Origin of the sequence: Thermosynechococcus sp. (assembly GCF_046299635.1) — a bacterium.
Taxonomy (GTDB): Bacteria; Cyanobacteriota; Cyanobacteriia; order Thermosynechococcales; family Thermosynechococcaceae; genus Thermosynechococcus.
In genome coordinates, this window is the sequence record NZ_JBKBHV010000001.1 from 54,626 (window position 1) to 97,125 (window position 42,500).

46 protein-coding genes and 1 pseudogene (1 of these 47 cut by a window edge) are annotated in these 42,500 nt (G+C 54.0%); 25 read left to right on the forward strand and 22 right to left on the reverse strand.

Features of this window, described 5'->3' with window-relative positions:
- Positions 1–908: dynamin family protein (locus ACK4IR_RS00325; protein ID WP_409871078.1), on the reverse strand; the 908-nt coding region annotated here is incomplete at its 3' end.
- Between ACK4IR_RS00325 and ACK4IR_RS00330 the strand changes: the two genes are divergently transcribed.
- The 10 genes from ACK4IR_RS00330 (at position 907) to ACK4IR_RS00375 (ending at position 8,245) form a co-directional block, all read left to right on the forward strand.
- The gene (locus ACK4IR_RS00330) at positions 907–2,148 is read left to right on the forward strand and encodes an FGGY-family carbohydrate kinase (protein WP_409871081.1); all 1,242 of its coding nucleotides are present in this window, start codon (positions 907–909) and stop codon (positions 2,146–2,148) included. The genes ACK4IR_RS00325 and ACK4IR_RS00330 overlap by 2 nt on opposite strands.
- A 320-nt stretch (positions 2,149–2,468) precedes the next feature.
- Positions 2,469–3,023, forward strand: a complete 555-nt coding sequence (locus ACK4IR_RS00335; RefSeq protein WP_409871084.1) for a protoglobin domain-containing protein — start codon at positions 2,469–2,471, stop codon at positions 3,021–3,023.
- A 31-nt stretch (positions 3,024–3,054) separates the two neighbouring features.
- A complete protein-coding gene (locus ACK4IR_RS00340; RefSeq protein ID WP_409871086.1) occupies positions 3,055–3,450 on the forward strand; it encodes a roadblock/LC7 domain-containing protein in 396 nt (131 codons plus the stop codon).
- A 12-nt stretch (positions 3,451–3,462) separates the two neighbouring features.
- The gene (locus ACK4IR_RS00345) at positions 3,463–4,011 is read left to right on the forward strand and encodes a GTP-binding protein (RefSeq protein WP_409871089.1); all 549 of its coding nucleotides are present in this window, start codon (positions 3,463–3,465) and stop codon (positions 4,009–4,011) included.
- Positions 4,012–4,041: 30 nt separating this feature from the next.
- Entirely contained in the window at positions 4,042–4,911 is an 870-nt protein-coding gene (locus ACK4IR_RS00350; RefSeq protein ID WP_409871092.1) for a DUF4388 domain-containing protein, read from the forward strand.
- Between the two features lie 80 nt (positions 4,912–4,991).
- Complete coding sequence (locus ACK4IR_RS00355) at positions 4,992–5,951, forward strand: SPFH domain-containing protein (protein WP_409871094.1); 960 nt, start codon at positions 4,992–4,994, stop codon at positions 5,949–5,951.
- Positions 5,952–5,954: 3 nt separating this feature from the next.
- Positions 5,955–6,224: a phosphoribosylformylglycinamidine synthase subunit PurS gene (gene purS / locus ACK4IR_RS00360; RefSeq protein ID WP_409871097.1), complete on the forward strand. Its 270-nt coding sequence runs from the start codon at positions 5,955–5,957 to the stop codon at positions 6,222–6,224.
- Between the two features lie 2 nt (positions 6,225–6,226).
- Complete coding sequence (locus ACK4IR_RS00365) at positions 6,227–6,835, forward strand: hypothetical protein (protein ID WP_409871100.1); 609 nt, start codon at positions 6,227–6,229, stop codon at positions 6,833–6,835.
- Positions 6,832–7,557, forward strand: a complete 726-nt coding sequence (purQ, locus tag ACK4IR_RS00370) for a phosphoribosylformylglycinamidine synthase subunit PurQ (protein WP_409871103.1) — start codon at positions 6,832–6,834, stop codon at positions 7,555–7,557. The genes ACK4IR_RS00365 and purQ overlap by 4 nt, the downstream gene beginning before the upstream one ends.
- A gap of 7 nt (positions 7,558–7,564) precedes the next feature.
- Positions 7,565–8,245: a C40 family peptidase gene (locus tag ACK4IR_RS00375; RefSeq protein WP_409871106.1), complete on the forward strand. Its 681-nt coding sequence runs from the start codon at positions 7,565–7,567 to the stop codon at positions 8,243–8,245.
- On the opposite strand, the gene ACK4IR_RS00380 is transcribed toward ACK4IR_RS00375, so the two are convergent.
- The 5 genes from ACK4IR_RS00380 to ACK4IR_RS00400 all read right to left on the reverse strand — a co-directional run bounded on the left by ACK4IR_RS00380 (position 8,242) and on the right by ACK4IR_RS00400 (position 16,007).
- Positions 8,242–9,405 (reverse strand): GuaB3 family IMP dehydrogenase-related protein, encoded by a 1,164-nt coding sequence (locus ACK4IR_RS00380; protein ID WP_409871109.1) that lies wholly within the window; start codon positions 9,403–9,405, stop codon positions 8,242–8,244. The genes ACK4IR_RS00375 and ACK4IR_RS00380 overlap by 4 nt on opposite strands.
- A gap of 112 nt (positions 9,406–9,517) precedes the next feature.
- Positions 9,518–10,423: a hypothetical protein gene (locus tag ACK4IR_RS00385; protein WP_409871112.1), complete on the reverse strand. Its 906-nt coding sequence runs from the start codon at positions 10,421–10,423 to the stop codon at positions 9,518–9,520.
- A 144-nt stretch (positions 10,424–10,567) separates the two neighbouring features.
- A complete protein-coding gene (gene glyS, locus ACK4IR_RS00390) occupies positions 10,568–12,751 on the reverse strand; it encodes a glycine--tRNA ligase subunit beta (RefSeq protein WP_409871115.1) in 2,184 nt (727 codons plus the stop codon).
- A 12-nt stretch (positions 12,752–12,763) separates the two neighbouring features.
- The gene (locus ACK4IR_RS00395; RefSeq protein WP_409871117.1) at positions 12,764–14,911 is read right to left on the reverse strand and encodes a polyribonucleotide nucleotidyltransferase; all 2,148 of its coding nucleotides are present in this window, start codon (positions 14,909–14,911) and stop codon (positions 12,764–12,766) included.
- 70 nt (positions 14,912–14,981) lie between these two features.
- Positions 14,982–16,007 (reverse strand): hypothetical protein, encoded by a 1,026-nt coding sequence (locus ACK4IR_RS00400; protein ID WP_409871119.1) that lies wholly within the window; start codon positions 16,005–16,007, stop codon positions 14,982–14,984.
- Positions 16,008–16,218: 211 nt separating this feature from the next.
- On the opposite strand from ACK4IR_RS00400, the gene ACK4IR_RS00405 reads away from it, so the two are divergent.
- A complete protein-coding gene (locus ACK4IR_RS00405) occupies positions 16,219–16,602 on the forward strand; it encodes a hypothetical protein (protein ID WP_409871121.1) in 384 nt (127 codons plus the stop codon).
- A gap of 69 nt (positions 16,603–16,671) precedes the next feature.
- Positions 16,672–17,547, forward strand: a complete 876-nt coding sequence (gene menA / locus ACK4IR_RS00410; protein WP_409871123.1) for a 2-carboxy-1,4-naphthoquinone phytyltransferase — start codon at positions 16,672–16,674, stop codon at positions 17,545–17,547.
- On the opposite strand, the gene ACK4IR_RS00415 is transcribed toward menA, so the two are convergent.
- The 5 genes from ACK4IR_RS00415 to thrS all read right to left on the reverse strand — a co-directional run bounded on the left by ACK4IR_RS00415 (position 17,535) and on the right by thrS (position 20,831).
- Positions 17,535–17,801, reverse strand: a complete 267-nt coding sequence (locus tag ACK4IR_RS00415; protein WP_409871125.1) for a DUF5340 domain-containing protein — start codon at positions 17,799–17,801, stop codon at positions 17,535–17,537. The two genes, menA and ACK4IR_RS00415, sit on opposite strands and share 13 nt — an antisense overlap.
- A gap of 39 nt (positions 17,802–17,840) precedes the next feature.
- On the reverse strand, positions 17,841–18,455 hold the full coding sequence (locus tag ACK4IR_RS00420) for a GNAT family N-acetyltransferase (protein WP_409871128.1): 615 nt from the start codon (positions 18,453–18,455) through the stop codon (positions 17,841–17,843).
- Positions 18,456–18,518: 63 nt separating this feature from the next.
- Entirely contained in the window at positions 18,519–18,671 is a 153-nt protein-coding gene (locus tag ACK4IR_RS00425; RefSeq protein WP_409871130.1) for a hypothetical protein, read from the reverse strand.
- Between the two features lie 27 nt (positions 18,672–18,698).
- Positions 18,699–18,896, reverse strand: coding sequence for a hypothetical protein (locus tag ACK4IR_RS00430; protein ID WP_409871132.1), 198 nt, complete (start codon positions 18,894–18,896; stop codon positions 18,699–18,701).
- 117 nt (positions 18,897–19,013) lie between these two features.
- The gene (gene thrS / locus ACK4IR_RS00435; RefSeq protein ID WP_409871135.1) at positions 19,014–20,831 is read right to left on the reverse strand and encodes a threonine--tRNA ligase; all 1,818 of its coding nucleotides are present in this window, start codon (positions 20,829–20,831) and stop codon (positions 19,014–19,016) included.
- A gap of 301 nt (positions 20,832–21,132) precedes the next feature.
- On the opposite strand from thrS, the pseudogene ACK4IR_RS00440 reads away from it, so the two are divergent.
- From ACK4IR_RS00440 to ACK4IR_RS00475, 8 genes and pseudogenes are all read left to right on the forward strand, one after another.
- Positions 21,133–21,210: pseudogene (locus tag ACK4IR_RS00440) on the forward strand (helix-turn-helix domain-containing protein); the annotation flags it as partial.
- A 59-nt stretch (positions 21,211–21,269) separates the two neighbouring features.
- Positions 21,270–21,707: a transposase gene (locus ACK4IR_RS00445; RefSeq protein WP_409871137.1), complete on the forward strand. Its 438-nt coding sequence runs from the start codon at positions 21,270–21,272 to the stop codon at positions 21,705–21,707.
- A 496-nt stretch (positions 21,708–22,203) separates the two neighbouring features.
- Positions 22,204–22,530, forward strand: coding sequence for an HU family DNA-binding protein (locus ACK4IR_RS00450; RefSeq protein ID WP_409871140.1), 327 nt, complete (start codon positions 22,204–22,206; stop codon positions 22,528–22,530).
- Positions 22,531–22,535: 5 nt separating this feature from the next.
- Positions 22,536–23,600 carry a threonine-phosphate decarboxylase CobD gene (cobD, locus tag ACK4IR_RS00455; RefSeq protein ID WP_409871143.1) on the forward strand — a complete coding sequence of 355 codons (1,065 nt, stop codon included), beginning with the start codon at positions 22,536–22,538 and terminating at the stop codon, positions 23,598–23,600.
- A 417-nt stretch (positions 23,601–24,017) separates the two neighbouring features.
- On the forward strand, positions 24,018–25,325 hold the full coding sequence (locus tag ACK4IR_RS00460) for an aminopeptidase P N-terminal domain-containing protein (protein ID WP_409871146.1): 1,308 nt from the start codon (positions 24,018–24,020) through the stop codon (positions 25,323–25,325).
- A gap of 89 nt (positions 25,326–25,414) precedes the next feature.
- Entirely contained in the window at positions 25,415–26,290 is an 876-nt protein-coding gene (locus ACK4IR_RS00465; RefSeq protein WP_409871149.1) for a hypothetical protein, read from the forward strand.
- The gene (locus ACK4IR_RS00470; RefSeq protein ID WP_409871152.1) at positions 26,277–26,627 is read left to right on the forward strand and encodes a hypothetical protein; all 351 of its coding nucleotides are present in this window, start codon (positions 26,277–26,279) and stop codon (positions 26,625–26,627) included. The genes ACK4IR_RS00465 and ACK4IR_RS00470 overlap by 14 nt, the downstream gene beginning before the upstream one ends.
- Before the next feature lie 22 nt (positions 26,628–26,649).
- Complete coding sequence (locus ACK4IR_RS00475) at positions 26,650–27,276, forward strand: EcsC family protein (RefSeq protein WP_409871154.1); 627 nt, start codon at positions 26,650–26,652, stop codon at positions 27,274–27,276.
- Here the strand turns inward: ACK4IR_RS00475 and ACK4IR_RS00480 are convergent.
- From ACK4IR_RS00480 to mnmA, 8 genes are all read right to left on the reverse strand, one after another.
- Positions 27,273–28,307, reverse strand: coding sequence for an AI-2E family transporter (locus tag ACK4IR_RS00480; RefSeq protein WP_409871157.1), 1,035 nt, complete (start codon positions 28,305–28,307; stop codon positions 27,273–27,275). The two genes, ACK4IR_RS00475 and ACK4IR_RS00480, sit on opposite strands and share 4 nt — an antisense overlap.
- A gap of 6 nt (positions 28,308–28,313) precedes the next feature.
- Entirely contained in the window at positions 28,314–29,009 is a 696-nt protein-coding gene (locus ACK4IR_RS00485; protein ID WP_409871160.1) for a DUF3153 domain-containing protein, read from the reverse strand.
- Between the two features lie 130 nt (positions 29,010–29,139).
- Positions 29,140–29,775 carry a peroxiredoxin gene (locus ACK4IR_RS00490; RefSeq protein ID WP_181494473.1) on the reverse strand — a complete coding sequence of 212 codons (636 nt, stop codon included), beginning with the start codon at positions 29,773–29,775 and terminating at the stop codon, positions 29,140–29,142.
- Between the two features lie 119 nt (positions 29,776–29,894).
- Entirely contained in the window at positions 29,895–30,590 is a 696-nt protein-coding gene (locus ACK4IR_RS00495; RefSeq protein ID WP_409871163.1) for an N-acetylmannosamine-6-phosphate 2-epimerase, read from the reverse strand.
- A complete protein-coding gene (locus tag ACK4IR_RS00500) occupies positions 30,587–33,178 on the reverse strand; it encodes a TIGR03960 family B12-binding radical SAM protein (RefSeq protein WP_409871166.1) in 2,592 nt (863 codons plus the stop codon). The genes ACK4IR_RS00495 and ACK4IR_RS00500 overlap by 4 nt, the downstream gene beginning before the upstream one ends.
- Before the next feature lie 25 nt (positions 33,179–33,203).
- The gene (locus tag ACK4IR_RS00505; RefSeq protein WP_409871168.1) at positions 33,204–33,884 is read right to left on the reverse strand and encodes a hypothetical protein; all 681 of its coding nucleotides are present in this window, start codon (positions 33,882–33,884) and stop codon (positions 33,204–33,206) included.
- A gap of 5 nt (positions 33,885–33,889) precedes the next feature.
- Positions 33,890–34,120, reverse strand: coding sequence for a DNA-directed RNA polymerase subunit omega (locus tag ACK4IR_RS00510; protein WP_409871171.1), 231 nt, complete (start codon positions 34,118–34,120; stop codon positions 33,890–33,892).
- A 24-nt stretch (positions 34,121–34,144) separates the two neighbouring features.
- Positions 34,145–35,254 carry a tRNA 2-thiouridine(34) synthase MnmA gene (mnmA, locus tag ACK4IR_RS00515; protein ID WP_409871173.1) on the reverse strand — a complete coding sequence of 370 codons (1,110 nt, stop codon included), beginning with the start codon at positions 35,252–35,254 and terminating at the stop codon, positions 34,145–34,147.
- Between the two features lie 233 nt (positions 35,255–35,487).
- Here mnmA and ACK4IR_RS00520 point away from each other — a divergent pair, with 233 nt between their 5' ends.
- From ACK4IR_RS00520 to hisD, 5 genes are all read left to right on the forward strand, one after another.
- Positions 35,488–35,772 (forward strand): RNA recognition motif domain-containing protein, encoded by a 285-nt coding sequence (locus ACK4IR_RS00520; RefSeq protein WP_409871176.1) that lies wholly within the window; start codon positions 35,488–35,490, stop codon positions 35,770–35,772.
- A gap of 102 nt (positions 35,773–35,874) precedes the next feature.
- Positions 35,875–36,870, forward strand: coding sequence for a ketol-acid reductoisomerase (ilvC, locus tag ACK4IR_RS00525; protein ID WP_409871178.1), 996 nt, complete (start codon positions 35,875–35,877; stop codon positions 36,868–36,870).
- Positions 36,871–36,891: 21 nt separating this feature from the next.
- A complete protein-coding gene (gene ruvB / locus ACK4IR_RS00530; RefSeq protein WP_409871180.1) occupies positions 36,892–37,980 on the forward strand; it encodes a Holliday junction branch migration DNA helicase RuvB in 1,089 nt (362 codons plus the stop codon).
- On the forward strand, positions 37,964–38,149 hold the full coding sequence (locus ACK4IR_RS00535; protein ID WP_409871182.1) for a DUF29 family protein: 186 nt from the start codon (positions 37,964–37,966) through the stop codon (positions 38,147–38,149). The genes ruvB and ACK4IR_RS00535 overlap by 17 nt, the downstream gene beginning before the upstream one ends.
- Positions 38,150–38,336: 187 nt before the next feature.
- The gene (hisD, locus tag ACK4IR_RS00540; RefSeq protein ID WP_409871185.1) at positions 38,337–39,632 is read left to right on the forward strand and encodes a histidinol dehydrogenase; all 1,296 of its coding nucleotides are present in this window, start codon (positions 38,337–38,339) and stop codon (positions 39,630–39,632) included.
- On the opposite strand, the gene ACK4IR_RS00545 is transcribed toward hisD, so the two are convergent.
- The 3 genes from ACK4IR_RS00545 to ACK4IR_RS00555 form a co-directional block, all read right to left on the reverse strand.
- The gene (locus ACK4IR_RS00545; RefSeq protein ID WP_409871188.1) at positions 39,629–40,726 is read right to left on the reverse strand and encodes an ArsA-related P-loop ATPase; all 1,098 of its coding nucleotides are present in this window, start codon (positions 40,724–40,726) and stop codon (positions 39,629–39,631) included. The two genes, hisD and ACK4IR_RS00545, sit on opposite strands and share 4 nt — an antisense overlap.
- An 830-nt stretch (positions 40,727–41,556) precedes the next feature.
- Positions 41,557–41,724, reverse strand: a complete 168-nt coding sequence (locus ACK4IR_RS00550) for a hypothetical protein (RefSeq protein ID WP_409871191.1) — start codon at positions 41,722–41,724, stop codon at positions 41,557–41,559.
- A gap of 79 nt (positions 41,725–41,803) precedes the next feature.
- Positions 41,804–42,500, reverse strand: the 3' end of a protein-coding gene (locus ACK4IR_RS00555; protein ID WP_409871194.1) for an IctB family putative bicarbonate transporter. The gene runs 701 nt beyond the window's last position; 697 of the gene's 1,398 nt are visible here — the last part of the coding sequence; the start codon falls outside the window, past its right edge; it ends in the stop codon at positions 41,804–41,806.

Here is a 42,500-nt window from a genome sequence, read left to right on the forward strand (position 1 = left end):
GTAAAGTCCAGTATGACCAAGATTAAGTGGCTACGTTCTAGCTCCTCTTTGAAAATCCTCTTGATCTCTAGGTTCTCTCCTGCTTCATTCGGTCCCGGCGTGTCAATGATAACCAAGTTTCCTATTAACTCTCCCGAAACCTCAAGACTGCCTTGAGAAGGCTTCACTCGTACTTGAGGGAGATCACGCATCCGTGGCACTGGATTGTAACTAGGTGCAAGGACACTGCTGAGCCGCACAAGATCGTTCAAAAGCTGTAGCTGACGATGAATGGCCTCTATACCTTCTACCTTTTGATCGAGATTGAAAATGCCAGTCTGGATTGTCTTTAAGGTTTCCTCTAGATGAGGATATTGATTTTTCACCTCTTCTACTTTTTCTATCTTATTCTGTTTTCTAATCGCGCTTACTGCCTCCTGAAAGTAACCAAAAGTCTCGTCAGGGATATTAAGGCTGGGCTTGCCAGCTTGAAAGTCCAAAACCACCTCTGTGGCAATAGCTGTCATTGCAGTATTGCGCGAGGGCAACAAAGACTGGCCGATGATTGTATTAATGATGGTAGATTTTCCGGCCTTCATCGGCGCCACAACTGCCATTCGTAACTGCTGCTCGCGCACACTCTTCAAGGCTTCTTTAACAGCATCTGCCCCTCTAAAAGGCCGGCCGACCAGCTGTTGATACTCTTGGGTTGCGTTCTGAACTGCTTCTAAAAAGGAGATTGTATCTTGACGTAGAGCTTCAACGTAGCTAGCTTTGCTAGCAGCAGTGCTTATATCTTGGGGAAAGCCGGGTAGTTGAGACATCGTCGAGGAGCACAAAACTTTCTTTGGAATATAGCACATCAAAACCTGTCTGTCAATGGCAAAACCAAAGTAAAATTTGTTTACAATTGTTGGCCTGACAATCATGACACCTGCTGCCCTAGGTATTGATTTTGGCACCTCTGGCGCGCGAGCCATTGTTGTGGATGGCGAAGGCAAAATTTTGGCAACGGTGCGGTTTCCTTTGCACCAGCCCGATTCTCCTAAGGCCTGGGCAGAAACGCTTTGGCGCCTCATTTTGGCCTTGCCTCTTCATGTGCGGCAACAGGTGGAACGGATTGCCGTTGATGCCACATCCAGTACGGTTTTACTCTGCAATTTGCAAGGGGAGCCTTGCTCGCCGGTTCTTCTGTACAACGATAATCGCGCTCAAGGGTATGCCGCTCAATTGGCACAAATTTTACCACCACATCAGCCGGCGGTCAGTGCAACCAGTAGCCTTGCCAAACTCCTGTGGTTAAAGGAGCACTGTGCCCCAACGGCAGCGGTTGTGGTTCATCAAGCGGATTGGCTAGCTTTTTTGCTCCACGGTCAACTGGGCATTTCCGATTGGCATAATGCCCTTAAGTTGGGCTACGACCCTGCCCAAGAGGCCTATCCCGACTGGTTTGAGCATCCCTACCTTGCGCCTTTACGACCGTTATTGCCACAGGTGGTGCCCCCCGCTACGGTGTTGGGGTCGGTAACGGTCAAGGAATTTGGCTTTCCGCCGACCTGTCAAGTCTGTGCCGGCACCACCGATAGCATTGCCGCTTTTTTGGCCAGCAGTGCCCAAGGGGTTGGGGAGGCGGTCACCTCGTTGGGGTCAACCTTAGTGCTCAAGTTGTTGAGCGATCGCCCCGTGGCCGAGGCCACAAGTGGCATTTATAGTCACCGGTTAGGCAACCGTTGGCTTGTGGGGGGTGCCTCCAACTGTGGCGGGGCAATTCTCCGCCATTTCTTTAGCGAGGCAGAACTGGTTGCCCTCAGTGCCCAAATTGATCCGCAGCAGCCCACCGGCCTAGACTACTATCCCCTCTTGGAGCCGGGAGAGCGCTTTCCCATTGCCGATCCTCACCTCCAACCCCGCCTAGAACCCCGCCCCCAAGACCCCCGTCGCTTTTTGCAGGGATTGCTGGAAAGCCTGAGCCGCATTGAACAGCAGGGCTATCGGCGCCTTCAAGAGCTGGGTGCTTCCCCTCTCAAACGGGTGTGGACGGCAGGGGGTGGTGCCCACAATCCCGCTTGGCTGGCGATTCGCCGTCAACAATTGGGCGTGCCCGTAGACACTGCTCCCCAAACCGAAGCCGCCTATGGCGCTGCTCGCCTAGCCCAAGGGGCACTCTAGCTTCCTATTGAAATGACTTGAAATTTTACTGAAATTCTACAACGAGCGGATATCCCCGAATACCTTGGGAGGAAACCATTGGACAAGTAGCGATATATACAACTAAAATTGATTGTTGATTGGCAGCCAGAGCTACTCCTGACTGAGGATGTTAAGTTTTATTTCAAGAAGTTTTATTTCCATGCGTCTGGAGCCAAGTTTCTTTCTGTTCAGTCTCGACCATCTCCGACTCTGTATTGAGCGATACTTCACATGTTTTGCAAAATCTTCTAAACTAGCTGCCGTTTAACTTTTATCCCTGTACCTGAGTACGAATACTTATGGCAATTGACCCTAGCGCCTTTATGGCAACCATGGTGCGCCGTGTGCAACTCACCGACGCCGATAAGGCAACCCTCACGGAAGCGGCTGCTTGGGGAAAGGAGATTGCCCCAGCAATGGCAGAGATTTTCTATGACTACCTCGGACGCGATGAGGAAATGAACACCATTCTGAATGCCGTCGAAGGGCGGGTGCACCGCCTGCGGCAAACCTTTGTGGATTGGTTTGCTGAAATGTTTACCGGCATGGATGGCTGGGGCAAAAGCTATGCCGAGCGCCGCTGGAAAATTGGTCTGATTCACGTGAAAGTTGGCATTGGCCCGCAACATGTGGTGCCGGCAATGGCAGTGGTGGTGAATGCCGTACGGCAAAGACTCCGCCAAGATGGCAAATCCGAAGCCCTTGGCGATGCCCTAGGAAAAATTTGCATGATTGACCTTGCCTTTATTGAGCAGGCGTACTTCGAGGTGTCCTCCCAAGCCGTGCTTCAGGAAACCGGTTGGACACAAGCCCTGTTCCAGCGTCTCATTGCCACCGGTGCCGCTTCCATGTAGCCCTGACCACTTACACCAAGAGGAAGACGACATGCCAATTGACGTTTCTAAACTGGAAGCCACGCTGCAAAGTTTTGTTGCTAATGCCAGCAATGTCCAAGGGGCTGCCTTGGTATCTCCCGATGGTTTGACCTTGGCCGCCGTTTTACCCGGCGCAATGGACGAAGAGCGGGTGGCCGCCATGTCAGCCGCCATGCTTTCCTTGGGAGAGCGAATTGGCCGCGAACTCAGCCGGGGTCAAATTGAGCGCATTTTAGTAGAAGGGAGCAGTGGGTATGGCATCCTCACCAGTTGCACCGAGGACGCCGTGCTGTTGGTTCTTGCCGATGCCGCCGCTAAACTGGGGATTCTCAATCTGGAGATCAAAAACGTCTTGACAGAACTCCAGCCCCAGCTCAGCAGCTTAAACCCGACAATAGGGGTATAGAGGTTGCCACCCATGGAAATCATGCGCATTGTGGTCACCGGGCCGGTGGGGGCGGGCAAGTCCACCTTCATCCGCTCTATCAGTGAAATTGAGACGGTGGACACCGATCGCAAAGCAACGGATGAAACTGCTCAGATGAAGCCGAGTACTACGGTGGCTATGGACTTTGGTCGCCTCCAATTCAGTCCCAATATGGCGCTGCATCTATACGGCACGCCGGGGCAGGAGCGCTTTGATTTTATGTGGGATATCCTGATTCGCAAAGCCCATGCTTTTATTCTCTTGGTTAGCTCCCACCGCCCCCAAGACTTTCGGGCGGCACGGCGGATTTCTGCCTTTATGCGCCATCGCACCAAAGTTCCCATGATCATTGGCTGTAGCCATGTGGATCGCCCTGAGGCTTGGCCGATGGAAGAGATAGCGATCGCCCTTGGCTATCTCAGTCCCCATGGACGACCACCGCTGGTTGCCGTTAATGCCTTGGATCGCTCTTCCGTTGCCACAGCCCTCATGGCCTTAATTCAAGCCTTCGCCGAGTCACAAGCAACTGCTCTCCGTTAGGAACAAAATAACGAAATTAGGGGGATACCAATGAAAATTAGTGGCTATTTTTCTGAATTTTCTTTGGGTGAGGTCTTTCGTTTCCTAGAGCAAGGGCAAAAGACTGGATGCCTTACGCTGAAGTCAATGGATGAGTCCCACACCCTATCCTTTCTGCCACCGGTTGCGGAGCACTACCTCTTCTTTCGCTATGGCCAAATCGTTGCCGCAACCACCACACTGAATCACCAAGGCCTGCGCCAACTGATTGAACAGCGTGGTTATCTGCATCCCCTAACGATGCAGCGGGTGATGAATCGCTATCCGGGGAACGTGCCGCTGGGTGTTTTCCTGAAGTCCCAAGCTATCCTCGATAGCCAACAAATCCAATTGCTGTTTAAGCAACAGGTGCTCACGCCGATTCCCTATCTTTTTGCCCTTAAGGATGGATATTTTCATTTCGATGCCCAGCATCCGCTGCCCTTTGCCGAAATGACGGGTCTGAGTGCTTCGCCCCAAGCCATTACCTTAGCCGGATTGCGGCTATTGCGGGATTGGACCCCGCTCTTGGATAAGCTCCCTCTTGCCGATTCCACCATTGTTAGCCTCGTCAATGAGCCGCCCTCGGTTCAATTGGGCAAGATTGAGTGGCAGGTGTGGGAGCATATTGACGGCACAACAACCATTCAGGAAATTGCCCAAAGACTCAACATAGCCGTCTTGGAGGTGCAAAAAATCTGTTTCCGCCTGATGGTCATGGGCATTGTCGAGGAAGTGGTAAATATTTCACCCCTATCCCCAAACAACACGACACCCGACCAAGAAATAGATTCTGACCTCTCGGCTACTCCCAGTACAGGGCTGAGTTCTTCGTTTCTCAATGGGATTGTTGCCTTTTTGAAAGCGACAGTCAACCCTTAGAGTAGCCAATTCCCCAAGTCCAACCTTAATCTGAAAATTAGCCGCTAGAGTAGTAGTGACTTCGTTGAGTAACAGCAACCATGAATGAACTCTATGCTCTTTTGTTTCTACTCGGCTTTGGCGGCTGGGGGGTTGCCAGTTCGGTGCGCATTGTCAACCAAGGCAATATGGCACTGGTAGAGCGCTTGGGGAGATACCATTGTCGCTTGGAGCCGGGGTTAAACTTTACCCTACCGTTTATAGACCGGGTGGTTTTCGAGGAAACGACCCGCGAGAAAGTCTTAGATATTCCCCCCCAGCAGTGTATCACTCGCGACAATGTGGTGATCACGGTGGATGCCGTTGTCTATTGGCGCATTATGGATATGGAACGCGCCCACTACAAGGTGGAAAACCTGACAATGGCAATGGTTAATTTGGTGCAGACCCAGATTCGCACCGAAATGGGCAGGCTGGAACTGGATGAAACCTTTACGGCTCGCACCCAAGTCAATGAGAATCTGCTGCGCGATCTCGACCTTGCCACGGATCCGTGGGGGGTAAAAGTCACCCGCGTGGAGCTGCGGGATATTGCCCCTTCCAAGGCAGTTCAGGACTCGATGGAATTGCAGATGTCTGCCGAGCGCAAAAAGCGCGCCGCCATTCTCACCTCGGAAGGGGAGCGGGAAGCTGCCATCAACTCTGCCCGCGGCAAAGCGGAAGCCCAAGTGTTGGCCGCTGAAGCGGAACAAAAAGCCGCCATCCTGGCCGCGGAAGCCGAGCAAAAGGTAGTCGTTTTACGCGCCCAAGGAGAGCGCCAAAGCCAGATTTTGCGTGCCCAAGGAACCGCAGAGGCCATGAAAGTGATTGCCGCTGTCCTGCGCGAAGATCCCAAGACGAAGGAGGCGCTCCAGTTTCTCCTTGCGCAAGGGTACCTAGATATGGGACGCACCATTGGCCACAGTGATAGCAGTAAAGTACTATTTATGGATCCCAGCACTATTCCGGCAACGATTGAGGGGGTGAAGTCCCTAATCGAGCAATCGCCCCGCGAGGTATAGTCTATGGCACAATTTCAAGCCCAAGTCTTTGTTACCCTGCGGCCCTCGGTGCTAGACCCCGCCGGCGTGGCGGTACAGGCGGGGATTCATCATCTCGGCTATACCAACGTTCAATCGGTGCGCATTGGCAAATTGGTGGAACTCACCCTAGAGGCGGGAGATCGCGCCACTGCCGAGGCACAACTCACCCACATTGCCGATCAACTCTTGGCCAACCCCGTGATTGAAACCTTTCGCATTGAATTGCAGGAGCTGGCGACAGCCGCAGAGTAGGCATGATGTTCAACTGGTGGGATGATCTATTGGCCAGTATCGAGGCAGGCATCAAGGCCGGCATTGAGTCGGGGCTACAGTCGTTGGCGAACACCCTTGCCCCCTTGCTTCAGGTAGCGGAACCCGCAGCCCCTTTCCAACGCATTGCCCTTTTTCGGGCGGGTGTGGATCAACCGATTGCGGGTTCTGGCCTCAGGGTCGAAGGGGCTGCTTGGTGCTTGGAGTCCCACTGGCCGCAGACCATTCCTCTCTTTGAACTACCGGAAGCCCATCTTTGGTTAGAAGTTCCCTCAGCCCAAGGGGGAGATCAATTGCTCCTATGCCGTGCCCTAGTGAAAACCGGTGCCTTACCTGAGGGCGGGCAACTGTTCCTTGGCCGCAGTCAACCCTTTGGTTGGACATTTTCCCGCACGGTTTCCCTCGTGGGCGATCGCGACTGGCACCTGTGCGAAGTGCCTTTTCACCTCAAATCGGAACTTCAGACCCTTGGCTTGATTAAAATTGGGGTGGAATTTATGGGACCCGGTGTCATTTGGCTGCGGGATATTGAGCTGCTTCATTCCCCCGCCAAGTTAAAGCCGATTACTGATGTGATGGATGAACTGCTGTGAGTCATGCCCTAAACGTGGGGATTGTCGTTTTTCCCGGCTCGAATTGCGATCGCGATGTGGCCTACGTAACAAGTGAAATTCTCCAGTGGCCAACGCAACTTCTGTGGCACGAAGAGACCCATCTGAGCGACTATGACTTGATTGTGCTGCCGGGGGGCTTTAGTTTTGGCGATTATTTGCGCTGTGGGGCGATCGCTCGCTTCTCCCCGATTATGGCTGCCGTCAAAGACCATGCCGCTGCCGGCAAATGGGTACTGGGCATTTGCAATGGCTTTCAAATTCTCACCGAGGCAAAGCTGCTCCCCGGTGCCCTAGTGCGCAATCGCGACTTACACTTCATTTGCGATCGTGTGTATTTGCGTTTAGAAGCCAAAGAGCGTCCGTGGCTGCGAGCCTATGGCGATCAAACTGTGATCCACTTGCCCATTGCCCACGGTGAAGGCTGCTACTATGCCGATGCCGCCACCCTTGCAGCACTGGAGGCCAACCGCCAAATCCTCTTTCGCTATGCCGATGCCCAGGGGAATGCCACCCCTGAGAGTAATCCCAATGGGTCGCTGAACAATATCGCCGGCATTTGCAACCCTGCCGGCAATGTCTTGGGGATGATGCCCCACCCTGAGCGCGCTGCCGACCCCGCCTTGAGCCACTCCCCCAGCAACCATACCTTAGATGGGTTGCAGTTATTCAAGTCCCTTTTGAATGGAGCCGTGGGTCGGTGATTCACTCATGCAGCTTTATCAACTTACAGCTACGGTGAATCTCTACGATGCTCCCACGGGCGATCGCCTCGCCACCCAAGGTGCAGCAGGACGCTTTCTCTGGGCACCTACTTTGGGTGCTGACCGCACCTACGTCCAACTGGCGGAGGATGACTACGGGGGCTGGCTGGATGCAAGGGAGTACGGCCATCTCACACCCACCACCCAGCCCTATCGACCCATTGCCCGCGATCGCGCCTACATCGAGGCAGCGCTTGAAGACGTTATTGCCTTTTGCCTTGCAGCCCAGCAGGTACCCCATGAATATCTCTGGGGCGGAACTGTGGCTCCCAACTACGACTGCTCCGGCTTAATACAGGCCGGTTTTGCCAGTCAAGGCATCTGGTTGCCGCGGGATGCCTATCAGCAGGAGGCCTTTGCCACTCCCCTAGGGGGCAACTCCATTGAGGCCATCTTAGCCCGACTTCGGCGGGGTGATCTGGTCTTTTTTGGCGCGGGCGACAGAGCCACCCATGTGGGTCTCTATCTAGGGGAAGGGCAGTACATCCATAGCTCTGGCAAAGCGTATGGCCGCAATGGCATCGGCATTGATACCCTCTACCCCAGTGAGGATGCCGTGAGCAGAGCCTATCGGCAGGAATTTCGGGGGGGTGGCCGCATTGACCGTAGCTATGTGCCCCTCGGTTAGCGACCCATCCCCAGTTTTTGCGCTTTTTGATAGACCTTGCCTTCCGTGAGCAGGGAGGGGGCAATGACAATCTCCACCTGCTGCATTTCCCGCAGATCCTTGGCGCCAAGCGTGCCCATGCTGGTTTGCAATGCCCCAAGGAAGTTGTGGGTGCCGTCGTCCAACTGGGCCGGTCCGCGCAGAATCTGCTCAAGGGTGCCGGTGGTGCCCACATGGATGCGCGTTCCGCGGGGTAGGACGGGACTGGGAGTGGCCATTCCCCAGTGATAACCGCGGCCGGGGGCTTCCTTGGCACGGGCAAAGGGGGATCCCATCATCACCGCATCGGCACCGCAGGCAATACACTTGCAGACATCGCCACCGGTCACAAGACCCCCATCGGCAATCACGGGCACATAGCGCTGGGTTTCTTCAAAGTAGGCATCCCGCGCTGCAGCACAGTCGGCGATCGCCGTCACTTGGGGCACCCCCACCCCCAACACCCCACGGGAGGTACAGGCCGCCCCCGGCCCAATCCCCACCAGAATTGCTGCCGCACCACAGTGCATCAGACTGAGGGCGACTTCGTAGGTAACGCAGTTCCCCAAAATGACCGGCATTGGCATCCGCTCGCAAAACGCGGCAAGGTCTAGGGGTTCTGTCCCCTCAGGGGCAAGGTGCGCCGGTGAGACAACGGTGGCTTGCACAAAGAGTAAATCCGCTCCCGCCGCTGCCACCACATCGCCAAAACGACTGGCCCCCGCTGGGGTTAAACTGACGGCGGCAATCCCCCCTTGGGATTTGATTTCCTGAATGCGTTTTTCAATGAGGTGGGGCTGAATCGGCTGCGCATACAACTGCTGCATCAGGGGCACAAATTCATCCACACTGACGCTGGCAATGCGCTCAAGAATTGGGTCAGGGTCTTCATAGCGGGTTTGAATCCCCTCAAGGTTGAGGACACCCAGTGCACCCATCTGGCTGAGTTTGACGGCCATCGTCACATCCACCACCCCATCCATGGCACTGGCAATAATTGGAATTTCCCGTTCAATATGGGCAATGCGCCAGCGGGTATCCGCCAATTGAGGATCAAGGGTGCGGTTGCCGGGGACAAGGGCGATTTCATCAATACCGTAGGCGCGACGGGCGGTGCGATGTCCCCCTAGTTGAATCGTCATGGTATTCCTCGCAGTAGGTGGGCTAAATGATCAAGTACGGTGTCTAAGTTGTTGTGGGCAGTGCAACAAATTTACAAAAATTTACAACACCTCGACAAGCCATGCCTTGGCGCTAGTTCAATGGTGGGTTGGGCGATCGCCGGGCAGGGCGAAAGGAGGTCGGACGCGGCGATGTTGGCGATGCACTGGGACGCTGAGGCCTTTGGGGACGGGCTGGCCGTGCTTTGGCTTTCTTGGGCTTTTTGATTTTGCGGGGGGGCAGGATACCGACGGTGGTTGCCTCCTGAACTACTAAACTTGTCCCCTGTCGCTGCACCTGAAAGTCCCAAAAATACCCCGGTGACTTCATGGGTACCGTTCCTGCCAGTTTCAGTTTGAAGGCTTTGGGTTTCTCGCCCCGCCGACGCGGCAACTGTTGAATTTTAACTACGACAAATTTTTTCTCTTGCGAGTTGAAGATCACTTCTCCCCGTACAGAAAAGTAGCCATCATTAACGCCGGGATCGGCGGCTGTGGCATTGGCTTTTTGCAGACGTTCTGGTTCCCATACGCCGACAATTTGCAGGTGAAGTTTTACATCTTCCTTATCAACATTGCGGGTGCGGGGATAGACCACCCAGAGGTGGGGGTCGTTCAGGTCGAGATATTTTTTAATCAGGTTCATCACCTGTCCCAAGAGGACGGTTTCAATTTCCACACCATCCTCAGTAATCATTACCCCTCGGTTAAACTCCTCCTCCGAAGCGGGCACATAACGACCTCGCACGACACCGATCGCCCGATATTGCATCCGTTCACTGGGGGGTGGGATAGGTTGGGGGCGAGAGGGAAGATCCTCTTGCCCAGAGATGGGTTCTTCGGGAGCAGCGTTGACCTTAGGCGGTGAGCTACCCGCTGCGGCAACACCGAGAATTTCCGGGCGAGGCTTGGGGGGCGTTGCTAACTCAGGGGAAGGTGTTGGCGGAGTCGCTGGAGTCTTCTTGGCGCGGAGGCGCTTGGCCGGAGGTTCAGCAGTCATGGCAATTCTCGCAAACAGTCTAAGCACCAATTGAGTGACTGTTCCGATGAACAGGCCACGGCAATCCTCAATTGGGGTACTCTCAATTATGCTTTGCCCCTGTGAGCTAAGCAACACTTTTGTCCCCTTCAAAAGTTGTGGGAATTATGAGCTGGATGCAACGCTCTCAGTTTGGACGATCGCCCCAAAATCACCAATAATGGCCGCACAGTTGCGCAACAGACCAAGGAGCGCTAGGCGATTGGCACGCACCGTCGCATCCTCTGCCATCACCAGCACACTTTCCTCGCCATCGAAGAAGCGACTGACAATCGGGGCAAGGGAGACTAAAGCCTCTACAATTTCCCCATAGGCACGCTGCCCTTGCGCCTGTTGCACCCTTGGCAAGATACCCTTGAGGGCGGCATAGAATTCTTTTTCAATGGGGGCTTCCAGATATTTCGCTTTAACCGCACGGATATTCAGGCAGTCGGTCTCAAGCGTGCCTTGGCGGGCTAAGCGCGCTGCCCGGTTCACCGTCGGGTAAATGGCCATGAGTTCACCCGATTGGCGCAGTTTTTGCAGAAATTGGGCGCGATCGCGAGCATCGACGAGATCACTGAGGGCACGAGTCTGTAACTCAGGCTGATCCTCTGGAATGACGGCATTCACTAGGTCATAGGTAATGCCGAGATCTTCTTGTAGTAAGGTTCGCAGCCGTTGGCTAAAAAACTGCCGCAGTTGCTGCTTTAAGTCAATGGCACTCAGCTTGGCGGCAAATTGGCGACAAACCTCTTCGGCATACGCCTCTAAGAGCGCAAGAAGATTCAGATGATGTTCTCCCTGCCAGAGAATGCTGATCACGGCATTGGCGGCTCGCCGCAGGGCAAAGGGATCGGATGAACCCGTAGGACACAGGCCGAGGCCAAAGAGGCACACCAAGGTATCCAAGCGATCGGCTAACCCCACCACCTGACCCGTGAGACTTTGGGGCAGGCGATCGCCAGCAAAACGGGGTAGATAATGCTCAAAAATTCCCGTCGCCACCGCCGCATCTTCCCCGGCGACCGTGGCATAGACTTGCCCCATGTAGCCCTGCAGTTCGGGAAATTCCCCCACCATTTGGGTCACAAGGTCAGCCTTGCACAGGTAGGCCGTGCGTTCAATGGCAGCCATGTCGGCAGCTGCGCAATTTAGGGCGATCGCAATTTGGCGAGCCAGCGCCGTTAGCCGCTCCACTTTGTCCGCCATAGAACCCAGTTCATCTTGGAACGTGACCGTGGCCAGTTTGGTGCAATAGTGCGCTAGGGGCTGGGCAATATCCGCCTTGTAGAAGAACTCGGCATCCGCCAGGCGGGCACGAATCACTCGCTCATTCCCGGCCCGAATCAAGGGGGTGGCCGCCGGGTCGCCATTGCTAATGGTGATGAACAGCGGCAGGAGGGCTTGGCGGGTGGCATCGCTGTACACGGGAAAATACCGCTGGTGGGACACCAATACGGTGGTGATTACCTCTAAGGGCAGGGCGAGAAACCGTGATTCAAAACTCCCCAAGACAGCCGTTGGCCATTCCACCAAGTGGGTGACTTCCTCCAACAGGGGCACCGCTAAATCCACCCATCCTCCCGCCTCCTCAGCAAGAGGAGCAATTTGTTCGCGGATTCGCTGCTGGCGAACCTCTGGATTCACCAAGACCCCTGCCGTTTCAAGGGCCGATTCATAGTCCCCCGCATGGCTGAGGGCAAGGGCACCTTGAGAAAGTACGCGATGGCCATAGGTGGTGCGATCGCTGGCAATGTGTACCGAATGGCTCTCCAAGACCAAGGGCAGCACCTGATCCTCCCACAGCAGCACCAGCCAGCGAATGGGACGCGAAAAACGCAAATCCCCATCTCCCCAGCGCATGAAGCGGGCGCCCTCAAGGGCAGCAATCCACTGTTGCGCCAACTCAGTCAAGACTTGGGGGGTGGGTTGACCGGGGCGAACCTGCTTGAGATAGACTACCTCTCCCTTTTCCGTGGGGCGAATTTCAATGTCCTCGAGGCGGCCTTGGCGCGATCGCAGGAAACCTAATAGAGCCGGGGCGGGTTCCCCCTCCCGAAAGGCCACACTGGCTGCGGGGCCTTTGATCTCGATTGCTTGATCTGGCTGCTGGGGTGGTAACCCCTCAATTAGTACAGCCAAGCGCCGCGGGGTAGCCCAGACGTTGACTTTTCCCTCCAGTCCCTGTTCCTTAAGGGTTTGCGGAATCAGGGTGCGCCACTGGTGCAGAGCACTACTGACAAAGCGGGCGGGGAGATCTTCAGTGCCCACCTCCAAGAGGAACGTATGCGGTGATAATTTGGGCATGGTAACAATGGGCTAGACAATGGAGCTACTGCGGGCGGCTTCAGCCTCGTCGGGATGAATGCCAAGGCGGGTGAGGTTAATGCGGCCTTTGCTGTCCACTTCACGGATTTTGACGACAATTTCATCGCCAATTTTCACTTCATCCTCGACTTTGCCGACGCGATACTCCGCCAACTGGGAAATGTGGATCATCCCCTCCTTGCCAGGGAGAAACTCGACAAACGCACCGATGGGAATAATCCGCGTCACCTTGCCCAGATAGACATCACCGGCGTTGAGCTTTCGCGTTAGACCCTCAATGGCGGCTCGTGCCTGCTTCGCATTGGTTTCATTGGGGGCAGTGATAGTAACCAGACCCTCTTCGCTAATGTCCACCTTGACATTGTATTGCTCGGAGATACCGCGCACGGTTTTGCCCCCCGGACCAATGACAAGGCCAATCATATCGGGGGAAATTTGCAACGTCAGTAGCCGTGGGGCACTCGGTGGCAGTTGCGGACGCGGTTTATCGAGCACTGCCAGCATTTTCTCTAAGATATGCAGCCGTGCCGGACGCGCCTGCTCGATCGCCTGTTTGATCACGGCAATGGGCAAGCCGGTAATTTTCATGTCCATTTGCAGGGCGGTGATGCCGCTATCGGTGCCAGCCACCTTGAAGTCCATGTCGCCAAGGAAGTCCTCAATCCCCTGAATGTCGGTGAGGATGCGCACCTCATTACCCTCCTTGATCAACCCCATGGCGGCACCACTGACGGGCTTGCGGATGGGTACCCCCGCATCCATCAAAGAGAGAGTGGAACCACAGACGGATCCCATGGACGTGGAGCCATCGGAAGAGAGCACCTCTGACACCACCCGAATCACGTAGGGAAATTCCTCTTTGGGGGGAAGGACGGGTTCAAGGGCACGCTCGGCAAGGGCACCATGGCCAATCTCGCGCCGTCCCGGCGAGCGCAAGGGGCGGACTTCGCCCACAGAGTAGGGGGGAAAGTTGTAGTGGTGCAGATACCGCTTGCTGTCCTCAGGATGTAGATCATCGAGAGCTTGGGCATCGGCAGGAGAACCGAGGGTGGTTACGGACATCACCTGTGTCAAGCCGCGATTAAAGAGGGCACTGCCGTGAACCCGCTCCGGCAAAACCCCCACCTCACACCAAATCGGGCGCACTTCATTGAGACGGCGGCCATCCACTCGTACCCCTTCTTCAATAATTTGCTGCCGCATGAGTTTTTTCGTAACGGACTTAAAGAGGGTGGGCAGGGCTTTGGGGTTTGCCGCTGCCGCCACGGCTACTGGATGATCCTCAGGCAAAGCAGCAATTTCTTGGGCGATCGCCCCTTGCACCTCATCGAGAGCAGCATCACGGACATTTTTGTCCTTTTCAAAGCGTTTGAGAATAGCTTTAACGGGTTCAACGGCGCGATCGTAGATGAAGTTTTCCAACGTGGGGTCGATCGCTGGCGGTTCGGCGTGGACGATTTCAATGCCCAGTTCCTTAAGGAGATCCCGCTGCGCTTGAATCAGGTCTTGGATCACCTCATAGGCAAAGTCAATGGCCTCAATCATGTCAGCTTCGGGCAGTTCATTGGCACCGGCTTCCACCATCACCACCCCATCGGGAGATCCCGCCACAACGAGATCTAACCCACCGCGCTCGATCTCTTTGTAGGTGGGGTTGATAATAAACTCATCGCCCACCAGTCCGACCCGCACCGCTGCCATCGGACCATTGAAGGGAATTTGAGCCAAGAGAACGGCGATGGAGGCTCCCGTTACCGCCAACACATCCGGGGGAACATTTTCATCGAGGGAGACCGTCGTTGCCACTACTTGGAGATCATCCCGCAACCATTGGGGAAAGAGGGGGCGCAGCGGTCGATCAATGAGGCGACCAATGAGAATGGCTTTTTCGGGGGGGCGACCCTCACGCCGTAAAAAACCCCCTGGAATCCGCCCAGCGGCATAGAGACGCTCTTCGTAATCCACCACCAGCGGTAAAAAATCAATGCCTTCACGCGGGGCGGCGCGATTGGCAGTGACCAGTACAGCCGTTTCCCCCGAACTAATGAGAATGGAGCCAGCAGCTTGGGGGGCAAATTTTTGCAAGACTACCTTAATATCCCGTCCATCTAGGGGGATAATTTTTTCTAGACCCTTCATTGGCGTTCTATTTTGTCCTTCTTCGTATTTCTTTCTCTCTACTAGAATAGCCGCTTCTGCCACTCATCCGCTAAAGTTCAAGGATGAGCCGTGTGCCCCTAAGGACGACAAGACTCGGGGTGGCTGTCCAGCTTTGTGTGAGTAAAGTTTGTATCAGTTCTGCCGATCGCCGGCTGCTGGCGCTGTCCTGTAACCCCAAATAGAAACTGGCAGAGTGGTGGCTATCTTGACCGAGAACTTTCAGCAGATCATCGGCGTAGTGAAGGGCTTTTTCCATCTGGGTTTGCAAGTTCGTCCACAGATCCACATTGCGGAGATTGCTCAGGGTTTCGGCCACCACATCTTGACGGTGTTGGATTAGGATAGTTCGTGGTTGTAGCTCTGGTGGTAAATCAGCAAAGAAAATGGCCGGCCCATAGCCGATGAGATGAACGGTCTCCATCCATCTTGTTTGCGGCAGCAGCAATTGGCGGACAATATGACAGGCAAGAGCCGTGATAATTAACCCTTGGCTATGGGCGACGAGGTACAATTCAGTCCCCGCTTGCAACCCCTTGACGATTTCATAGGCCAAGCGTAGGGTGGGACGCGGCGCACCGGCTGGAAACGTACCGTAGAGATATTGGGCAAAATCCCCCCAGCCCAATTTTTGCAGGAACGATAAATCAAGGAGTTTTGTTATGTCAGCGGCACTATTGATATCGAGGGGGCGCTGTTGCAGTTGGCTAGGTTGAGCGATCGCTAGAATATCGGCATCATCGGCAAGATCTTTGCTCACCAGTTGGCCGAGGAGTTTGGCATACTCATAGCGACGATCTTTGCTAGGGTCTGGGGCTGGTGTCTGGGGCCAAAAACGGTAGAGTTCTGCTTTACCAAGGAAACTTTCTAAGAGATCCGCTTGAAAGCCATGGCTCTGATTATGAATGCCACGAATTTCTAAGGGATGACTCACCGTGAGTTCGGCAAGGCGATTCAAATCCCGCAGTTGCTTGGCGGCATCGCTACCTATCCCATTCACATGCAGCAAACGGCGCCGCAGAGCAGTACTGAGTTTTTTTTCTGGTAGGATGATGGTACCGTCTAAGACAGAGGGCATAAATAGTTCAAAAATTCTAATAACAGATTCTAAGCACTTTAAGGAAACTCAATAGCAAAGGCACTCATTTGTGATCATCGTCACAGTCATTCTAACGTGGGATAGGTAATACTAAATAATGACTCAGTACTATCCGAGTCATCAACAGGGAACACACAACGAGCCGACAGACTGCAAGTAAGTTTGTCGGTTTTTTTTTAGAACTTCAGGCATGTCCTACAAAAAGATCACACTTCGTTTGGATGCCGAACTCTATAACCAACTCCAACGCTGGCAAGTGCAGCAGGGATGCAGTTCCCTGAGTGAAGCAATTCGTAAAATTTTGCAACAATCTCTTCAGCCGGTGGAGATTGCCTGTCCCACGGTTTTGCAGCGACTGCGTGCCCTAGAACAGCAAGTGGCAACCCTTGAACGCCGACTGTGTCCGCCTCAACTAACTATCGAAACACTGACAATCGCGGAGCTAGAGCGGCTGACTCGCCCACAACTGGTGGCCTTAGCGCGGGACTTGGGCATCTATAGTTATAAGCTGAATAATCCAACGTTGCGGCAAGCCATTTGGGCAGCAAAACAAGCCATCTATGGGCAGGAGTAGCAATGATATGCTGACGAAGGTGACTCAAAGATAAGCGAGATGGCCAGTCCGTCAGAATCATCAGAATCAATGGATCGCTCCCGTTTGTGGTGGGCGGCGATTAAACTTCCCATGTACAGTGTGGCAGTGATGCCCATTTGGTTGGGCACAGCAGTGGCGATCGCCGAGACGGGAAAGGTGCACTGGTGGCCTTTTAGTCTGTTTCTCATAGCTGCCGTGTTGATTTTGGTCTGGTTGAATTTGAGTAATGATGTGTTTGATGCCGAAACGGGGATCGATCGCCACAAGTACCATTCCGTGGTCAACCTCACGGGCAAAAAGCAACTGATCTTTTGGCTGAGCAATGTCTGCTTACTCTTGGGGCTACTGGGGATTGTGGCCATTAGTTGGCTGCAACAGGACGCAACGGTTTTAGGGTTGGTATTGCTCTGCTGTGCCCTAGGCTATAGCTATCAAGGCCCGCCCTTTCGCTTGGGCTATTTAGGACTGGGGGAGCCGATTTGTTTTATCTGCTTTGGCCCATTGGCGATCGCTGCGGCCTACTATAGCCAAGTGCAAGCCTTTAGCCCCAGTATCTGGCCGGTGGCTATCCTCAATGGTCTCACCACAACGCTGATTCTCTTTTGCTCCCACTTTCACCAAGTGGCCGATGATCTAGCGGCCGGCAAACGTTCGCCGGTTGTGCGCCTCGGGACGGCTCGCAGTGCCCAACTGGTTTATGCTGCCTGTGGTCTCTTTTATGGTGTGTTGCTAGCCAGTGTCGCATGGGGAATCCTGCCGTGGCCAACGCTGCTAGCTTGGATTTCGCTGCCTTGGGCGATTTATCTGTGCCAGCGGATGGTGCAGTTTCACAGTGCGCCTGAGCAGATCAAGAACTCGAAATTTATTGCTGTGCAACTGCACTTTTGGAGTAGCTTGCTCTTGGGACTGGGCTATTTGCTTTGAGATGGGGGGCGATCGCGATTCAGCGACCACTGGTACTCGACACTGCCGCCGCCGAATTGCCATTCCTCCTCAAACTGCTTTTGCAGTCGTAGGGCTTTGCGCAGATGAATAACCGCACTGTGGAGCTGTTGATAGCCACTGGAGTTGGGGGGGAGGGCGGGTAAGGAGGCCTGTTCCAAAATTTGCAGTAGTAGCTCGTAATGAATGTGGGCAGGAACAGGAACCTCTCCGGAGGGGGCAGGGGAAAGAGTCACTGGGGCAGACACCTCCAAGGAACAACTAATTTGAGTTTTCTAACGGCGACGGGGACGCCGATAGGTCAACCGCTCGGAGCGATCGCGCTCGTAGGCAATCAACCGGCCATAGATTTCGTGCTTGGTTAAGTTTAACGAAAAAAAGACATGCCGCCGGGGATTGCCAAAACCCTTACGGGTAAAGAACTTCACCGCGGCGGTATTAGCAGGGTCGGTGTCCACCAGCATAAACCGTGCCCCCTCTTCAATCATCCGTTCGATGAGCTTATCCACGAGCTTGTCGGCAATGCCCCGCCGTTGATACTGCGGATGTACTCCCAGCCAGTTAATGTAGCCATAGACCCAAGGAGCTTTGCTAATAATCGTGCCCAAAATAAACCCTGCCACTTGTGAATCGGCTTCGGCTACAAGACAGTATTCTGGGTCAGTATTGTAAAAACCAATGACCTCCCATTCATCCCAGATGCGATAGAGGGAGGGATACAGATCACTGGTGAAGAGTTCCTCGCCAAGGTGAAACACGGGGGCAATGTCATCAATGCCCATCTCGCGAATAATAATATTGGTGGGTTCAGGACGCTCTTCTTCTTTGGCGGGAACAATTTCTAAATCAACTAAATTGTGGTCAATGGGATCATCGGTGTGCAAAGACATACAAACGTTTGTACCGAGCTATTTTTAGCTTAGCCTATGTCCAACGGGGTTCATTCGGAAACTTTAGCGCACTTCGACAACCGCCTCTAGGGGATAGCGCACCTTGGGTAGGGTGGCATAGGCATCATCAGTCGCACGATAGCCCGCTGCACACAGAACAACTGCATAATAACCTTGGGCGGGTAGATCGAGAATACGATCATATTCTTTGGGCAAAAACCGCTCTGTAAGACTTATACAAATCTATCCAGTCAAGTCAAATAGACTCCATTGTTTAGATTTGCTGCTCACTTCCTGCTTCATCGAAGTCTCAAGAGCGACGCTCTCAAGGGGGATTACTTCTCCAGCAGAAGTTTTGCGATCAGGGTCAAATTTTTTGGTGGCATAGCGCCACTGTAGTTGCTGCAAAACCGTTGTCGCTGAAATAGCCTTCTCAGTCATTACGTTTGCTAGAGAATTCGTTAGAGCGATCGCAAGTACCACTTGCCACTAATTTTGACAAATTATAGTGGCGGGGTCAACCTCCCTTCCGTTTTGAGATTGTAGATCAGTTATCAACTATTGCCACTGGATATCCGTATCCATCGCATTCATGGCTGCGGCGAGTTTTTCAATGAGTTCCTTGACAGGGAAGGTGCCGACATCTCCCGCTGCACGGGTGCGGATACTCACAGTTTCGCTTTCGACTTCCTTAGCACCGATAATACCCATTACGGGAATTTTCTGCGTTTCGGCGTTGCGAATCTGTTTGCCGAGGCGATCGCCACCGGTGTCCACGCTCACCCGTAGGCTGTGTGCTTGCAGTTGAGCAGCTACTTTCTCAGCATAGGGACGTTGCTCATCTCCCACCGGCAACAGGCGCACTTGCTCCGGCGCCAGCCAGAAGGGGAAATCACCGCCATATTCCTCGATGAGAATACCGATGAGCCGCTCTAGCGAGCCAAAGGGAGCACGGTGAATCATCACCGGTTGGCGACGGGTGTTGTCCTCGGCCACGTATTCCAAGTCAAAGCGCTGCGGCAAATTGTAGTCCACCTGAACCGTTCCCAACTGCCACTCCCGACCGAGGGCATCCTCAAAGATAAAGTCAAGTTTTGGGCCATAGAAGGCTGCCTCGCCAATCCCCAAAAAGTAGTCCATGCCCAACTGCTCCACCGCCCGCTGAATTGCCGACTCGGCCTTTGCCCACGCTTCATCGGAGCCAATGTACTTATCAGATTTGGGATCGCGGAAGCTGAGCCGTGCCTTAAATTTATTCAGACGTAGACAGCGAAAGACGGCAAGGATCAGGTCAACCACATTCAGAAACTCGGTATCCAACTGCTCCGGCGTCACAAAAAGGTGGGAGTCATCCACCGTAAAGCCGCGCACCCGCGTTAAGCCCCCCAACTCCCCCGATTGCTCGTAGCGATAGACGGTACCAAACTCCGCCAAGCGCAGGGGCAAGTCACGGTAGGAGCGAAGCTCGCTTTTGTAAATCTGGATATGAAAGGGGCAGTTCATTGGCTTGAGGACAAATCCCTGCTCGTGGGCTGCGGCCTCGGCATCTTCGGCCATCAGGGGAAACATGTCGTCTTTGTACTTTTGCCAATGGCCGGAGGTTTTGAACAGATCAACACGGGCAATATGGGGCGTGACCACCGGCAAATATCCCCGCTTCAGTTGCTCCTTGCGCAAAAACTCTTCGAGGGTAAAACGGAGCACGGTGCCCTTGGGAGTCCAAAGGGGTAGACCGGGACCAACACAGTCTGAAAACAGAAACAGTCCCAGCTGCTTACCCAGTTTGCGGTGATCCCGCCGCAGGGCTTCCTCTTTGCGGCGTTTATATTCTGCCAACTGCTCCGGGGTTTCCCAGGCCGTGCCATAGATGCGTTGAAGTTGGGGCTTGGTTTCATCGCCCCGCCAGTAGGCACCAGCCACACTCTCAAGGGCGATCGCCTTGGGATTGATGTCGCCGGTATTTTCCACATGAGGTCCGGCACAGAGATCCCACCACTCATCCCCCAAGTGGTAAATCGTAATTGGCTCTTCGAGGTCTTGGAGAATTTCCAGCTTGTAGGGTTCTCCCAGTTCGCGGATGCGGCGCTCGGCTTCTTCGCGGGTCACCTCCTCACGGATCACCGGCAGCTTGCGCTTGATGATCTTGATCATCTCCTTCTCAATCAGCCTGAGGTCTTTTTCGGTAAACGGTTCGGGATGGTCAAAATCGTAGTAAAAGCCATACTCAATCCAAGGGCCGATCGTCACCTGTGCCTTGGGAAAAAGCTTTTGAACCGCCATGGCCAAGATGTGGGAGGTCGTATGGCGAATACACTTTAGCCGCTCCGACTCACTGGTTTTGGGGAGGTGGATAGGGGCAGCAGCAGACTCTGGCATAGGGTGTAAGGTATCTAACAAATCTTTAATGAAGGCTAGAGTTCTATTGTGACATTCTCCCGCCCTCAAGGGTGGTGCTTGGAAGCTGATTTTTTGAACAAATTTAGCCTGCACTGCCCCATCCTCGCGCAACAGGTGGGGGTTAAAGCACGGCAATGAAGCGAAGCGGAGTTGCCAATAAATTAATCATCGTAGCCCTGATTCTCAATGTACTGTCTGAGAACATGTAGGGACGCACCACCCGAAGAAACGGCACAGACCCACGCTTCCAGAAGAAAGGCTTTCACTAGTTCACAGCCGCCCACAAATTGCCCAGTTGCTCCATCGCAGCGAATCCACCATTACGCGCTGGCTCAACGCCTATCGCCAAGGGGGACTCAAGCAGCTATTGGCGATCAAGACACCCCCGGTACAGCACGCATCATCCCCCCAGCCGCGATGGCACAGTTGCAGGAGCGCTTGCAAGACCCCAACAGGTTTGATAGATATCAAGCGATTGTGCAGTGGCTGCGACAGGAACACCCGTTTGAGGTGGCTTATGCCACGGTGGATCGGAAACAGCAGGCGCAAGGGACACCAGAAGACTTGAAAAAAATCTGTGAGCAGCTCAATAGTCGAGCTTTTCAGGACTTCATTGAAGCGTTGGCAGCACGGTATCCTGATGCAATGCTCGTAGTGCAGATGGATCAAGCGGCGGCGCATCGTGCCCAGAGGATGACGTGGCCACCGAATGTTATCCCTGTGTTTCAACCCCCTGACACCCCTGAGGTGAATCCCATTGAGCAGTTGTGGCAGCATCTGCGAGCGGCATTGGCATGGCAGTTCTTTGAGACGCTCGACGCGCTGCGGCAGAAGCTACAAGATGTATTGTCATAGATGACGGCGCAGGTCATTCAGTTTCTAATGGGTTGGTCGTTCATTACTCAGCCCCTATTAGCCCTATCTTCAAATTGAATTGGTATTAGCATTGACATCACCACCTCGCCTCAGCAGCGGGTGTGAACTTCATACATTAAAATTCATGAAATTTGTGAATGCCCCATTGTCTGATGCATGGGGCTTTTTTGCTCTCTGAGGCGATATTCAGACCTTTGAACGCCGTGATTTGTTAATTTTTCTAACAACTGCCGCTGCCCCAAACCATCGCTACAAAGAGGATAGAGTAGGCCAAAAGTCTTATGAATCAAGGGTTTGAGGGATTTCTAACGGATAAAAGTGCCTGAAAACCACATATCTTAAAGGTTTCAGGGTTCCAGTTGGGGTTTGTCTATTCTAGAATGAGGCTTGAAAGCAAGCAGAGGCAAGGGTTTCGTGCCTTTCACCCATTTGTTACTCAATCAACAATCTTTACTGTTTCTGTGGAGTTATCCCCATGAATAAAGCTGAACTTGTGGATGCTGTGTTTAGTCGTGCCCATAGCACCAACAACGTTACCAAAAAGCAAGTCGAGGCGATTATCTCGGCCACCGTCGAGGAAATCATGGAGGCTGTGGCTAAGGGAGAAAAAGTGACCCTTGTAGGCTTTGGTGCCTTTGAACCGCGGGAGCGCAAGGCTCGGGAAGGGCGGAACCCAAAAACTAAAGAAAAGATGCAAATTCCGGCAACAAGGGTACCCGCCTTTTCAGCAGGGAAACTCTTTAAAGAAAAAGTCGCTCCTGTTGCAGCTCCTGAACCGGCTGCCAAGGGTAAGAAAAAATAGCCTGAATGCCTCCCCGCCACGGTGGCAATTTAGTTTGGGCGGCAGCGATCGCCGGCTGTACTCCCCATGAGATTTTGGATTTTTCTGCCAGTCTCAATCCTTGGGGGCCTTCCGACTCGGTAATTGCTGCCCTCAAAGCTGTACTGCCCACGATTCGTGACTATCCCGATCCCGATTGCCATCCCTTGGTGGATGCCCTTGCCGCCCTGCATCAACTACCGCTGGATTACTTTTTGGTGGGCAATGGGGCGGCCGAGTTATTGACGTGGGTGGGTCGCGAGTGTGGCGATCGCCGGCAGGTTTATCTGATTACCCCTGCCTTTGCCGACTACCGGCGGGCGCTAACAGCTTTTGCCTGCCCCATTGTGCTCATTCCCCTAGGACAGGTGCAAACAGGCTTTGGGGCGATCGCCCCTTTCCTCACACCTAAGGATGCCATCCTGATCAATAATCCCCATAACCCCAGTGGCCACCTCTGGTCGCGGCATCAGCTTCAACCCTTGCTCGAAACGGGTGCCCTAGTGGTGGTGGATGAGGCCTTTATGGACTTTTTGCCCCCCTCAGCTAGTGAATCCCTGATCGACGTTGTGCCTCATTACCCCAATTTGATTGTCCTGCGATCGCTGACAAAGTTCTATAGTTTGGCCGGTTTGCGCCTAGGATATGGCGTTTCTGCGCCGGAGCGTTGGCAACGCTGGCGATCGTGGCGAGATCCTTGGAGTGTCAACAGTTTGGCCATCATCGCCGGGGTCACCGCATTGGGCGATCGCCCCTTTCAGGAACGAACTTGGGCATGGTTACCGCCCGCCCGCCATGCCTTTGCAGCAGCTCTAAAGGCTGTACCCGAACTGAAGGTGGTGACCGAGAGCAAGGCGAATTTTTTACTCATCCAAGCCACAGATTCCATTTTGCCCCTGCAAACCTATCTCCTTCGGCAGCATCGGATCTTGATTCGCGATTGTTGCAGTTTTCCTGAGTTGGGTGCTGCCTACTTTCGGGTAGCCGTGCGCCGTGACGGCGAAAATCAGCGGCTTCTTGAGGGGTTGCGGGCTTATTACCAACGCCAGTAGGAATTGCATCCCCCCAAGCCAAGGTGATATAGTAGCGGTACTTAAGGGGGCGTGGCGGAATGGTAGACGCTGCGGACTTAAGCAATTGAGCCTTAGTAGAGAAATCTATTAAGTGAATGCTCTCAAATTCAGGGGAACCTACGTCTGTCGGTGGACAGATATGGCAATCCTGAGCCAAGCCGTTTCCCAACCTCAAGGAAACGGAAGGTGCAGAGACTCGACGGGAGCTACCCTACCGTAGATCCTCTACGCGGGTAAAGGGAGAGTCCAATCCTCAACACCCAAAGGGTGGTCGCGAAAGCGGCAGGAGGATGAAAATCCGTTGACCTTAAACAAGTCGTGAGGGTTCAAGTCCCTCCGCCCCCACCAAACCATTTTCCGAAGGGTCGCCCTTGGCTGACCCCCTTTTAGGTTGCAATGAAAGCGGAGTACCGGCAACGGCAGCAGCAGTTTTTAGAAAAATTGGGCACGGGAGTCGCTGTTTTCTGTAGTGCCCCGCGCGTCGTTATGCACAATGATGTGGACTACAACTTTCGCCAAGACAGTAATTTTTACTATCTCACCGGCTTTAATGAGCCGGAGGCCGTTGCCGTTTTTGCCCCCAACCACGGGGAGCATCGTTATGTCCTCTTTGTGCAGCCCAAGGATCTCGGTCAAGAGATTTGGACGGGCGCACGTCTTGGGGTAGAGGCAGCTAAAGAACACCTAGGGGCAGATGCGGTGTATCCCATCGGTGAGCTAGAGCAGCACCTGCCGCGCTATCTAGAGACAGGGGATCCGCTGTACTATCACTTTGGTCACAACGAGCGCTTTAATCGAATCATTCTCAAGCACTATCAGCAGCTGCTGGCAACACTGCCAAAACGGGGCACCGGTCCACGCGCTATTGCCGACCCGAGTATTCTTTTGGCACCGATGCGACAAATTAAATCGCCAGCCGAGCTGGCTTTGATCCGTCAGGCGATCGCCATCACGGTGGAAGCCCATCAGCGTGCCCGCGAAGTGGCCGCCCCCGGCCGCTGGGAATATGAAATTCAAGCAGAGATCGAGCACCTGTTTCGCCTGCGGGGAGGGGATGGCCCAGCCTACCCCTCGATTGTCGCCTCCGGACCGAATGCCTGTGTGCTGCACTACACCGCCAACCAGCGCCAAATGGCGGCAGGAGACCTACTGCTGATTGACGCCGGCTGTGCCTATCGCTATTACAACGCCGATATTACCCGCACCTTCCCCGTCAGTGGCCAGTTCAGCGGCGAGCAAAAGGCGATCTACGAGATTGTCCTTGCGGCTCAAAAAGCGGCCATTGAACAAGTGCGACCGGGGAATACCTACAATCAAATCCACGATGCGGCGGTGCGCGTCATTGTTGAGGGACTGGTTGACCTAGGTTTGCTGCGCGGCGACATTGACACATTGATAAACGAGGGCAAAGAGAACAACACCCAGAAATATCGCACCTTCTTTATGCACGGCACCGGTCACTGGCTGGGGCTGGATGTCCATGATGTCGGTCTTTACAAGCACAACAAAGACACATGGGTCACGCTGCAATCGGGTCAAGTGCTGACGGTGGAGCCGGGGATTTATATTCACCCTGAGACCACTCCCGCTGAGGGTCAGCCTGAGATTGGCGATCGCTGGCGCGGCATTGGGGTACGCATTGAAGACGATGTGCTGGTGACGGCGGAGGGACACGAAGTCCTGACGGCGGCGGTTCCGAAATAATTTTCTGGAAAATTATTGGGGTGGCCTGCATATTCACCAATTCACGAATGGATGAATGTATAGAACCATGCGCAATCGGAAGTATGACTATGAAGATGTCCCTCCACTCTCCTGATCTGATTCGCCGGTTGGCCGACTTGCAATCACAAATTGATGAAATTCAGGCTCAGCTCGAGGAACAGCGGGGCAGCCTTACTAAACGAGAACTGAAGAAAATTGCCCGCCGGTGGGGCTGGAAAATTATTGTGGGGGGAGGAAAGCATCCGACAAAAGCAGTGCGTGGCTCCTTAAAAGTGCAGCTAGCAGGGCACGGGGATGGTGACACTTTATCTAAGAAGACTCTTCATGACACCTTGAAGCAATTGGCCTTGCCGGTTTTGCAGGAACTAGAGGCCGCTCAGACTGAGTGTATTGAAGCAGTCAGCTTTTACTTCCTTGAGGCCAACGGTCACAAGTTTATCCCCCGCCAAGAGCTTTATCAGCTCAAGGAGGAGCTAAAGACCTACCAGAGACACAATCAACAATTACAGGAGCGGGTAGAAACCCTTGAAGAAGAAGTCAGCCAATTAGAAAACAAAAAGAACCTATCAGAGGAAGCTGCGCTGGAGCTGTTGTCAAATCTAGAAAATCAAAATGCAGATTTGCAGAACCAAGTACAGCAGTTGCAACGTCAGGTGCAATTTCTGGAAGAGAAAGAGCGCATTGCTGCTCAACAGTCGCAGATTGTGAGGAATGTTCGGCGGCAGTTGGCTACTGAAAAAATGTTGGAGGATGTCCTTGATCGGCTGAAGATGTTGCAGTCGCTCCTCCGTCAGTGTCAAGCAGCCTTACAGCAGTTACCTGCTCGATGGCGTCGACCAATTCAACGCTTCCTCAACCAAATGAGTAGTATTCTAGAAGCGAATTTAGAGGGCAGCGATTTCCACAACCGACTCTTGGAGTCCGAGGCAGATGGGACTAATTGAGGACTTAGAAAAGGCAATTGGCGCCTCTCGTCGCAACTATGGGGAGTTGTTGGCGATCGCCGGTAACCTGTTGATGGAAAAAGCCCAAACCTTAGAAAACGCTGCTCCCCCACCCATCGTGCTGACAGCCCAACCGTGGACTGAGGCGCGCCTTAAGAAAACCTTTGGTGGGTTTCGGGCAGCCCAAGTCTATTTTCGCGAGCGCTACGGGGTACGAGCCAACAGTTGGCAGATGCTCGCCGATCGCGCCAATGCGGTAGAAACAGCTTTAGTTCACTTGGGCTTAGCCATACGCCCCAATTCAAAAACAGCAACCCTAACATTGTCTTCTCGTTAACGTTGAGTGCCTTTTCAAACCTATGCGTGAAGAGCAATATGACGTTCTTGCGGAACTTCCAGAACTCCCGTTTGGGCTGGCTAAGGTAATTGCCGAGGCTCTCAGTGATGGGGAAGAATGGGGAAAAACCTTTCTTCAGGATCCTAACTGGGGGGATGATCGCGATCGCATGGCCAACCACGCTATCTATGAATCTACCCTCTGGTCTGTTGGCGTTGGTGCAGCCACGGGTGCCATGGGCTGGGCCGGGCTACCCCTTGACTTTGCTCACTTCCACCACGCCCAAATTAAGTTGGCAGCAGCACTCTTCACCATCCACGGCTTCGACTTAAGAGATAGAGATATGCGCATGGCCGCTGTTGCCGCTGCCGTTGGGGTCGGTGCTGCAGAGCTGGCAACGTACTTGGGTCATGGCCTTACATCGTATGCTGTTCAAAACTTTGTCCAAAAGCCTGCGCAGCATGGTCTAAAAAATTTACTCGCACAGATTTTCAGTAAGAGCTCCAGTAAAACTCTCCTCCTTCCTGCCAAAGCCGTTCCTCTCCTTGGAGGGGTGATTGGTGGTTCCGTCAATGCCTTCATGATGAACGCTTGCGGCCATAGCGTGTGTCAAGTGATCAAGGCTCTGCGATCGGCCACCGTCAGTTAGGTGTCTTTGACAGGCTCAGACGCTAGGACGGTTTTCAGTGTTGCAGCGAGGGGAATGGCCAGCAAAATTCCCAAGAAACCCGCTACCCGTCCGCCAATGAGCAGCGCAATAAACTGCCAGAGGGGATTGAGTCCCATCAAGTCCCCCAGTAACTTCGGGGTGAGCACATTGTCCTTAATTTGCTGCAAGACCACAGCAATCACGCAAATATTCAAAGCCAGCCACACATCCTGAAAGAGGATGAAGAGGGTCACTAAACCAATGCCCAAGGTCGCCCCCACCACAGGGATAAGCTGAGCAACACCAATGATCAGGGCAAAGAGAAAGCCAAAATTGACATTGAAGGCCATCATAAAGGGAATTAGGGCAAGAAACATAAATAGCCCCAAAAAAAGCTGCGCTGAAAAAAAGCTGCGAATATTTAGCCGCAGGGAATCATCCACTACCTGTCGCCAAGGCTTGGGCACCAGTTTCATTAGCCCACGCCAAATCTCACTGCCATAAAAGAGCATATACACCGTTAGGATCAGCACGAGTAGCCCATCCACAAATTTGGTTAGGGTTGTAATGGCAACACCGGGCAACAGGGCTGCAATCCCTTTGAGCTGGATCGTCAGCTCTTCCATCAAGTCATTCACCCCCACAGGAAAGCGGTAGCGGCGCAGGAGTTGATCCAAATGGCGCAAATTTTGATTGCTGGTATCTGCCAACTCTGGCAGTTGATTCAAAAGTTCTTCCGCCTGTTGAAGGGCAAGGGGGAGCAGTAACAGGATTAAGACACTGACGACCAAGAGAGTAATTAGCAATACAAGGGCGATCGCCTGCCGTCGTCGCAGACCCCGCGCACAGAGGCGAATCACCACTTGATTCAGCAAAAAAGCCAAGATAGCAGCAATGACAAGGATATTAATGGGGTATTCAAAATAGAGATAAACCTGCTCCGCCACCCAGAGGTTCAGGACAATCAGAGGCCCTGCTATTAAATAGGCAAGATAGCGTTGCCAGCTTCCTGGAGGGCTGTACCATCTCATGGAAATCTAGGTTGAATGACTCCTCGGCAGGCGAGTGTGTAACCAATTGCCCAGCACCAGCAAGCCCACAATGGCCAGTGTGCCCCAGCCCAAGGGACTCGGATACCAATAGGCCGCCTCTAGGTGATTGACATAGCCGGGCATTAACGTCCAAGTCAGGCGATCGCCCCCCCGCTGAACATTTGGGTTCACCACCGTATCAGCAGCAGCCGCTGGGCGCCCAACGGGACGCGCACCCCAAGGGGTTTCTAGGGCAAGCTGGAAGTTCAAGAGCGACTGTGGTGCCACCAGAATGGTTTGATCACGGGACTCAATCCCCAAAGGCCGCAGATCAATGGCATAGCGAAAGCGCTCCCGCACAAAGAGCAAAAAATTCTGGTCGAAAATATCTGCCTTGGCAGTGATTTGGGGCAGATAGGGAACGCCACCAATACGATTGAGGACGGTAGCCAATTTCTGGCTGGTGTCAAAGGGAATCATCACCTGAAGATGGGTCTTATCCTGTTCCTTGACTTTCCCCCCCAAGCGGCGCGCCTGCTGAATCACCTGCTCTGTAAGAGGCAAATCGGGTTGGGGCAGCGTCAGCGTGTAGGTTAGGCTTCCCCCCGTTTGTCCCTGATGCTGGATGACCATATCCGCCTGAACGCATCCACTCAAACAGACCACAAGGGGTATCAAGAGCCAAACGATCCAACGCTGCATGCCGCCTCTATTCCTTTCCTTGGTTTTGCTATGCAAGATTATCCTATCTTGGGATGCTGCCGAGGCACAAAAAAACACCCCGAACTACTCAGGGTGTTGCTATTACTTGTCTAGGCTAATCTAGGCTAGGCTATTTGTTGGGTTGAGGTGTCAAGCGCAGATAGGGCTTAACGGCATTGAAGCCCTTGGGAAACTTCTGCTTCGCCTCTTCATCGCTGAGGGAGGGCACAATCACGCAGTCTTGACCCTCTTGCCAGTTAACCGGCGTAGCCACGCTGTAGTTGTCCGTCAGTTGCAGCGAATCAATCACCCGCAGAATCTCGGCAAAGTTACGCCCCGTGCTCGCAGGATAAGTCAAGGTCAAGCGCAGGCGTTTTTGGGGGTCAATGATAAAGACCGTGCGCACCGTCAGATTGTTGAGGGAGTTGGGGTGGATCATGTCGTAGAGGTTGGAGACCTTTTTATCTTCGTCTGCCAAAATCGGGTAATCCACCTTAACATTGTTGACTTCTTCAATGTCTTTGATCCAGCCGAGGTGGGACTCCACACTATCCACACTCAAGGCCAAGGTTTTGACATTGCGCTTCTCAAACTCTGGACGTAACCGCGCCACTTCACCCAGTTCTGTCGTACAAACGGGGGTGTAATCCGCTGGGTGGGAGAACAGGACAACCCAGCTATCCCCTGCCCACTCGTAGAAGTTAATTTCTCCCATGGAGGAGGCTTGGGTAAAGTTGGGTACGACATCCCCAAGTTTTAGGCTCATAGATGGTGGCTCCTAGGCTAACGATGTATTTTTAGCTACGGATTCTATCTTGCCACAAACTCTCGTTTATCGGTCGGAATATAGAGGAAAATATACAAACCGATAGAATTGGATAGGATTTAGGGTTGAGAATTTTCAATCGTAGTTGCCTCCAGAGTCTGGACATACTGCTGCACCTTGAGGTCAATGCCCGTAATATCCGTGCCCACGACCACTGCCCAAGCTCCCAAATTCAAGGCTTTTGCAGCCATTGTTGGACTGGCAATCCCGCCTTCACAGAGGATGGGGACATTGAGATGTTCGACAAGCTGACTTAGAAGCGACCAACTGGGGGGTGGGGTATCTGCCGTCGTTTCGGTATAACCAAAGAGAGTGGTGCCCACCCAATCGGCACCGGCAGCAACTGCCGCTTCCGCACTTTCCAAGGAGTCAATATCAGCCATCACGGGTTTGCCTAGTTCCTCGTGGATTCGCCGAATCAAGTCCGGCAGGGGTTCGGGGCGCGATCGCGCCGTGGCATCGAGGGCAATGACATCGGCACCGGCGGCCGCAACGGCTACCGCATCGGCAAAGCGAGGCGTAATATACACGGGGTACTCCGGCAAAACCTGCTTCCAGAGGCCAATGATGGGCACATTTACCGCTTGGCGCACCGCCTGAATATGGGTGGGGGTGTTAATGCGCACGGCAACCGCTCCCCGCAAAACCGCTGCCTTGGCCATAGCGGCGATGATTTCTGGAGCTGCGAGGGGGGAATCCGGCAGGGCTTGGCAGGAGACAATCAGGCCGCCGCGAATTTGCGCTGCCAGGTTCATGGGGTTTCAAGATGCAATTTCTGGCGGACGATCGCCCCCAATTCTAAGGACAAACCACTTACTTTCTCTAGGAGGTAAAGGACATGCTCTGGCCGTAGGAATGTGCCATCGTTGCGACAGACACCGGTGTAGGTTACCTTGAGCGCCGGCCACCGGTCTTGGTGCTCACTCAGGTGAATCTCCAGCAGGCGATCGCGCAAATTCACGACTTGGGTTTTGCCTGACTTGGTGGTTAGCTCATAGAGAATTTCAGGCGTGGCTCGCAAACTGTCTAACCACTGTTCCCAAGTCTCCCGCTCCACCGGCTCAGGGGGATGGATGAGTAGCTCATAGGTGGCCGCCCGCAGGGCTTCACTGGCCGCAGGCTCCGTCAGGGGCACCACCTCACAGGTGTAGAGGGGAATTTCCGTCGGTAGTTGCTGCCGCAGTTGGGCTAGCACCGTTGGCGGCTCCACCTCGCGGTAAAACTCCAGATCAACAATTTCGCCATAACTGGTCACCCCAAGGGGCAAGGCGCTGGCGGTGGAAATGCGCGGTGAAGGATGAAATCCCCCCGTAAAGGCAATGGGCAAGTGAGCACGGCGCACCGCCCGCTCAAAGAGCCGCAGCAGATCCAAGTGGCTCAGGAGCGTCATCTCCCCCGTTTTGCCAAAGGTGAGGCGCAGACGCTGCACCCGTTCTTGAGGAGGATGGGGCTGCCCTTGAATGGGGGGAATCGGCGGCGGCGGCACGACCACATTGTGGCCAAAGTCAATGCCACACACCCCACAGTGGGAGCAACCGTCAAAGGAACAATCGGGAACAACGACCGCCTCTAAAGCCCGGCGGAGGTCTTCCTTCAGCCACGTTTTGCTAATGCCGGTATCAATGTGATCCCAAGGGAGGGGAGCATCGAGGTTGTGACTGTCGCCGCTAAAGACATTCCACTCCCCGGCTTCCAGTTGGCGGTATTTCCAGTCCAGACCGGCTTCTTGGATGGCCTGCGTCCAAGCGGCATAGGCGCGATCTAGGCTTTCCCACCAGGAATCTTCCCGTGCCCCCAATTCCCAGGCGCGGCGGATCACAGACCCCAGTTGGCGATCGCCCCGACCGACAAAGTCCTCCATGGCCGAGATGCGCACATCGGTAAAATTGGCCTTCACCCCCTTAATCGTGCGGAATTCGGCCTTGAGCAACTCCTGTTTGCGCAAAAACTCGGCGGTGGACACCGCATGCCACTGGAAGGGGGTATGGGGCTTGGGGGTAAAGTTGGAGATGGTCAGGTTAAAACTCAGGGGTTTGCGCCCCTTGAGGTGGCACTCTCGACGCAGCCAACGAATGGTTTCGGCAATGCCCAACACATCGGCATCGGTTTCTCCCGGCAGGCCAATCATAAAGTAGAGCTTGACCTTATCCCAGCCCTGCTCGTAGGCAGTTTTAATGCCCCGCAGCAATTCCTCATTGGTCAGACCTTTGTTGATGATGTCCCGCAGCCGCTGCGTTCCCGCCTCCGGCGCAAAGGTGAGTCCCCCTTGGCGAGTGCCCCCCACAATGTGGGCAATGTTCTCATCAAAGCGATCCACCCGCTGGCTGGGCAGGGAAAGGGAAATGTTCTCGTTTTGCAGGCGGTTTTTGATTTCCACCCCTACCGCAGGCAGTGCTAAGTAATCGGAGCAACTCAAGGACAGCAGGGAAAACTCGTTGTAGCCCGTGGCGCGCATGCCGGTTTCAATCGCCGCAATCACCTCATCGGGAGCAACATCACGAGCCGGACGGGTCAGCATTCCCGGTTGGCAAAAGCGACAGCCGCGGGTACAGCCCCGCCGAATTTCCACCGTCAGGCGATCGTGCACGGTTGCCACATAGGGCACCAAACCAATGGCATAGTGGGGCATGGGGGTGGCCACCCGCCGCAAAATTCGCTCGGGCACATCGGGGCGATTGGGTTTCACCGAGCCATCGGGCTGGCGATCGTAAAACTGGGGTACATAGACCCCCGGCACCTGGGCCAAATCCAGCAACAGATCCTGCCGACGCAAGCCGGCGCGTTTGCCTTCGGCCACCACCAGACCAATTTCGGGCAAGAGTTCTTCCCCATCCCCTAGGGCAAAAAAGTCGAAGAAATCGGCATAGGGTTCGGGGTTGGAGGTGGCTGTTTGACCGCCGGCAAAGATCAGGGGAATCTCCTTTAGGGGAGCCTGTTGTCGCTCCCGCCACGTTAGGGGCAAGCCCGCCAAATCCAGCATTTCTAGAATGTTGGTGGCCCCCAACTCATAGCTGAGACTAAAGCCCACTAGGTCGAATTCTTGGAGGGGACGGCGGGACTCCACCGCAAAGAGGGGGGTTTGAGTGGCTCGCAGTTTGGCGGCTAAATCCGCTGCCGGTAGGTAGGCGCGATCGCAGAGTTGATCGGGGACGGCATTAAGAATGTTGTAGAGAATAATATGTCCCAAGTTAGAGGCGCCCACCTCATAGATTTCCGGATAACTGAGTACCCAGCGCACTGTTGCCGCCTGCCACGGTTTATGCACCGCACCCCGCTCATTTCCCAAATAGCGAGCGGGTTTGAGGATTTCAGGGGTGAGCAACTCAGTAATCGGAACAGCCATGACTCATTTACCCAATTGCAAACATCTAGGGCAGTAAAAAGCGGGATTCCCCGCTGGGCATCGGGCGTGGGGGTTCAGAGGGTGCCAAAAGACCAGCACTGCCGGGTTGGGGAAGCGGGGGAAGTACGGGTGTGGGTCTCGGTGTCGGTTCTGGCAGTGTTGTCTGGGGTTGGGGACGCTGGGGGGTGGTAGTGGGTAACCCCGCTTGCTGGGCGTAGAAGGTGGCCAGTGTGCTCACTAAGGCATCCCGTTGTTGACGATTGAGTTGGCGAATAGCAGCAATATCCCCTTCCAGTGGGTTGACGGTGAGGTAGGAACGTCCCGGATAGGTTTCTTCCCGCAGGAATTCATTCAGCCCCAAATAGTCAGCAAGGGAAATTTTCCAGTCAAAGCGGTAGAGGGGCGATCGCCCCTTCACGGTGGTGTGATAGACGATGAATCGCTCTAGGAGCGTACTCTCCGGCGCGGGCTGACGGTTTTCTTGGCGAATGTAGTGATTTTCCTTGGGGAAGCCGGGCAATTTGGGATAGAGGGTCTCTGCCACCAAGCGAGGGTTAATCAGAATTTGAGCGGTGGCATCGGGCACGTTGGGGTCAGATTGCGATCGCCCCCCGTTCCAAGCACTGCTCAGGGGCAGCCACAGGAGTGCCAGCAAGCAGCCCCACGTCACCCAGCCCAAGAAAGTCCACCTCCGTCGTCTCCCCATGGCTCCTAATCTGCCAGTAACTCCGGTTGGGCAATTTCATCGGACATTTCGACAATGGCACGGGTCACCGGCTTCAGGGGTAGATCATCAAGATCTTCACTAGCCTCTAGCCCTCGCCGCTGTTTAGCCCGGTTGGCAATTTGCACCGTAATCCGGTAGCGACTGTCGGAGTGGTTGATCAGTTGTTCAGCCCGACGATTAATCTCCAAAGACGAGTAATGAAGGCGCTTTTGCATGGTGAGTCCTTTCCTTAAACGTTCTTAAACCTGTGCGGCCATCATTTCTAGAGGCTCTGGGGTAGGTGCGCTAAAGGGTTGGATAATTCCACCGCCTAGGAGGCGATCGCCCGCATACCACACCGCCGCTTGCCCTGGCGTGACCCCAAATTGCGGTTCAGCAAACTCCAATTTTACCTGCTCCGAGCTGGGGTCGGGAGTAATGGTCACCGGTACAGGGGGCGTCCGATAGCGAATTTGTACCGTTGCCGTGATCGGTTCAGTTGGCGGTGGAATCGAGACCCAGTTCACCCGTGCCACTGTGCACTCACGACGAACAGCGGTGGCGCGATCGCCAACAATAACCCGATTGTGTTCCCGATCCAAAGCGACTACGTAGAGGGGTTCGGGTGCCGCAATCCCCAGCCCCTTGCGCTGGCCAATCGTGTAGTGGTGAATCCCCTGATGGTACCCCAGCACCCGTCCATGGACATCCACAATCTCCCCTTGCCGGCCGGGCAGATACTGATCCAAGAATTGGCGCATGGAACCATGGGCTTCAATTAGGCAAAGATCTTGGCTTTCCGGTTTACTCGCCGTATGCAGGCCATACTGCGCGGCAAGGGCACGGGTCTCAGCCTTGGTTTGCCGACCCAGGGGAAACAGCACATGGGCGAGAATCTCTTGGGGCAAGTCGTAGAGAAAGTAGCTTTGATCCTTATGACGATCCACTGCCCGCCACAGTTCATAGCGATCGCTGGCGGGATTGTACTTCACTTGGGCATAGTGCCCCGTAGCAATGTATTCAATCCCCAGCTGCTCACGACTATAGGTCAGCATCGGCCCAAACTTCACCAAGCGGTTGCATTGGGAGCAGGGCAGCGGTGTGATGCCACCGGCATAGCCACTGACCAAATAGTTGACAATGTACTTCTCGAAAATGTCGCGGCTGTCCACAATGTGGTGGGGCACGCCCAGCTCCTCACAAAGACGCGCCGCATCCACCAGCCCTTCAGAACAACATTGCCCCTTACCCTTCATCAGCCACAGCGTCAGACCCACAACAGGGTACCCTTGAGCTTTAAGGCTGGCAATGGCGACAGAACTATCCACGCCGCCGGACAGACCCACAACAACCGCCGGTAAATCGGACATTGTTAAGATTCACAAAAAATCTACCTCTTTTAGGGTAGCATCCCTACTTTCGCAACGCAGGCTCTCGCAATCGGCTATAATCAGAAGGCAAGGTTGGCGAGTAATCGCCGCTTGAGTTTTTAAGTAGAGCGATTCTTGAGTTCGGTTTTAGGGAAGGTTGGTTACATGACAGTCGTCTCTCCGAAGTCAACGTCAACGCATGGTTCAATTTTTGCTTTGGAGCAGATTAGATTATGTCTATTTATGTCGGCAACCTTTCCTACACGGCCACCCAAGAGGATCTAGAGGCCGTTTTTGCCGAGTACGGTTCTGTCAAACAAGTCTATTTACCGGTGGATCGGGAAACAGGCCGTAAGCGGGGCTTTGGTTTTGTGGAAATGTCCACGGATGCTGAAGAAGAGGCGGCGATCGCCGATCTCGACGGTGCCGAATGGATGGGACGGCAACTCAAGGTCAACAAGGCACGCCCCCGTGAAGCCATGGGCGGTAGCAACAATCGTTATTCCCGTAATCGCTAACTCCCTCAACTCCCCCTCTAGGAGGTGCCCTATCGGCTCTGCCAATGTGCTAGAGAAATAATAACAACCTGCTGAATGCAATTGGAAAGGAACATCATCACTATGGCGCGCATGTATTACGACGCAGATGCCCAACTAGAACTCCTCAAGGACAAAACGATCGCCATTATTGGCTATGGCTCCCAAGGCCATGCCCATGCCCTCAACCTGCGGGATAGCGGTCTCAATGTTGTGGTGGGTCTCTATGCCGGCAGTCGTTCTGCAGAGCGCGCCCGTGCCGATGGTCTAGCGGTACACCCCGTGGCCGAAGCTGCGAAAATGGCCGACTGGATTATGATTCTTCTGCCCGATGAAGTTCAGCGGGTTGTTTATGAGCAGGAGATTGCCCCCCACTTGCAAGCGGGGAATGTCCTCTCCTTTGCCCACGGCTTTAACATTCACTTTGGCCAAATTGTGCCCCCCGACAATGTGGATGTAGTGATGGTGGCGCCCAAAGGTCCCGGTCACCTCGTCCGCCGCACCTATGCCCAAGGGGAAGGGGTGCCCTGCCTGTTTGCGGTCTATCAAAATGCCAGTGGTCAAGCCCGTGATTTAGCTATGGCCTATGCCAAGGGGATTGGGGGCACCCGTGCCGGGATTCTGGAAACCACCTTCCGTGAGGAAACCGAAACCGATCTGTTTGGGGAGCAAGTGGTGCTCTGTGGTGGTCTCAGTGCCCTGATCAAAGCTGGCTTTGAAACGTTAGTAGAGGCCGGCTACCAACCAGAATTAGCTTATTTTGAATGCTTGCACGAAGTGAAGCTGATTGTGGACTTAATTGTTGAAGGGGGGCTTGCCAAAATGCGGGACAGTATCTCCAACACCGCAGAATATGGCGACCTCACCCGTGGCCCACGGATTATTACCGATGAAACCCGCGCCGAAATGCGCAAAATTCTCCACGAAATTCAAACGGGTCAATTTGCCCGTGAGTTTGTGCTGGAAAATATGGCTGGTAAGCCGGGCTTTACCGCCATGCGGCGGCGGGAAGCTGAACACCCCATCGAACAGGTGGGTCAAGAACTGCGCTCCATGTTTAGCTGGTTAAAACGGGCTTAAGCGTTGCCCTAGGGGGCACCAATGGCGATTATTTCGTCGCAAAATTCACCGCCGGAGCGATCGCGCCCCCCCTCTCTCCTCGCCAACCACCTCACTCCCGAGGAGCAGCAATCTGCCGCCGAAGACTCGTTGCGTCCCCGCTCTTTACAGGACTACATTGGCCAGCAAGAACTCAAAGATGTACTCCAGATTGCCCTTCAAGCCGCAAAAGCCCGCCAGGAACCCCTTGATCACCTGTTGCTCTATGGCCCTCCGGGTTTGGGTAAAACCACCATTGCCTTAATCTTGGCCGCCGAAATGGGGGTCAACTGCAAAGTGACCAGTGCCCCGGCTCTGGAGCGCCCCCGCGACATTGTAGGTCTTTTGGTCAGCCTGCAGGCGGGGGATATTCTCTTTATTGATGAAATTCACCGCCTCTCGCGCACGACGGAGGAACTGCTCTATCCGGCGATGGAGGATTTTTACCTTGATCTGACGGTGGGCAAACAGCAAACGGCACGCACGCGACGACTGAAACTCCAGCCCTTTACCCTTGTGGGGGCAACCACCCGTGTCGGCGCCTTGACTTCGCCCTTGCGCGATCGCTTTGGTTTGGTGCAGCGGCTACGCTTTTATCACCCTGAAGAACTCCAACAGATTGTCCAGCGTGGTGCAGCCCTGTTACAAACTTCGATTACCCCCGAAGCAGCTCTGGAAATCGGCCGGCGCAGTCGCGGCACTCCCCGCATTGCCCTGCGGCTCCTAAAGCGGGTACGGGATTACGCCGAGGTCAGGCACAACGGCACGATTACCCTAGAGGTAGCCACCGCTGCCCTTGAACTGTTGAATGTGGATCCAGCGGGATTGGATGAGAGCGATCGCCGGCTCCTCAGTTTAATGATTGAGTCCTACCAAGGGGGGCCTGTGGGCATTGAAACCCTAGCCGCAGCCACAGGCGAGGATGTACAAACCATTGAAGAGGTCTATGAACCCTACCTTCTCCAGAGGGGCTATCTGCAACGGACGCCCCGAGGTCGAGTTGCCACTCCTCGCGCTTGGCAACACTTAGGCTATACTGCACCAGAAAACCAGTTGCCATTGGTATCGAGTCCCTATGACTCTTCATCTTAAGTCTGGATTCTTGTATGAGACCGACTATTACCTTTGGCTCCATGAGACCGTTGCCCATCTCAAAGCACAGGATTTCGGTAACTTATACCAGCTCTTTGTAATCTTTGTAAGATTGACTCTAATAAGCAGGTCTCAAAAGGAACGAAAATCGGATTATCCGAGTCTCTGAGAGTCTAGTCATTGATTATCCAGCCTTTACTTAGGGCTATCTTCAAATTGAATCATTGCCTTAGGCAGTCGTTGTTGGCAAGCCTGAGACCGCCCCTGTAATTGGAAAATCGCTGTAAGCTAGGGATAGGGTTGATTAAGGTTTTTTAACCTTTGCCCGACTCTCTGCCTCGCCTACGTGAACGACCATGTTGCGGATCATTACCCAGTTAACAGACCTACGCGCTGAACTACGCCGCATTTGCGATCGCACCGATAGCGGGGAGATGAGCGAACAACAGGCTACGGTTGAAGCCATTTTGCGCCGTGTGGCCAAGGAAGGCGATCGCGCCCTGATTGAGTACACTGCCCAATTTGATCACATTGACTTAACTCCCGACACATTACGGGTAAAAGGGGATGAACTGGATGCCGCCTATCAACAGGTGTCCAAAGAACTCCTCGATGCCATTCGCCTCGCCAAGCAACAAATCGAAGCCTTCCACCGCCAGCGGGTGCCCAAAAGTTGGGTGCAATTTGGGGAGGATGGCATTGTCCTTGGCAAACGCTACACTGCCGTTGAGGCGGCCGGACTTTATGTGCCGGGGGGACGGGCTGCCTATCCCAGCACGGTTTTAATGAATGCGATTCCCGCTCAGGTGGCGGGGGTGCAGCGGATTGTCATGGTTACCCCCCCCGGTCAAGGCAAAGGCATTCATCCTGCCGTTCTGGTGGCCGCCCAAGAAGCGGGAATTCAAGAGATTTATCGCGTTGGTGGTGCCCAAGCTATTGCCGCCCTTGCCTATGGCACGGAAACGATTCCCCGCGTAGATGTCATTACCGGGCCGGGCAATCTCTATGTGACGCTGGCCAAAAAACAGGTCTATGGCCGCGTTGGCATTGACTCCCTTGCCGGACCTTCAGAGGTCTTGATCATTGCCGATGGAGCGGCAAACCCCGTTCACATTGCGGCTGATCTATTGGCTCAAGCCGAACATGATCCCCTTGCGGCTGCGATTTTGCTCACCCCCAGTCTCTCCCTTGCAGAATCAGTTGCCACTGCCGTTAATGAACAATTGGCTGAGCATCCGCGCCGTCTCCTCACAGAGAAGGCGATCGCCCACTACGGCCTCATTGGCATTGTCGAAACCCTCGAACAAGCAGTCGAGCTATCTAATAGCTTTGCCCCAGAGCATTTGGAACTGGAAGTTGAAGACCCTTGGAGCCTTGTAGAGCAGGTGCGCCATGCCGGTGCCATTTTCCTCGGCTATTCCACCCCTGAAGCAGTGGGTGACTATCTAGCGGGCCCCAATCACACGCTGCCCACCTCCGGTGCCGCTCGCTATGCTTCTGCCTTGGGCGTAGAAACATTCCTGAAGCACTCCAGCATTATCCAATACACCCCGGCTGCCCTGCGCAAACAAGGGGGAGCCGTCATGACCCTCGCTGAAACAGAGGGCTTAATTTCCCACCGCGACTCTGTGCGTCGGCGCCTTGAGCCTTAGAACGTCACAATCAAATAGGGGGCTTCAAATTTACCGCCGCGAACGGGTTTACCCTTAAGACTGGGGGGCAGCTCAATGTGGCGCCGCTGATCGCCAGCCTCCACCGTCAGTTCGCCACTAAACTCGCTGAGTTTCACCTGCTCTTTGCGAAATCCGGGTAGGAAAATCCGCACCTGTTGTTGAACTTCATCAAATTCATAGGGAGCTGGTGCTGTCCCTAACTGGTTTAAGTTGGGGAGATGGGCAACAAGGGCTTGCCAGTTGCTCCAGTCTGTGGGCAGAACCGAAATGCGTAAGGGTGTAAATGCACGGCTGACCGCTGGGGTGGGTTCGCCAATACAAAAGACTTCGGAAATGGGAATATTCACCTGTTGAGCACTGCCCCATAGCCATTGGGTTTGAGCAGTTGAGATCGACGTACCATCCGTTACGAGAAATACCGATAGACGCTTGGGATCGGCGGCAATCTGCACACCGCGATCGACCCACTCCTTCGCCTCGCCAAAACGCTCACGCACTTTTTGGGTATCAATATTGGCTGCCATAATGGCGCTGGCGATCGGTCCCCCAATAGCATTGGCGATCGCATTGAGATCCAGTTGATCCAGCAAACGTTGAAAGCGGCGGTAGTACCACGCCAGCCCTTGGGGGAACCCAATCAGCCGCAGTGTATCTTGACTATTGCCGCCCACATAGACGATTACATCATACTCTCCGCTGCTGTAGTGAACCCGCAGCGCATTCAGTGTCAGCAAAGTATCCATTCCCGGCAGAATTACCAATTCCCCCGCATAAACCTTACCCACCAACTCTTGGGGCAAATAGGGTTCCAGTAAACGGCTAAGTTCTTGCCATGCAGTGTTGAGACTTTCAGTAGTGAGCAGGGTTGCGATCGCCAACCCCTCCGACAGCAATTTGGGTTGCCAGCCAATCCCCTGATCTGGATTGCCAATGAGAAATTGCAGGGAAGTGGCTGGACTAGGCACCGCTAATAAAGTTCGCTGCTGTCGCCCGGCAAACCACTGGGAAATGGCCAGACCCAGTGCCGTTTGTTGTTCTGGGGTTGCTCCTAAGAGGGTAACAATGCGTGTCATGGCAAGTTTGAGGATGATAGTTGCTTGGACTATCCTATCGGCAAACGGCTGCCCCAAGATTTTCTAGACAGCCCCTCATAAAACCGCCTCTATGGGCAGCCAAATCGGCTTAACGATTAAACCTACTCACTCGGGCGATCGCCCTCCTTCTAGAGGCTTCTAGGCCATGCTCAGGCCAAAAAAAATTTTTTCGCGCCGCAAACAGATCCCCATTAGAACGTTTTGAACCACACTCAAATCCCCTTGTCGGGGTTTTCCCCAAATTCCCCAACGTTTTCCCCAGGTTCTTGGAAATTCCGATCCGATCTTTACAACCATCTCAACCGTTCCTTCCCTTTGAACCTTCCTTGCATCGTTGAGTATCACAGCACTCTCGACTAATACTTCCTCAAGCTCTAACCCAGTTCCAAACTAACTCCAAATTACTTAAATCGCATCCTTTGTTTTTCTCTGGAAAAACTTTAATCTCTTAAGATCCTTAAGGATCTACTACTACTAAATTTATTTAAATATTCTTATAGTAGTAGTAGGGGCTGTGGAAATGTGGAAAACTTTTTGAAAAGCCTCTCCTAGAGCGGGTTTGAGCCACCTCCCCTTTGTGGAAAACTTGTGGAAAAAGTAGGGGGTTTTTCCACAGGCTATTATCGCAGTGGAAAAAGAATAAAAAGTTTTCCACAGTTTTTCAGAGTTTTTCCGGGGTTTTCCACAGGTTTTCCCCAGAATTTTCCACAGGGGTTTTGGAGTTTTCCACAGGCTAAGGGAGCAGATCTCCGTATTTTTACGATTCCCTCTGCCTGCGATCGCCCTCAGACTAAAGGGAAGAGATTTTGTTAACCGATACAAACGTTGCTGTGGATTCCCTGATGTTTTCCCTTGAGTCCTCGACCAATAGCCTTGAGCAGATTATTGGTCACCTCTCCCCTGTTGAGCAGATCCGGATGCTGATGCACCACCCCTACTTCACCGGCCGTTGTCCTGTCTGCCGCCAGCCGATTCATCCTTCCCAACTCAAGGTAGGACAGTGCTATTGCTCCCACTGCGGCTGGTACGATGATGCTAGCGATGGCAAGTCCAAGGTTACCTTGATGGCTCAGAGTCTAGACCGTCAGTCGCCGCATTCTCTATCCCCTTCTCGCTTGGCATAAAGCTAGCCACGATCGCCACCATCAGCCACCAGAGGGTAGCCACCTCCGGGCGAAACCAAATTGTATCCACCAGGCCGTGGGTTAACATTCCCACCATTGTTGCCACTGTTCCTATCAACCAGAATCCTTGAGGATTCCTTGTTTCCCTTAATTCCCGCAAACAACGCCACGCGCGATCGGCAAGCACCGCCAGCAACCAGAGAAAGACGGCAAAGCCAATCACGCCCACTTCCACCAGAATCTCCAGAAAGATGGAATAGGCACTCAACGCCGTAAAGCGCACATTTACCTGATACAGCGGGTAAATCTGGTTAAAGGCCACATTCCCCGGCCCAATCCCTAACCAGGGTCGTGCCCAAATCATCTGTTGCACTGCTGCCCAAACGTTCATTCGGAAATTATTGCTACTGTCCCCGCGGGCAACAAAAATACTTGCCGCTCGCTCCCGCAGCACCGGCACACTCACAACCACGCCGATACAAAGGGCGATCGCCAGCGCTCCCACCGTCGGTACCCCCCAACGCCGCCATGACAGCGGTAGCCTTGGCCAAAACCAAATCCCCAGCAACCCTACCCCAGCGATTGTCGCTGCAACCAACCCCAACCAGCCGCCACGGCTAAACGTTAAA

Excerpts from the sequence above, each read along its gene's own strand:
- ACK4IR_RS00480 (WP_409871157.1), bottom strand. The coding sequence starts at position 28,307 with ATGAGATGGTACAGCCCTCCAGGAAGCTGGCAACGCTATCTTGCCTAT.
- mnmA (WP_409871173.1), bottom strand. The coding sequence starts at position 35,254 with ATGTCCGATTTACCGGCGGTTGTTGTGGGTCTGTCCGGCGGCGTGGAT.
- ACK4IR_RS00505 (WP_409871168.1), bottom strand. The coding sequence starts at position 33,884 with ATGGGGAGACGACGGAGGTGGACTTTCTTGGGCTGGGTGACGTGGGGC.
- ACK4IR_RS00485 (WP_409871160.1), bottom strand. The coding sequence starts at position 29,009 with ATGCAGCGTTGGATCGTTTGGCTCTTGATACCCCTTGTGGTCTGTTTG.
- ACK4IR_RS00405 (WP_409871121.1), top strand. The coding sequence starts at position 16,219 with ATGTCCTACAAAAAGATCACACTTCGTTTGGATGCCGAACTCTATAAC.
- thrS (WP_409871135.1), bottom strand. The coding sequence starts at position 20,831 with ATGCCAGAGTCTGCTGCTGCCCCTATCCACCTCCCCAAAACCAGTGAG.
- ACK4IR_RS00430 (WP_409871132.1), bottom strand. The coding sequence starts at position 18,896 with ATGACTGAGAAGGCTATTTCAGCGACAACGGTTTTGCAGCAACTACAG.
- ACK4IR_RS00350 (WP_409871092.1), top strand. The coding sequence starts at position 4,042 with ATGAAAATTAGTGGCTATTTTTCTGAATTTTCTTTGGGTGAGGTCTTT.
- ACK4IR_RS00330 (WP_409871081.1), top strand. The coding sequence starts at position 907 with ATGACACCTGCTGCCCTAGGTATTGATTTTGGCACCTCTGGCGCGCGA.
- ACK4IR_RS00535 (WP_409871182.1), top strand. The coding sequence starts at position 37,964 with ATGACTCTTCATCTTAAGTCTGGATTCTTGTATGAGACCGACTATTAC.
- ACK4IR_RS00335 (WP_409871084.1), top strand. The coding sequence starts at position 2,469 with ATGGCAATTGACCCTAGCGCCTTTATGGCAACCATGGTGCGCCGTGTG.
- ACK4IR_RS00380 (WP_409871109.1), bottom strand. The coding sequence starts at position 9,405 with ATGACGATTCAACTAGGGGGACATCGCACCGCCCGTCGCGCCTACGGT.
- ACK4IR_RS00420 (WP_409871128.1), bottom strand. The coding sequence starts at position 18,455 with ATGTCTTTGCACACCGATGATCCCATTGACCACAATTTAGTTGATTTA.
- ACK4IR_RS00475 (WP_409871154.1), top strand. The coding sequence starts at position 26,650 with ATGCGTGAAGAGCAATATGACGTTCTTGCGGAACTTCCAGAACTCCCG.
- ruvB (WP_409871180.1), top strand. The coding sequence starts at position 36,892 with ATGGCGATTATTTCGTCGCAAAATTCACCGCCGGAGCGATCGCGCCCC.
- ACK4IR_RS00355 (WP_409871094.1), top strand. The coding sequence starts at position 4,992 with ATGAATGAACTCTATGCTCTTTTGTTTCTACTCGGCTTTGGCGGCTGG.
- ACK4IR_RS00385 (WP_409871112.1), bottom strand. The coding sequence starts at position 10,423 with ATGACTGCTGAACCTCCGGCCAAGCGCCTCCGCGCCAAGAAGACTCCA.
- ACK4IR_RS00445 (WP_409871137.1), top strand. The coding sequence starts at position 21,270 with ATGGCACAGTTGCAGGAGCGCTTGCAAGACCCCAACAGGTTTGATAGA.
- ACK4IR_RS00550 (WP_409871191.1), bottom strand. The coding sequence starts at position 41,724 with ATGAATCGGCTGGCGGCAGACAGGACAACGGCCGGTGAAGTAGGGGTG.
- ACK4IR_RS00395 (WP_409871117.1), bottom strand. The coding sequence starts at position 14,911 with ATGAAGGGTCTAGAAAAAATTATCCCCCTAGATGGACGGGATATTAAG.
- ACK4IR_RS00465 (WP_409871149.1), top strand. The coding sequence starts at position 25,415 with ATGAAGATGTCCCTCCACTCTCCTGATCTGATTCGCCGGTTGGCCGAC.
- ilvC (WP_409871178.1), top strand. The coding sequence starts at position 35,875 with ATGGCGCGCATGTATTACGACGCAGATGCCCAACTAGAACTCCTCAAG.
- ACK4IR_RS00510 (WP_409871171.1), bottom strand. The coding sequence starts at position 34,120 with ATGCAAAAGCGCCTTCATTACTCGTCTTTGGAGATTAATCGTCGGGCT.
- menA (WP_409871123.1), top strand. The coding sequence starts at position 16,672 with ATGGATCGCTCCCGTTTGTGGTGGGCGGCGATTAAACTTCCCATGTAC.
- ACK4IR_RS00500 (WP_409871166.1), bottom strand. The coding sequence starts at position 33,178 with ATGGCTGTTCCGATTACTGAGTTGCTCACCCCTGAAATCCTCAAACCC.
- purS (WP_409871097.1), top strand. The coding sequence starts at position 5,955 with ATGGCACAATTTCAAGCCCAAGTCTTTGTTACCCTGCGGCCCTCGGTG.
- ACK4IR_RS00460 (WP_409871146.1), top strand. The coding sequence starts at position 24,018 with ATGAAAGCGGAGTACCGGCAACGGCAGCAGCAGTTTTTAGAAAAATTG.
- ACK4IR_RS00495 (WP_409871163.1), bottom strand. The coding sequence starts at position 30,590 with ATGAACCTGGCAGCGCAAATTCGCGGCGGCCTGATTGTCTCCTGCCAA.
- ACK4IR_RS00345 (WP_409871089.1), top strand. The coding sequence starts at position 3,463 with ATGGAAATCATGCGCATTGTGGTCACCGGGCCGGTGGGGGCGGGCAAG.
- ACK4IR_RS00450 (WP_409871140.1), top strand. The coding sequence starts at position 22,204 with ATGAATAAAGCTGAACTTGTGGATGCTGTGTTTAGTCGTGCCCATAGC.
- ACK4IR_RS00400 (WP_409871119.1), bottom strand. The coding sequence starts at position 16,007 with ATGCCCTCTGTCTTAGACGGTACCATCATCCTACCAGAAAAAAAACTC.
- ACK4IR_RS00340 (WP_409871086.1), top strand. The coding sequence starts at position 3,055 with ATGCCAATTGACGTTTCTAAACTGGAAGCCACGCTGCAAAGTTTTGTT.
- ACK4IR_RS00365 (WP_409871100.1), top strand. The coding sequence starts at position 6,227 with ATGATGTTCAACTGGTGGGATGATCTATTGGCCAGTATCGAGGCAGGC.
- cobD (WP_409871143.1), top strand. The coding sequence starts at position 22,536 with ATGCCTCCCCGCCACGGTGGCAATTTAGTTTGGGCGGCAGCGATCGCC.
- ACK4IR_RS00375 (WP_409871106.1), top strand. The coding sequence starts at position 7,565 with ATGCAGCTTTATCAACTTACAGCTACGGTGAATCTCTACGATGCTCCC.
- ACK4IR_RS00470 (WP_409871152.1), top strand. The coding sequence starts at position 26,277 with ATGGGACTAATTGAGGACTTAGAAAAGGCAATTGGCGCCTCTCGTCGC.
- ACK4IR_RS00490 (WP_181494473.1), bottom strand. The coding sequence starts at position 29,775 with ATGAGCCTAAAACTTGGGGATGTCGTACCCAACTTTACCCAAGCCTCC.
- ACK4IR_RS00520 (WP_409871176.1), top strand. The coding sequence starts at position 35,488 with ATGTCTATTTATGTCGGCAACCTTTCCTACACGGCCACCCAAGAGGAT.
- hisD (WP_409871185.1), top strand. The coding sequence starts at position 38,337 with ATGTTGCGGATCATTACCCAGTTAACAGACCTACGCGCTGAACTACGC.
- ACK4IR_RS00545 (WP_409871188.1), bottom strand. The coding sequence starts at position 40,726 with ATGACACGCATTGTTACCCTCTTAGGAGCAACCCCAGAACAACAAACG.
- glyS (WP_409871115.1), bottom strand. The coding sequence starts at position 12,751 with ATGCCCAAATTATCACCGCATACGTTCCTCTTGGAGGTGGGCACTGAA.